Here is a 55,574-nt window from a genome sequence, read left to right on the forward strand (position 1 = left end):
GCCGCAGCCTCTTCATAACCAGTGGTGCCGTTGATCTGGCCGGCGAGGAACAGGCCGGGCAGGCGCCGGGTCTGGAGCGAAGCGTCGAGCTCGCGCGGATCGACGTAATCGTACTCGATGGCGTAGCCCGGCCGCAGGATGGTCGCTCGGCCAAGGCCCGGAATCAGGCGGATGAGAGCATGCTGCACCTCCTCCGGCAGCGCCGTCGAGATTCCGTTCGGGTAGATCGTCGGGTCGTCGAGCCCTTCCGGCTCGAGGAAGATCTGGTGGCCCTCGCGATCGCCGAAACGCACCACCTTGTCCTCGATCGAAGGGCAGTAGCGCGGGCCACGGCTCGCGATTCCGCCGGAATACATCGGCGAGCGGTGCAGATTGGCGCGGATCAAGTCGTGGACCGCTTGGCTCGTGCGGGTGATGCCGCACTGGATCTGCGGCGTGGTGATCCGGTCGGTGAGCGACGAGAACGGTACCGGCTCCTCGTCGGCCGATTGCATCTCGAGACCCGCCCAGTCGACGGTGCGCCCGTCGAGCCGTGGCGGAGTCCCGGTCTTGAGGCGGCCGAGACGAAACCCATGACGGTCGAGGGTCTCGGCGAGGCCGATCGAAGGCCCCTCCCCTGCCCGGCCGGCAGGAGTTTGCGTTTCGCCGATATGGATCAGGCCGCGAAGGAACGTGCCGGTGGTGATCACCACTGCAGCACAGGTGAGAGTTCGACCATCGGTAAGGTCGACTCCCACAACATTGCGGTTCCTCTCGACGAGATCACCGGCCTCGCCTTCTATGACGATGAGGTTTGGGGTCTCGGCAATGGCCGCCTGCATCGCCGCAGCGTAGAGCTTGCGATCGGCTTGGGTGCGTGGCCCACGAACAGCTGGACCCTTGCGCCGATTAAGGAGACGGAACTGGATGCCGGACGCATCCGCGACTCGCCCCATAAGCCCGTCGAGGGCATCGACTTCACGGACGAGATGACCCTTACCCAATCCGCCGATCGCCGGGTTGCACGACATCGCCCCGATGGTCGAAGCGCGATGTGTCACGAGAGCGGTGCGCGCGCCGGTCCGTGCCGAGGCAGCAGCGGCCTCTACGCCGGCATGGCCGCCGCCAATCACCACGACATCGAAGGAATTGGGATGAGGAGACATGCGCGTGATTACGCGGGCCGCATTATGTCCGTCAACGGCGGCGCCCCGAGCCGTGATGTTTCACGTGAAACATCACGACTACCGGCTCAGATTCCTGCTTGCTCAAGCATTCTGCGGAAAGCCCTGGCGACCTTCTTGAACCCGGCATTGGTGGGGTGGATCTCGTCGGCCCATTCGTCGATCTTCAGCGTTCCGCGGACATCGACGAGATGGACATGGGTCTTGTCCGAATCGCCTGCGACACGCGCAAGCGTGTCGTAAAGTGCGTCGATCAGGATCCGGATGATCTCCCGCTGCAGGTCGGCATCGACGATTTTCTTGGCACGCATCGCGCTCCCGAGCCACTTGTCCTGCTTAGCCCAGGATGGATCACGGGTGTCGCCCTTGAACCCGCCCGGGATGGCATAATCGTAGCCGTGGATGATGATGGGCAGGGTCGTGAAGTCTGCATCCTTGCGGATGGTGGTCACCACGTTGCGGTAGGCTTGCTCGAGGAAAGTGAGCACTTTGGCGAGCTGCGCTTGGTCGATATGCCAAGCCGCGGTTTGGTGCTTGCTGTAGGATTTGAGCAGGGTGGCGAGGACCGGATTGCCGAAAGCATCCTCGCCAATCACATCGTTGCCGGCGGCCGAGAACAGGAAGGCGCGGACATTCCGCGGCTTCATCGCGACGAGTTCCTTCATGTACTCGCCGGGCCCGTAGACCATGTTCTGTGCCGTATCCCCCGCCGCGTCGAGACTCCGGATCAGGTAATCGGATTTGAGCTGGTCGACGATGTCGTCGAGCAGGAACGGGAACTGGAACCAGCTATCGCCCTCGGATACGAGGACCGGAAGGTTCTCTGTAAGGCTGCGAATGTCGAATTCGGCATGGCGTCGCCAACGAGCGACGCCGTTCGCCCAATTGATTGCGCTCTCGACCTCGAAGCGCGCCTCGGCGCCCATGTCGATCTTGGCTGGGTCGGGGCGGATGGCGGGGTCGAAGGGCCCGCTCTGCGAAGGGAGCGCCTTGAGATACCGGGCGATCTCCTTGTCCGGCACCGCCGGGTCCATGAGCTTGGCACGGAATTCTTCATAGGAAATCGCCACCACCATCCCCCTGCGGTAACTTGTACAACCCTAGTTTTCACGCATCATAGACTGCAATCCGAATCGCTGTCGACACTACATCGGCACATTCGAGAGCATTCGGGGGGGGGACGCTCATGGTGATTACCGGCTCGGAGGAGCGGGAAGCCGCCGCCGGCGAGGCTGCCTCGCGCTGGCGTGGGCGGACGCGCGAGCGAAACCGCCGGGTCGGCGCAGCCGAGCGCGGCGCCTATACCGAGGCCGACAGCCTCGACCGTCTCGCCAAGCGGATGCGGCGGCTGCGCAGGAGCCTCGCGATCAAGCGTCTCCAGGGGACCGACGAGGTCGACCTGAAGATGGATCGCCTGATCAGCGCGATCCCGCTCGCAGCTGCCGACGTCACCGACAAGCTCGTCGAACGCGTCATCGGCGAAACCCGGGACTTCCTCTCGATAGAGTTCTTTGAACGCGGCTTGCAGGCGGCGCTCTGCGTCGGCCGGATCCAGACCAACGATGCGATCAACGGCACCGGCTTCCTGGTGGCGCCTGACATCGTCATGACGAACTGGCACGTCCTCAAGACGTCAGACGAGGCGCGGATGAGTGCCCTCGAACTCGATTACGAGATGAACACCTTCGGCGATCGCAAGGTGCCCCAATCCTTCGATCTCGATCCGGACGGCTTCTTCCTCACCGACAAGGAGCACGACGTCACCCTCGTCGCGGTGAAGGAACGCTCGCAAGGCGGCCGTCGTCTCGCCGATTATGGCTACCTCCCGCTCATCCCGGACGAGGGCAAGATCACCATCGGAGAGCCGGTGAACGTGGTTCAGCACCCTAAGGGACGCTTCAAGCAGATCGTCCTGCGCAACTCGCGCCTCGTCGACCTGCCGGAAGGGGGCAAGACCGACATCTACCTTCATTACGAGGCCGATACCGAACAGGGGTCGTCGGGTTCGCCGGTGCTCAACGACCAGTGGGAGGTCGTGGCTCTCCACCACCAGGGCGTCCCGAAGACCAATGCCAAGGGCGAGATGGTGGACGAGGCCGGCAAGGTCCTGACCAAGTTCGACGAGGATCGCATCGTCTGGGTCGCGAACGAGGGCATCCGCACGTCGCGGCTCGTCAAGCTGGTCCGCGACCTGCCGCTCGATGCCCGTTTCGAGGCGCGCCGCGATGGGTTGATGGCGCGATGGCTCACCGAGACCGATCCTGCTTCGGCGGTGGAGGCCGTGCGGACGGTGCTACAGCCGCCGATGCCGAGTCCGCCGCAGCCGATGCCGCCCGTCCGGCCATCGCCGCAACTCAGTGATGCAGCGTTTTCGGTCGGAGGCGCCGGTGGATCGCTGTCCTTGACGATCCCGCTGCGGATCACCCTCAGCATGGGCAGCGCGTCGACGAGTGCCGCCGGCTCCACCGATAGCGCGTCAACGAGTGCCGCCGACTTGCCGTCGACGTGGTCGTTTCAAGAGGCGATCAAGCCGGATCCGTCCGATCCCGATTACAGCCGACGTCCGGGTTACGACCCCCGCTTTCTCGGCGTCGACGTTCCCCTGCCCCGGCTCACCGATCCCCGTCGCGGCCCGCTCGCGGCCTTCGGGCCGAGCAGGGAGACGGAGCTGCGCTACCACCATTTCAGCGTCCTAATGAACGCGAGGCGGCGGCTCGCCTATGTCTCCGCAGTGAACGTCGATTCCGGCGCGCCCTTCCAGCACATCCGCGAGAAGGGCTCCGAGAACTGGTTCCTCGACCCGCGGATCAAGGCGGGCCAACAGGCCGGCGGAGCCTATTACGCATCGAATCCCCTTGATCGCGGACATCTGGTCCGCCGAAACGATGCCGCCTGGGGGCGGACCGCCGAGGAGGCCAAGCTCGCCAACGACGACACCTTCCACTGGACGAACTGCTCGCCGCAGCATGAGATTTTCAACCAGAGCGCCCTCTCGGCGAAGCGCGGCCTCCACCTTTGGGGAAACCTCGAGAACGCGGTAAGCGACCTCGCGCCAAGTCATGGCGAAAAGCTATGCGTCTTCAACGGACCGATCTTCGCCGACAGCGACAGGCCATACCGAGAGAACTTCTTCCTGCCGGCGGCCTATTGGAAGCTCATCGTGCTGAAGGGCGAGGACGACGAGCCGCGCGCGCTTGCCTTCCTGCTGAGCCAGGCCGCCCAGATCGAAACCCTCGTCACCGAGCGCTTCGCCCCCGAGGAGCTCGCCGATTTCACGGTTTTCCAGATCTCGGTGTCACAACTCACAGCCAAAACCGGGCTCGATTTCGGGCTGTCAGCGGAGTGGGATGCGCTGGCCGCCGGAGACGGCGCCGAGGAATCGGCGGCCGGCGCAGTCGTCGTGAGGGACGAGAGCAGCATCCGGTTTTGAGAGGGAGCCGAGCCCCTACTTCCCGATACAGAACTCCGAGAACAACCGGTCCAGCATCTCCTCGACGCCGACATGACCGGCAACTTCGCCGAGAGCCCGCACGGCGAGGCGCAGGTCCTCGGCAGCAAATTCGGGCAGTGCTCCCGGTCCGTTCGCGAGAAGGCGGCTGAGGTGGTCGCGGCAGCGGGTCAGGGCATCGCGGTGACGGTCGCGTGTGATGAGTGCGTCCCCCCCCATCGCCGCCTGTGCCCGGTCCTGGATTGCATCGAGAAGCGCATCAAGGCCGTGGCCGGTCACGCCCGAGACCGCGAGACCGCCCTCCCCGCCGAGATCCGATTTCGTGCGCACCGCCAGGGCGCCCGGCATCGGCGCCGCCGGCTCCCCGTCGCTGGGCTGAAGCGCGAGGACTAGGTCGGCCGCCTCGATCCAGTTCTTCGTTCTGCGAATGCCCTCGGCCTCCACCGGATCAGAGGTATCATCGCGCAGGCCCGCGGTGTCGACGAGGATGACCGGCAGCCCGCCGAGGTCGCAGCGGACTTCGATGGCGTCGCGGGTGGTCCCAGCGACGGGAGATACGATGGCGACGTCCCGCTGGGCGAGCGCATTCAGCAGCGTCGACTTGCCTGCATTGGGCGGGCCGGCGAGCACGACCGTGAAGCCCTCGCGCAGGCGTTCGCCTCGGCGTCCATCGGCAAGGGCGGAAGTAATCGCGTCGCGGATCGTGGCGGCGCGAGCGAGCAGGGCCACGTCAAGCGCCGCGTCGTCGACATCGCCCTCGTCGGAAAAGTCGAGGGCCGCCTCCGTCGCCGCGAGACAATCGATCAGCGCCTCTCGCCACTGCGCGACCTGCCGCCCGAGTTCTCCATCGAGCTGGCGGAGAGCCTGGCGGCGTTGCGCCTCGGTCTCGGCATCGATGAGGTCGGCGACCGCTTCGGCTTCGGTGAGATCGATCCGCCCGTTTTCGAAGGCGCGGCGGGTGAAGGCGCCAGGTTCTGCCAAGCGGCAATCAATTCGCGCGATCAGCGCCGCGATCACGCCTGCCCGTACCGCGAGGCCACCATGGAGGTGGAGTTCCGCCATGTCCTCGCCAGTGAAGGTACCAGGACCCGGCATCCACACCACCATGCCGCGGTCGAGGATGTCGCCGGTCGGGCCGCGCAGAGTCCGAAGAGACAGCCGCCGGGGCGGAGGACAGGTCCCGCACAGTTCGGCGATGAGGGCAGCGCAAGCCGGCCCGGTGAGCCGGATCACAGCGACGGCGCTGCGGCCGGAGCCGGTCGCAGGGGCGAAGAGAGTGTGTTGATGCGGCGTCAATCGCGTCGGACTCGAGCAAGGCAACGCTTTGGTAAAGCGCGATGTAAAGGCCTGAAGCGCGCTCATCCTTCGTTATCCATAGCCGGCAACAAGCTTTGTTGCCGGTTAGAATTGAAACTCCTCAGGTGTTCATCGAGTCGAAGAAATCGCCATTGCTCTTGGTCTGGCGAAGCTTGTCCATGAGGAACTCGATCGCGTCGGTGACGCCCATCGGGTTGAGGATGCGGCGCAGGACATAGGTCTTCTTGAGGGAATCCGGCGCCACCAGCAGCTCTTCCTTGCGGGTGCCCGAGCGGGTGATGTCGATCGCCGGGAAGATGCGCTTGTCCGAGACCTTGCGGTCGAGGATGATTTCCGAGTTGCCGGTGCCCTTGAACTCCTCGAAGATCACCTCGTCCATGCGCGAGCCGGTATCGATGAGCGCGGTGGCGATGATGGAGAGCGAGCCGCCCTCCTCGATGTTCCGGGCAGCGCCGAAGAAGCGCTTGGGCCGTTGAAGGGCGTTTGCGTCGACGCCGCCGGTGAGCACCTTGCCGGAGGACGGCACCACGGTGTTGTAGGCGCGCCCGAGACGCGTGATCGAATCGAGCAGAATGACGACATCACGTCCGTGCTCGACGAGGCGTTTCGCCTTCTCGATCACCATTTCGGCGACCTGGACGTGACGGGTCGCCGGCTCGTCGAAGGTCGAGGCGATGACCTCGCCCTTCACTGAGCGGATCATGTCGGTGACCTCCTCGGGCCGCTCGTCGATGAGCAGGACGATGAGGTAGCATTCCGGGTGGTTAATGGTGATCGACTGAGCGATGTTCTGCATCAGCACGGTCTTGCCGGTGCGCGGCGGCGCCACGATCAGGGCGCGCTGGCCTTTGCCGATCGGCGCGACGATGTCGATGATCCGGGGCGAGAAATCCTTCTTCGGCGGATTGTCGAGTTCGAGCTTGAAGCGCTTGGTCGGGAAGAGTGGCGTCAGGTTGTCGAAATGGACCTTGTGCTTGATCTTCTCGGGGTTCTCGAAATTGATCGTGTTGACCTTGAGGAGCGCGAAGTAGCGCTCGCCGTCCTTGGGTCCCCGGATCGGCCCCTCGACGGTATCGCCGGTTCGCAGGCCGAAGCGCCGGATCTGCGTCGGCGAGATATAGATGTCGTCGGGGCCGGGCAGGTAGTTCGATTCCGAGGAGCGCAGGAAGCCGAACCCGTCTTGCAGCACCTCGACGGTGCCGGCGCCGATGATCTCGACATCCTTGGCGGCGAGCTGCTTCAGGATCGAGAACATCAGCTCCTGCTTGCGCATCGTGGAGGCGTTCTCGACCTCGACCTCCTCGGCGAAGGCGATGAGATCGGTGGGCGTCTTGGACTTCAGGTCCTGGAGCTTGACCTCGCGGTGCGGCTCGAGGGCGATAACCGCGTCCTCCACCGGCACGTCCGCGGGAGTGAAGGCATCGTTCTGTGATGTCATGGATGGGGAGAACCGACGGAGGGCGATGAAGTGAGGGACGTTCAAGGTGTTTTGGGGGATGCCGGGCGCCCTTGGGGCGCTTGTCATGGGACCGCTCGCGGGGTCCGCACATCGTCTTCGTGGAGCCTGTGGGCTCGCGGATGCGTCACGGCTTAAACAGGAGAGGATTGCTGAATACCGCGTTTGATGGCGCGGCTCAAGTCCATCATCGGCGTTTCACTCTCACATAGAGTGCACCCGCCCCGCCGTGATGGCGTGAGGCCTCCTCGAAACCGAGGACAATGCTGCGCAGTTCCGGCGAACGCAGCCAATGCGGCACCGAACGGCGCAGGACGCCGCGTTCGGAAAAGGCATCGTCGAAGCCGCCCCCGAAACTCTCGCCGCCCTTGCCGGTGACGACGAGGACGAGGGTGTGGCCCGTGGCCTGCGCCCGCCTCAGGAAGCCGACGAGCGCGCCATGGGCCTCGGCCTGATACATCCCATGGAGATCGATGCGGGCATCGACCTGCAGGGCGCCGCGGCGAAGGGCGAGGCGGGTCCGGCGCTCGAGACCGGGCGCAAGGGGTGCAGGCGGCTTCAGGACGGGCGCGGAAACCGCAGGTGGAGGCGGCGCCGGCTTCAGCGTGATCCGCTTTCCAGGAGGCTTCGGCGGCGCTTTGGGCGGAGGTGCAGGGGCCGAGACCGGACGGGGAGGTGGGATAGGGGTAGGCGCCACCGGCTTTGCCTGCACCGCCCTGCCCTGCAGCGGGGTGATCAGGCGCGCCACGGCGCTCCAGAGGCGGGCCTCGTCGCCGGTGAGACCACGCGATCGGCGGGGCGGCCTCATGGCTTTGGTGAGCCGAGCGGCTTCGGCAGGAGCACGACGAAGCCGATGGCATCGCGAAGATTTCCCGCAGCGACGCCCGCCGCCTCGCCGGTGCCGAGGTAGAGATCGCCCCGGGCCGGGCCGACGATGGCAGAGCCGGTATCGGCGGCGATGACGAGGCGTCCCGGCTCGGAGGCGCCCGCCACCCTGCCCTCCAGCCAGAACGGCAGGCCGTAGCGCCAGAGGTTGGCGTCCACCGCCATGCTCACGCCGGGCACGAGGGGCACGCCCGCCGCGCCCGGAGGCCCGAGCTTCGGATCGGCGATCTCGGCGAGCCTGAAGAAGATGTAGGAGGCGTTGAGGCGCATCAGCCGGCGCGCCGTCTCGGGGTTGGCCCGCAGCCACGAGGTCCAGCGCGCGAGGGTCAGGCCTTCCAGCGGCAGATGACCCTCGGCGACGATCCTCTTGGCGATCGAGCTATAGGGCCGGCCGTTGCGGCCGTCATAGAGCACGCGCACGGCGCTTCCGTCGCGCAGGCGCACTCGACCCGAACCCTGGACCTGAAGCACGAACAGGTCGACCGCATCGCGCAGGTACAGGATCGGACGGGCGAGGCTGCCGAGCGCCCCGTCCTCGATCGCCGCGCGGTCTGGATAGGGGACAAGCCCATCGGTCGTCGCTCGGGCCGCTCGGAGGGAGGGGTCGAAACCAGGCCTGGTCTCACCCGGCTCAAAGCTCACAAGGTCGTTCGGCCTGGCGAGAACGGGGGTCGGGAAGGCGGCATCCGGTATCCGCGAGCCCTGAAGCTCGGGCTCAAAATAGCCGGTGAGAAAGCCCGTCTTCGTGCCGGGGCGGGTGATTCGATACGGCGTGAAGTTGGCCGTGAAAAACGCAGCGGCCTGATCTGCCGGGGTCGCCACGGCCTTCGCACACGCCGCGGCGAGGTCTTCCGCAGAGCCCCGGGCCGTCATCGGGATGGTCACAGGCGGGGCGGCGCAGGACGCCTTGAAGTGGATCAGCGCGGGCCCGGCATCGGATTCCGGAAACCCCGCGAGCGCGTGCGCCTCTACGGGTTCGAGAACAGCGTCGCCCATACGGATCGGCTCGTCCGCCCGAATGGGCGATCCGAGCGCCAGGCCGTGGGCGAGGACGAGTCCCGCGAGGCGGAGCGGCGACGGGCAGGGCACGGCGACAGGGTCAGGCGCCCGCTTCGGTGGCGACGAGCTGCCAGTTCGGGTCGCGGGTGCCGAGGGTCCGGGCGAAGGTCCACACATCGGGCACCTCGACCACGGCCTCGGCGCTGCCGTCCACCACCTTGCCGTCGGCATCGCGGGTCGCGGTGATGAGGTGCGAGAGGAAGCGCACGGTCACCTGTGCCACGCGGTTGCGGACCTCGACGGCGGCGATCTCGGCCTTGTCGAGGGAAACGAAGGTCGTTTCCAGCACGTGGCGCTTGGCCTCGCGCTCCGAGATCTCGCGCTCGAAGCCTTCGCAGACCTCGCGGGAGAGCAGACTGCGCAGCGTCTTGCGGTCGCCCTTGGCGAAGGCGATCACGATCGCCTCGTAGGCGCTCTTGGAGCCGTCCAGGAAGGCGCGCGGGTCAAAATTCGGCTCGATCTGCAGGATCTGTTCGAGGCCGGCGGCCACCGGGCTGCCCGGCTCGGTGATCCCACGCCAGTCCCGCGGCTCGGCGACTTGCAGTGGCGGCGCGACGCGGTCGGCCCCGGGGAGGCGAACGACGTTGTCGCCCTCCTTGCGGGCGACGGTCGGCTGGTTGCGGTCGACGGGCTTGAAGGGGGACCGCTCCGTCCCGGTCTTCTGTCCGAGCACCGAGCGCAGGCGCCAGATCACGAAGACCGCGAGCGCCAGGAATATGAGGGTCGTCGCGTCGAGAGAATCCTGCATTACCGATCCGTTCCTGGCCGTCGTGGCCGTCACATCCGTCAGCGTCGCCGCGGCCCTGAAATGCGCCGTCTCGCCGATGTCTCCAGCGCCCTTTAACCGAGCCGGGCGCAAGGATCGAGCCGGGACGATGAGCCATATGGGGTGGCGGCGCCATCGGTTCCACCGCACGGAGTGCGGCCGATGGCCGAGAGGCCGCCGCGCAAGGCTCATGAGGAGCCGCGGACCACGGCTTCGAGAGGGCCGCTGCTCAAGGCTTCTGAAGGGCGGGCGCCTAAGGCTTCGGCTTGTCCCGTCCCACCCGGCGTGATAGCGCGCTCTCGCACGAAAGACATCCCGGCAACCAAGCCGGGTATGGCGGCGGCCAGGTACGACCGGTCATGCCGTCCTTCACGTCGAGAGCTTCTGCAAGAGGATGAGAACGCCATGGCCGACACCCCGGCACCGAACGGCAACGGTGGCGCCACGGCGCAGCCCGAAGACCTGAACCCCGCCATCAACGCCCTGGCCCAATACGCCAAGGACCTCTCCTTCGAGAACCCGAACGCGCCGCGCTCGCTGCAGCCGCAGGAGAGCGGGCCGCAGATCAACATCCAGGTCAACGTCAACGCCCAGCAACTGGCGGAGGCCGATTTCGAGGTCGCCCTCACCCTCGAAGGAGATGCCAAGATCGCGGGCGAGGTGCTGTTCGCCTTCGAGCTGACCTATGCGGGCGTCTTCCGCATGCGCAACATCCCGGCCGACCAGCTCCACCCGGCGGTGATGATCGAGTGCCCACGCCTTCTCTTCCCCTTCGCCCGCCAGATCATTGCCGAATCGGTGCGCAACGGCGGCTTCCCGCCCCTCTATATCGACCCGATCGACTTCGTCGGCCTCTACCGCCAGAAGGCGATGGAAGCCCAGGCCGGCGGCGAGGGCGCACCACTGGCGTCTTGAGGCTGCTCGTCCAGTACCGTTGATCGAGCCAATCCTTAAAGGCCGGCCGCCTTGGTGTGCCGGCCTTCTCGCCGTCTCGGCGTCGGCCAGCCATAACGGCCGGTCTGTCGGAATCTCGCCGTGAGGTGCCACTGAAACGGCGGTCGAGATCGTCGCCGGCATGGCGAAGATAGAGTAGTCCGGCCGCGCTGATCGGAACCACGGCAGCAGCGAGTTCGAAAGTGATGGCCCACGCCATCTCAATCCTCGCTCTTCATGCCGAAAGATTCGGATTGCGCACAAAAATGCGAGCAGAGGCCCAAGATAAAGACAAGCTGCACGTCGCAACTGGAACATCGTCTCCGCCGGCTAGACGACGGAAATGACGATCACGAGAGCATTCAGGAAGCTTGCAAACAGTGTCAGCCGTTCGTTGAACCGTTCGGCGGCGGCCTTGCACGCAGATGCCATGGTCGGGTGATCCGGTTGGCTGGTCTGACCAGACGAATCATCGCTCATTTCTCGTCCGGGTTGCCGTCCCGCAAGGCGGTATCGCAACCTCAGCGGGAATATTGTGGCATCCGGTGAAACGCATGACCGTCTTCTGGACGAGTTCCAGGAACAGGGCAGGATCGCACCGGTTTTCGATGCACGCAGCAGGAGCGGCATCGAGCATGCGGGACGACGCCCGGACCATCACCGTCACCGAACGGCCCGAGGTGCCGGCGCTTGCCCTGGTGTTCGGCTTCGGGCCGATGGTCCCCCTGGTCGTCGGGGCGGCGGCGGCGTGGTGGTGGCGCGGGGAGACCGGCGAGGCGATCCTCGCCCTGACCGTGCTGTGGGGCTGCGCCATCCTGTTGTTCCTGTCCGGCGTCCGGCGCGGATTGAGCTTCCGCACCGAGGGCGGCGAGACGCTCGCCCAGATCGCCACCATGCTGGCCCTGTTCGGGCTCGGCTTCCTGGCGTTCGTCGCCGTCTTCGTCGGGCGCTCGTCCGCCGCCCTGATCCTTCTGATGATCGGTTTTACGGGAATCGCGCTGTTCGATCCGCCCGCGGCCAGACGCGGCGAGGCACCGCTCTTCATGGCGCGGCTGCGGCCCCTGCAGATGCCGATCGCGGTCCTGAGCCTCGGCGCGCTGCTGGCGCTGAAGCTGGTCGGCTGAGGCGCGCTGCTTGCCGCTAGACCCTCCATCGGGCTAGAGCGCGAGGCTACCCTCAAAGCCCCGTTCCGGACGAATGATCATGGCCGAGCCCAAAAAGGCCGACACCTTGAAGCCCCGCCTGCCGCGCGGCCTCGTCGACCGCCGCGCCGACGAGATCGCGGCGCAGGGGCGGATGCTGGAGACGATCCGGGCCAGCTTCGAGCTCTACGGCTTCGAGGCGCTGGAGACCCCGTTCATCGAATACACAGAGGCCTTGGGGAAATTCCTGCCCGATCTCGACCGGCCGAACGAGGGCGTGTTCTCGTTCCAGGACGACGACGAGAGCTGGCTCTCCCTGCGCTACGACCTCACCGCGCCGCTCGCCCGCCACGTCGCCGAGAATTTCGACGCGCTGCCCAAGCCCTATCGCAGCTTTCGCAACGGCTACGTCTTTCGCAACGAGAAGCCGGGACCGGGGCGCTTCCGCCAGTTCATGCAGTTCGATGCCGACATCGTCGGCGCCGCCTCCGTCGCGGCCGATGCCGAGATCTGCATGCTCATGGCCGACACGCTCGATAAGCTCGGGCTCGCCGGCCAGTACGTCGTCAAGGTCAACAACCGGAAGGTCCTGGACGGCGTGATGGAGGCGATCGGCCTCTCCGGGCCGGACAAGGCCGGGCAGCGGCTGACCGTGCTGCGGGCGATCGACAAGCTCGACCGGCTGGGAGCGGAGGGCGTGCGGCTCCTCCTCGGCCCCGGCCGGAAGGACGAGAGCGGGGATTTCACCAAGGGCGCGGGCCTCGACGAGGCCGCCATCTCCCGCATCCTCGCCTATGTCTCGTTCCAGGCCGCCCCCACCGGGGAGGGCGACCGCATCGCCTTCTGGGACCAGTTCTTCGGTTCGTGGAGCGATGTCGTCGGAGACTCCGAGACGGGCCGCGAGGGCATCGCCGAACTGCACGTCATGATGCGCCTGTGCGAGGCGGCAGGGTACGGTTTTGACCGGATCAGGGCCGACCCCTCCGTCGTCCGCGGCCTCGAATACTACACCGGCCCGGTCTACGAGGCCGAGCTCACCTTCCCGGTGACCAACGAGGCCGGCGAGACCGTGCGCTTCGGCTCGGTGGCAGGCGGCGGGCGCTATGACGGGCTCGTCGGGCGGTTCCGCGCCGAGCCGGTGCCGGCGACCGGCTTCTCGATCGGCGTCTCGCGGCTGTTCTCGGCGCTTCAGCTCACGGGGAGCCCGCTGCTCCAGGGCAAAGCGAAGCCCGGCCCCGTCGTCGTCCTCGTCCTCGACCGCGAGAACATCGCCGATTACCAGCGCCTCGTCGCACTGCTGCGGGCCGAGAACATCCGAGCCGAGCTCTATCTCGGCGGCTCGGGCATGAAGGCGCAGATGAAATACGCCGACCGGCGAGGAAGCCCTTGCGCGATCATCCAGGGCTCGAACGAGCGCGAGGCCGGAGAGGTCCAGATCAAGGACCTGATCGAGGGCGCGAAGGCGGCGGAAGGCATCTCAAGCAACGCCGAGTGGAAGGCGGCCCGGCCGGCCCAGTTCTCCGTCAAGGAGGACGAGATGGTGGCACGGGTGAAAGAGGTGCTGGCGCGGCATTTCTGAGGAAGCACCTCTTCTCCCCCTTGTGGGGAGGGGTGGTGCGCCTCAACAATCCAGCGTCGTATCCCGCTCCCACTGGGTAAGATGCCGGGCGTAGGACTCCCATTCCTGAGTCTTCAGCTTCACGTAGGACGGCACGAAGGCGCCGAGCGCCTCGGAGAGCACCGGGCTCGCCTCCAGCGCCCGAAGAGCGTCGAGGAGGTTCAGGGGCAGGCGCTTCACGCCCTCCACCATATGGCCGTGGGTGTACATGTTGAGGTCGAGGCGCGGCCCCGGATCGCGCTCCTGACGCAATCCGTCGAGGCCGGCGGCCAGCAGTCCGGCCTGGAGCAGGTAGGGATTGGCCGCGCCGTCGGCGAGGCGGAACTCGAAGCGGCCGGCCTCGGGGATGCGGATCATGTGGGTGCGGTTGTTGCCCGCATAGGTGATGGTGTTGGGCGACCAGGTCGCGCCCGAAGTCGTGGTCGCCGAGTTGAGGCGCTTGTAGGAATTGACCGTCGGGTTGGTGAGCGCGGCGAGCCCGCGCGCCGAATGCATCACGCCGCCGATGAAGCGATACGCCTCCCGCGACAGCCCGAGCTCGCCCTCCGGATCGGAAAAGACGTTGGTGTCGCCGCGCCAGAGCGAGACATGGGCGTGGCAGCCGGAGCCGGTGAGCTCGGCGAAGGGCTTGGGCATGAAGGTCGCGCGCAGGCCGTGCTTCTCGGCGATGGAGCGGGCCATGAACTTGAAGAAGGCGTGGCGGTCGGCGGTGACCAGGGCGTCGTCATAGGCCCAGTTCATCTCGAACTGGCCGTTGGCGTCCTCGTGATCGTTCTGGTAGGGCGCCCAGCCGAGTTTCAGCATGGCGTCGCAGATCTCGGTGATGACGTCGTAGCGGCGCATCAGGGCCGATTGATCGTAGCAGGGCTTGGGCTGGCGGTCGGCCATGTCGGCCGGCGACGAACCGTCCGGCGTGATCAAGAAGAACTCGCACTCGACGCCGGTCTTCATCTGAAGGCCGTCCCGGGCGGCCTCGGCGATCAGCGATTTCAGGAGATTGCGCGGGCCCTGGGCGACCGGCTTGCCCTCCATGGTGAGGTCCGCCGGCAGCCAGCCGACCTCGGGCTTCCAGGGAAGCTGGATCAGGCCGGCAGGGTCGGGCAGGGCGAAGACGTCGGGATCGGCCGGCGTCATGTCGAGCCAGGAGGCGAAGCCCGCGAACCCCGCTCCGTCCCGCGCCATCGCCCTGATGGCGGAGGCTGGCACCAGCTTGGCGCGCTGGGTGTCGAAGAGATCGGTGTAGGAGATCAGGAAATACGCGATGCCGCGTTCCTTGGCGGCGGCTTCGAGGTCCAGCGTCATCGCATCCTCCCTGTCATCGATCCCGCCCGCTGGAGTGCATCCCCACTTCCCGCAGGCGGGGAGGGGGCTTAGAACGCTCCCCGCCCCGGCACCCAATCCGTCCCCGCAAGCGGAACCCGTGCCATCGCGGCCGCCTCGATGGTCAGCGCCACGAGGTCTTCCGGTTCGAGGTTGTGGAGGTGGTTCTTGCCGCAGGCGCGGGCGATGGTCTGGGCTTCCAGCGTCATCACCGCGAGGTAGTTGGCGAGGCGCCGCCCACCGAGGATCGGGTCGAGCCGGCTGGCGAGTTCGGGGCGCTGCGTCGTGATGCCGGCCGGGTCGTTGCCCTCGTGCCAGTCGTCATAGGCGCCAGCGGTGGTGCCGAGGGCCTGGTAATCCTCCTCCCAGCGCGGGTCGTTGTCACCGAGGGCAATGAGGGCCGCCGTGCCGATCGCAACCGCATCGGCCCCGAGCGCCAGGGCCTTGGCCACATCCGCGCCCGAGCGGATGCCGCCCGAGACCACGAGCTGGACCGTGCGGTGGAGCCCGAGATCCTGCAGCGCCTCCACGGCCGGGCGGATCGCCGCCAGGATCGGGATGCCGACATTCTCGATGAAGACATCCTGCGTCGCCGCGGTGCCGCCCTGCATGCCGTCGAGCACCACGACGTCGGCGCCGGCTTTGGCCGCGAGCGCGGTGTCGTAATAGGGGCGGCTCGCGCCGACCTTCACGTAGATCGGCTTCTCCCAATCGGTGATCTCGCGCAGCTCCTCGATCTTGATGGCGAGGTCGTCCGGCCCCGTCCAGTCGGGGTGGCGGCAGGCCGATCGCTGGTCGATGCCCGGCGGCAGGTTGCGCATGCCGGCGACGCGGTCGGTGATCTTCTGGCCGAGCAGCATGCCGCCGCCGCCGGGCTTGGCGCCCTGACCGATGACGATCTCGATCGCGTCCGCCCGGCGCAGATCGCGCGGGTTCATGCCATAGCGTGAGGGCAGGTACTGGTAGACCAGCGTCCGTGAGTGCCCGCGCTCCTCCTCGGTCATGCCGCCATCCCCCGTCGTCGTCGAGGTGCCGGCGATCGTGGCGCCCCGGCCGAGGGCTTCCTTGGCTTGCCCCGAGAGCGAGCCGAAGCTCATGCCCGCGATGGTGATCGGCGTCTTGAGGGTGATCGGTTTGCCGGCAAAACGCGCGCCCATCACCACCTGCGTGTCGCAGCGCTCGCGGTAGCCTTCTAGCGGGTAGCGGCTCATCGAGGCGCCGAGGAAGAGGAGGTCGTCGAAATGCGGCAGCGCCCGTTTCGCGCCGGCGCCGCGGATATCGTAGATGCCGGTCGCCGCCGCCCGGCGGATCTCGGCCATCACGTCGGGGGTGAAGGTCGCCGAGTGGCGCGGCCGGGTGCGGGGCGGCTCGCTCATCAATAGGCTCCCGCATTGTCGACGTGGAACTGGTAGAGGCGCCTTGCCGAGCCGTAGCGGCGGAATTCACCCGGATCGACCTCGCCCTGAAGCCCCGCGGCGGCGAGTTTCTCGGAGAGTTCGGCGCGATGCTCGCCGCGCATCTCCTTCTCGATGCAATCTGCACCCAGGCTCTTTACCGAGCCGCGCACGTAGAGCCGGGCCTCGTAGAGCGAATCGCCGAGGGCCTCGCCGGCATCGCCCAGCACCGTCAGGGTGCCCGATTGCGCCATGAAGGCAGACATGTGGCCGACCGATCCCTTCACGACGATGTCGATGCCCTTCATCGAGATGCCGCAGCGGGCCGAGGCGTTGCCGTCGATGACGAGGAGCCCGCCATGGGCGGTGGCCCCGGCCGACTGGCTGGCATCGCCGCGGACATGGACGCGGCCCGACATCATGTTCTCGGCGACACCGACCCCGGCATTGCCGTGGATGACGATCTCGGCCTGCGCGTTCATGCCGGCGCAGTAATAGCCGACATGGCCCTCGATCTCGACGGCGATGGGCAGGCTCAAACCCGCCGCGACGGCGTGGCGGCCATCGGGATGGCGCACTCTCCAATGGGTCTCGTTGGTGTCTGGATCGAGGGCATGGAGGCTGCGGTTGAGCTCGCGCAAGGTCGTCTGACGGAGGTCCACCAACGGCATCAGTGCCGCTCCCAGGCATAGACGGTGGCGGGCTCCGGCTCGAAGACACGGGCCCCGTCGATATCCGGCAGGCCGACCAAGGCCCGGTATTCCGAACCGAAGGCGACGTAATCCTCGGTCTCCGCCATGATCGCGGGCTTGCAGGCGATGGGGTCACGCAGCACGGCAAAGCCGTCCCGGGTGCCGACCACGAAGGTGAAGAACCCGTCGAGATCGGCGAGACTCGCCTCCAGCGCGCCTTTCAGCGAGGCGCCCTCGCGCATCCGCCAGGTCAGGTAGCCGGCGGCGACCTCCGAATCGTTGTCGGTGGCGAAGGTCAGACCTTCGCGGCGTAAAGACCGGCGCAGGGCGTTGTGGTTCGAGAGCGAGCCGTTATGGACGAGGCATTGGTCCGGCCCCGTCGAGAACGGATGGGCGCCGTTCGTCGTCACCGCGCTCTCGGTGGCCATGCGGGTATGGCCGATGCCGTGGGTGCCGGCCATGGCGGCAAGATCGAAGCGCCCCGCCACGCTCGCCGGCAGGCCGACCTCCTTGTAGATCTCCATGCGCTGGCCCGAACCGACGACGTCGGCGCCGCCATTGGCTGCGAGCCAGGCCCGGATCTCGGTCTCGCGATCCTCGGGGACGACGAGGACGGCGTGGGTATCGCGGTGCTGGACGTCGAGGACGAGGCCGAGCTCCGCCTGCAGGGCCGCGATGGTGCGGCGAAGGCTGGGGGCATCGGGGCCGCGAAGGGTGATCTTCCGCCCTGCCGCCTCGCGTCCATAGACCGCGAAACCCGCGCTGTCGGGGCCGCGGTCGGTCATGGTGCCGAGCATGCCCGAGAGCAGCCCGCCGAGTTGCGGCTCGAGGCGGGGCGTCTTCAGGAAAAGACCGACGATGCCGCACATCGAGGAACGTCCTGCTGGGATGAGTCGAGCAGGACGGTAGTGCGACGCAGGCGCTGACGTCAACGAGAGGAATGAAATTTTCTTATGAAGAAAATTTACGTGCGCAGAACGGCTGCGCGCATCCCCTCTCCCCGCCTGCGGGGAGAGGGGTTCAAGCCTACTCCGCCGCCTCGACGAACACTGTTCCGGCGCGCGGCAGATCGAGGGTGTCCCACGTCTCAGTGAGCGCCGAGGTCAGCTTGGCGATGTTGGCATCGTCGTGGAAGGGGGAGGGGGTTATGCGCAGACGCTCCGTTCCACGCGGAACAGTCGGGTAGTTGATCGGCTGGATATAGATGCCGTGGCGCTCGAGGAGGTGGTCGGCCGCCGCCTTGCACAGCTCGGCATCGCCGACCATCAGCGGAACGATATGGGTCTCGGTGTGGAGCACCGGCAGGCCGGCGGCTTCGAGAGCGGCCTTGGTGCGGGAGGCCTGGCGCTGGTGGGCGGCGCGCTCGGTGTTCGAGCGCTTGAGATAGCGCACCGAGGCCCGCGCTGCCGCCGCGATGGCTGGGGGCAGCGCGGTGGTGAAGATGAAGCCCGGCGCATGGCTGCGCACGGCATCGCAGAGCACGGCAGAGCCGGTGATGTAGCCGCCGACGCAGCCGAAACCCTTGGCGAGGGTGCCCTCGATCACGTCGACCCGATGCATGACGCCGTCGCGCTCGGAGATTCCGCCGCCTCGCTCGCCGTAGAGGCCCACCGCGTGGACCTCGTCGAGATAGGTCATGGCTCCGTAGCGGTCGGCGAGATCGCAGATCGCGGCGATGTCGGAGACGTCCCCGTCCATCGAGTAGACGCTCTCGAAGGCGATGAGCTTGGGCCGGTCGCCTGCCGCCTGCAGCAGCTCCTCGAGATGGGCGAGATCGTTGTGGCGGAAGACGCGCTTCTCGCAGCCGGAATGGCGCACGCCCTCGATCATCGAGTTGTGGTTGAAGGCGTCCGACAGGATCAGGCAGTTCGGGAGCAGCTTGGCGATGGTCGAGATGCCGGCCTGGTTCGAGACGTAGCCGGAGGTGAAGACGAGACCGGCTTCCTTGCCGTGAAGGTCGGCGAGCTCGCGCTCGAGATCAACCAGAGGCGAGTTGTTGCCGGCGATGTTGCGGGTGCCGCCCGCTCCGACGCCGCAGCGCGCCGCCGTCTGGGTCATGGCCGAGACGACCTCGGGGTGCTGGCCCATGCCGAGATAGTCGTTCGAGCACCACACCGTGATCTCGGAGGTCCTACCGTCAGGCCGGCGCCAGTTGGCGATCGGGAAACGCCCGGCGATCCGCTCGATATCGGCGAAAACGCGATAGCGGCGTTCGCCGTGGAGACGGTCGAGGGCGGAACGGAAGTGGGACTCGTAGTCGGTGCGGCCCGAAGCTGTCGTCGTCGCGTCCTTGATCTCGTCCATGACGGGGACGATCGGGGTCATCGCGGGCATCCGGTTCACGGGCATCCGTCCTCGTTCACTGATGGTCGTGCCGTGCGGTGGATCCACGCGGCCGATCAGGCGGAATCATCGTCGGTGAGCCCTTTTGGGATGGGGCCGCGATCCTGGCGATGTGGCTCGGGCGCGAGCCCGGCACGATGTCGATCCTGCCTCGATCGAAGTTAAATACGTCTCGCTTGCGTTGCCGTAAGCAGCATCAGGATGATACCGGCCAATCTGGAATTGGTTCAAGTCGCGTCGAGCAACTCAGTTCTGCGCCCGTTGAGGAGGTCGGCGAAAGCCGCTACGTCGTCCGGGCGACGAAGGGTCGCGTGGGGTTGGGCCGACGGGTGGCCTGAAGGTGATGGCGCAAACCAAGGACGACCAGAGAGCTGAACGTCTCAAGGCCGCGCTGAGAGACAATCTGCGCCGGCGCAAGGACCAGTCCCGCGCCCGGGCCGAGGCCGACCAGGCGCCGACAGAACGGCCCGATCATGATCCCGGGGCACCGCCATCCTCATTCGGACACGAAAAGCCGTAACGATGAAGCAGCTTGAACGAAGCGGCGGCTTCGATATCCGCCCGTAAAGGACAAAGATGGACCGCATCCACATCACCGGCGGCGCGCCGCTTAATGGCGTGATCCCGATCTCAGGCGCGAAGAACGCGGCCCTGCCCCTGATGATCGCCAGCCTGCTCACTGGGGAGTCCCTCGAACTCGCCAACGTGCCGCGCCTCGCCGACATCCAGGCGCTGCTGCGCATCCTGAGCAATCACGGCGTCGACCACATGGTCGTCGGCAAGCGCCCGGGTCAGACCACGGAGACCGGGCAGACCATCCGGCTCACCGCCGCCAACGTCATCGACACCACGGCGCCCTACGACCTCGTTTCGACCATGCGGGCGAGCTTCTGGGTCATCGCGCCGCTGCTGGCCCGCTTCGGCGAGGCCAAGGTCTCGATGCCCGGCGGCTGCGCCATCGGCACCCGTCCGGTGGACCTGCTCCTGATGGCGCTGGAGCGCCTCGGAGCCTCGATCGAGATCGATGGCGGCTACGTCATCGCCAAGGCCAAGAACGGCCTGCGCGGGGCCGAGATCGTGTTTCCCAAGGTCACGGTCGGGGGCACCCACGTGGCGCTGATGGCGGCCGCCCTGGCCAAGGGCTCGACCCTCATCGAGAACGCGGCCCGCGAGCCGGAGGTGGTGGATCTCGCCGCCTGCCTCACCAAGATGGGCGCCCGGATCGAGGGCGCCGGCACGCCGCGCATCACCATCGAGGGCGTCTCGCGCCTCAACGGCGCACGGCACGAGGTCCTGCCCGACCGGATCGAGACCGGCACCTATGCCATGGCGGTGGCGATGGCGGGCGGCGACGTGCTGCTCGAGAACACCCGCGCCGACCTCCTGCACTCGGCCCTCGACATCCTCGCCACCACGGGGGCCGAGGTGACGCAGACGCCGGACGGCATCCGCATCCGCCGCAACGGCGCCGGCATCGCGGCGGTGGATGTGACCACCGACCCGTTCCCCGGCTTTCCCACGGACCTCCAGGCGCAGTTCATGGCGCTGATGACGCTGGCCAAGGGCCGCTCGCATATCCGCGAGACGATCTTCGAGAACCGCTTCATGCACGTCCAGGAGCTCGCCCGCCTCGGCGCCAAGATCCGGCTGGAGGGCGATCTTGCCATCGTCGAGGGCGTCGATCGCCTCAGGGGCGCGCCCGTGATGGCGACGGATCTGCGCGCCTCGGTCTCACTGGTGATCGCGGGTCTCGCCGCCGAGGGCGAGACCCAGATCAACCGGGTCTACCACCTCGACCGCGGCTTCGAGGCCCTGGAAGCCAAGCTCGGCCGTTGCGGCGCGCAGATCCGGCGCGAGCGCAGCTGAGCGGTTCGATCCTGCGCTCCCCTCTCTCCTGCTTGCGGGGGAGAGGAGGGAGCGCACACCGAGCCAAGGTGACCGACCGGATGTCGGATGGATCGGACCCCTCACACCGTCCGATGCGGTTCGGCCGTCGGCTCTCCCCGCGGGGGCACGACCGGCGAGGCCCCCAACAGGACATCCGAGGCGCCCTCGACCCGCTCCTGGAGGAGGGCCAGAAAGGCGGCCCGGTCGAGGCCGGGTGCGATCGAGGGCAGCAAGGCGATGGTTGCCGTGCCTGGCCGCCGCACCAGACTGCGGCGCGGCCAGTACAGGCCGGTGTTCAGGGCCACCGGCACACAGGGCACGTTCAGCGCGGCATAGAGATGGGTGATGCCGAGCTTGTAGGCCGGGACAGCGCCGGGCGCGCGGCGCGTCCCTTCCGGGAAGATGATGAGCTGGCGGCGGTCGCGGATCGCCTGGGCCGCGGCCTCGTTCATGGTCGCCATCGCCTTGGCGCCGCGGCTGCGGTCGATCGCGACCATGCCGCTGCGCGACAGGTACCAGCCGATCAGCGGGATCCACAGAAGCTCGCGCTTGAGGATGTAGGCGAAGTCCGGGAAGACCGTGACGAGGGCGAGCGTCTCGAGCGCCGACTGGTGCTTGGCGGCGACGAGGCAGGCCCCGGCGGGGCGGTTCTCCAGGCCCCGGAACTCGACCTCGATGCCGGCGACGACGCGCAGCAGCCACAGGGTCGTCCGCCCCCAGAACTGAGCCAGGCGAATCACCGCACGGCGAGACACCAGGGTCGGGAGGCCGAACACTGCGATCAGGGTCGTGGCGAGATAGAAGGCGCAGTTGAAGGCGAGAGAACGGAGGACGAGCATCGGCGACCCGGTTGAGGCGGCCTCGATCCAAGGAAGCCCGCGGCATGCCTGTAGCGCGCCCGCGGCATCTTCACCAACTGCAGAACCGTCAATAGCCGTCGGCCAGGGTCCCGCGCTGGCGCGAATCGGCGGCCCCGGCGAGGAGGCCGTCGACGGCCATCACGGAGTTCGCCGAGCCGGAGGTCCTGCCCACGCTGACCCGGTGGCCGCGTGCCCGCAGGATCGCGACGGTATCGGGCGAAACGCCCTCCTCGACGCTCAAGGTATCGGGGCGCCACTGGTGATGGATACGCGGCGCGAGGATCGCCTCGGCGAGGTTGAAGCGGAAATCGATCAGCCCGACGATGACCTGGAGCACTGTCGTGATGATGCGGCTTCCGCCGGGGCTGCCGGTTGCGAGGAGCAGGCGACCATCGCGAAACACCAGGGTCGGGGTCATCGAGGAGAGCGGGCGGGCCCCGGGTGCGACGGCGTTGGCGCTGCCTCCGAGGAGACCGTAGGCGTTCGGCGTACCGGGTTTGGACGAGAAATCGTCCATCTCGTTGTTGAGGAGCACGCCGGTCCCCTCGGCGACGAGGCCGAGGCCGTAGGAGAAGTTGAGCGTCGTGGTGTTCGAGACGGCATTGCCCTGAGCATCGATCACCGAGAAATGCGTGGTGTGGTCCGACTCGATGACGCGCGGATCACCGGCCTTGATGCTCTCGGCCGGACGCGCCTTCGCCATGTCGATGCTTGCGCGAAGACGCTCGGCATAAGGCTTGGAAATGAGGCCCTGGACCGGGACCTCGGTGCGCTCAGGGTCCCCGAGCCAGGTGGCTCGGTCGGCATAGGCGGGCTTCATCGCTTCGGCGAGGAGGTGGATCGCGTCGGCGCTGCCCGCGCCCATCCCGGCGAGATCGAAGCCTTCGAGGATATTGAGGATCTCGATCAGGTGGGCGCCGCCCGAGCTCGGCGGCGGCATCGAGACGATCTCGTAGCCCCGATAGGTGCCGCGGACGGGCTCGCGGATCACCGGACGATAGGCGGCGAGATCCGCCTCTGTCATCACGCCGCCGGCTTCCCGGACCACGGCGGCGATCCGCGCGGCGATCGGCCCCCGGTAGAATGCGTCGGGGCCATCCCTGGCAATGGCGCTGAGAGTACCGGCGAGATCAGCCTGAACGAGGCGGCTGCCACGGGGGAGGGGAGCGTCGCCCTGGAAGAACACCGCCCTTGTCGAAGGCCAGCGCCCGAGGAGCGAGGCCGAGCGCGGGAGCGAATCGGCAAGGCCGCTCTCGACCGGGATGCCCTCGCGGGCGAGCGCCTCGGCGGGGGCGACGAGCTCGGCCAGGGTAAAGCGACCCGAGCCGTAGAGCCGGTGCGCCTCCGCGAGGCCGCGAACGGTGCCGGGCACGGCGACCGCCCGGCCGGTGCGGGTCGAGGCGCCCCGTTCGACCTCGCCGCGAGAATCGAGAAACATCTCGGCCCTGGCCGCCGCCGGGGCGGTCTCGCGGTAATCGATGGTGACGGTGGCGGACGGATCGGCACGGTGGATCAGCATGAAGCCGCCGCCGCCGAGATTGCCTGCCTGCGGCAGGGTCACGGCGAGGGCAAAACCCACGGCGACCGCCGCATCGACGGCGTTGCCGCCCTTCTTTAGAAGCTCGACGCCGACCTTGGTGGCAAGAGCGTCCTGCGAGGAGACCATGCCGTTCCTGGCAAGGATCGGCAGGACCCGGGCCCCGTCGGAGGGGATCGGCGGTCCGCCCTGCGCCAGGGTCGGCGCGGGGGCGAGGAGGAGGAGAACGAGGCCGGCGCTCGTGAGACGCCGGAACAATGGCCTAGTCGTCGTCACTCTCGTCGGGTGCCGCATAGAACCCTTCCGCTCCCAGGCCCTCGTCCAGCATCATGCGGGCACGGGCGCGCAGTTTCTCGGTCTCGCTCTTGAGCTGGCCGCAGGCGGCCAGGATGTCTCGGCCGCGCGGAGTCCGCACCGGCGAGGCATAGCCGGCATCGTAGACGATCTCGGCGAAGCGCTCGATCCGCTCCCATTCCGAGCATTGATAGGCCGAGCCGGGCCAGGGGTTGAAGGGGATCAGGTTGATCTTGGCGGGGATGCCCTTGAGCAGGCGGACGAGCTCGCGCGCATCCGCATCCGAATCGTTGACGCCCTTGAGCATCACGTATTCGAAGGTGATGCGCCGGGCGTTGTTGAGACCCGGATAGGCGCGGCAGGCGGCGATGAGCTCCGCCAGCGGATATTTGCGGTTGAGTGGCACCAGGGTGTCGCGCAGGTCGTCGCGCACGGCGTGGAGCGAGATCGCCAGCATCGCATGGGCGTCGGTGCCGAGGCGCTGCATCTGCGGCACGACGCCGGACGTCGAGACGGTGATGCGCCGACGCGACAGGCCGAGCCCCTCCTGGTCTGCCATGACGCCGACGGCGTCGATGACGTTGTCGGCGTTGTAGAGGGGCTCGCCCATGCCCATGAACACGATATTGGTCACCGGGCGCCTCGTCTCGTCGGCGCCGGGCGCCGTGGGATTGAGGCCGGCCCAGTCGTTGAGGCGGTCGCGGGCGACCACGACCTGCGCGGTGATCTCGGCGGCGGTGAGGTTCCGGACCAGGCGCTGGGTGCCGGTATGGCAGAACGAGCAGGTCAGCGTGCAGCCGACCTGGGACGAGACGCAGAGCGTGCCCCGGCCGCGGCCGGGAATGTAGACGCACTCGATCTCGGCGCCGCGATTGTGCTCGTGCCTGTTGGCCGGCGGCATCCGCAGGAGCCATTTGCGGGTGCCGTCGCGAGACACCTGCTCGGTCACGACCTCGGGGCGGTCGAGGGTATAGGCCTCCGAGAGCTGTGCCTTCAGGCCCTTGCCGACATTGGTCATGTCGGAGAAGTCCCTGGCACCGCGCACGTTGAGCCAGTGCCAGACCTGACCCGCGCGCATCCGCTGCTCGCGCTCGGAGACGCCGATGGCGGCGAGGCGGGCCTTCAGATCCTCCCGGGTCAGGCCGACCAGGGAGGAGCGGCCCGCCGGCACCGCCTCGGGCAGGAAATCGGGGGTCTTCTCGATTGCGGGAACGGCGCCTGCCTCGCGCGCCGCGGTGTCGAACGACGCCGTCGCCATGGGTCTCAACAAGCCTTCAAGCTGGGAATCCGCCGGATATAGGCGATTCCCCGCTCGAATGCGAATGAGGAGCGTTAAGCTCCCCTACTGCGCCGGCTTCGTCTCGGCGGGCTTTGGTGCATCGGCGGGCGCGGCAGCCGGTTGGAGAACGTCTTTGGAGACCGTCCCCTCGGGGCCGTACTCGCCCGCCACCGCAAGGCAGGATCTCTCGCGGTTGACCTGCATCTGGTTCGACATCAGGGCGAACATCGTCTGAACCTTGGCGCCGAAAGGCCCGCGCGGGGCGACGTCCTTCGGATCGACGTTCTGCTTCTGGAGCAGGGCGTCGAATTGGTCGACACCGATGCGGTAGCCGCAGACATTGGCGGCAGCGAAGATATAGGCTGCGAATTCAAGGGCACGCGGATTGGGCGCGTTGCGGATCTGTGCCTGAGCGAGGGTCGGGGCGCAGCATGCCGCGAGGACGAGCGCGACGCGAAGGTTGGGGGGCTTGAAAGACATGGCGTGAGGCTTCCTCGTTGCGCCGCGCGATCTCTTCTGACGTCCCGCTTCGGCTGAGGCCACATAGGCCGCGTGAGACCGGTCGCCAAGCCATTCCGCCAGCGAGAGGTTCTTACGTCGCAGGCACTCGGCCGAGCCGCCAGTCGATCGGCGCCACGCCTTGCGCCATCAACCACTCGTTCGCCCGTTCGAACGGGCGCGATCCGGGAAAATCGCGCGCCCTGTTGAGCGGCGATGGGTGACCGCTCTCGACGACGCCGTGACGGCTGCGATCGATCAGGGCCGAACGGGCACGTGCCTGCGCTCCCCAGAGGAGAAAGACGACCGGGCGCTCACCCGCGGACAGGCTCGCCACGACCTCGTCGGTGAGGGCCGACCAGCCGTAGCGCAGATGCGCGCCGGCTTTGCCGGCTTCCACGGTGAGCGCGGCATTGAGGAGGAGGACGCCCTGGCGCGCCCAGGGCGTGAGGTCGCCCCGCGGCGGCACCGGGATGCCGTCGGGCGTCTCCGCCAGGATGATCTTCAGGGAAGCGGGAAGACGGCGCGGCCCGACATAGGAGAAGGCGAGGCCGTTGGCATCCCCCGGAGTCGGATAGGGGTCCTGGCCGAGGATGACCGCCCTGACCCCCTCGGGCGGCGTCAGCCCCAGCGCGTTATAGACATCGCCCGGGGGCGGCAGCACCTCGGCACCGGCCGCGATCCGCACATCGACCCGGGCGGCGACCGCATCGGCGGCGCCGTTCGAGAAGAACGGAAGCGAGAGCCAGCCCGACCTCGTGTCACGAAATCGGGCGAGCGCAGCGGTGAGGGGCCCTGTCGGCATCAGCGGATGATGATGCGGCCCTCGGAACCGACCCTCAGCGGGGCAGCGTCGCGCAGATAGGCCATGACCTCATTCGCCATGAGCTTGCCATCGCTCGCAGAGACGAGGACGCGTCCCTGCGCCATCCCAGCATAGCCGTTGCCGCCCTCCAACAGGAAACTGTTCGACGCGACAGTGTAGCTGCGCGCGTCATCGAGAGGATCGCCGTTGATCGTGACCGCGCCGACGCGCCGGCCGACAGGAGCTGTCGAATCGACCGTCACCACGAGACCCGAGACCTGCGGGAAGCGCCCGGCAGGACGCCCGATCTCCGAGAATCCTGCTTCCAGCACACGTCGGATCTGAGCCCCCTCAAGAGCGACCAGAACCGTGGTGTTGCCGAACGGCAATTCGCTGAGCACGTCGCGCCGCGTCAGCACAGTGCCGGCGGGATAGAGCCTGTCGCCGCGGATGCCGCCGCCATTGGTGATCGCGATGTCGGCCTTCAGGCTGGCCCGCAACGCGTCGGCAACGAGGTTGCCGAAGCTCGCCTCACGCATCCGCACCGAGGAGATCCGGCTGTCGAGCTCCGAGTCGATCGGTCCGACCGGCACGTCGAGTTCCTGCGAGAGCTTGCCCTCCAGTCGCATGACGATGGCGCTGGCTTCGGCGTCGGGAGGCACCGTGGCAGTGTCGTGGATCCGGAAGGCTGCACGCCAGGTCACCTGCCGTGCCTTCCCCTCGCCGGTGATCGCGGCGAACACGTCGATGGCCGTGACGAAACGGGCGTCGAAGCTCGATTCGGCCATGATGCGGCGGCCATCGTACTTCACCACCAGGTCGTGATCGTGGCCGGAGAGGAGGATGTCGACGAGCCCGCTTCCCAGAATGGCCTCGTCGAGGATCCGGCCGGTATGGGCGACGCAGACGATCATCTCCGCGCCGCCCTCACGGAGCATCGAGGCCTCGCGGGTCAAAGCCTGCAATTCCGGCTCGAAGCGCAGGTCTCCGGCATTCGACGATTGCGGCGTACTCGACAATGAAAGGCCGACGAGACCGACCCTGATGCCCCCAAGGGTGACGAGGGTGCTGTCGCGCAGACCTTGCAATCGGCGTCCGTTGGCGTCCCGAAGGTTTGCCGCGAAGACCGGGAAATTCGCCTCGCCCATGCGCTGCGCGAAAATGGCCGGACCGAAGTCGAACTCGTGGTTGCCGGGGACGAAGATGTCGGGCGGGGCGAGGTTGAGGAGCTCGATGATGTGGGCGCCGCGATCGAAGCCTGACATCAGAGAAGGTGAGAGCGTGTCGCCGGCATGAGCGTAGAGCAGCGGTACTCCCCGTGCGCGCTCGGCACGAACCACCGCGGTGAGGCGAGGGAAACCGCCTCGGCCCTCCGCCTCCGCCATCCGATAGACGTCGTTGACGAGGAGGAGCGTAAAGGTCGGCTCCTGGACCGGCTTCTCGGTGGCAGCACGCGGCGCGGCGCTGGCGTCGTCGTTCAGCGACGTCGTCGCGAGCCCCGCTGCGAGACCGAGGCCGAGCGTCTGGCGGCGGTTGGGCGGAGACATGGTTGGTCCAATTCCAAACTCGATCGGCTCCCTCCATAGAGTCCGGATTGTGAAGGGACGACAACAGGAACCAGGCGGCGACGCCTTGCCTCACTTCGAGGCAAAAGTGTCGCGGACCGCCTTGGCGTTCCGACGGATCATCGGCATCACCCAGGCTCCGGAAGCCAGGAAAGCAGCCGGGTCCATCGGGGCGAGATCGACGGCCAGGCGCTCTGCGAGGCCCGGATTGGCGAGGGTGGGCATAGGTGCATCGGTCTTGGCGTAGACCACCGTCGTGTCCTCGCGCCAGAACTCGGGATGCGGCACGAGGCCGGCGCGTCGAGCGGTGAGATCGAGGGTCTCACGGATGAAGCCATGGACGTGGGCGAAGTGGAAACGCTCGTGCGGCGGCTTGCCCGTGGCGGCCATGTTCGGCACGGCGATGTAGAGGAGCCCGTCGGGCTTGAGCCAGCGGCCGAGCCGTTCGGCGACGTCGGCCGGGTCGCGCAGGTGCTCGAAGACGTGGTGAGTCGTGATGACGTCGAAATATTCGGGCGGGAAACGCTCGTCCTCGGCATCGTCCAGCACTTCGACGCCGTGCTCGGCGCGGGCATAGGCGGCGTAGTCGCGCCCCGGCTCGACACCGATCGCCTCGCAGCCGCGTGCTCTGGCAGCGGCCAGGAACTCGCCCGAACCCGAACCGAAATCGAGGACGCGGGCGCCAGGCTTCAGTTTCGGAGCGAGAAGCTCGGTGCGGAACTGAGCCTCCCGGGCGCTGCGCTTGAGATGGTGGCGCGGCGGACCTCCGGCGAAGGCGAGCTGGTAGTCGGCGCGGTAGGCGTGGGCATAGTAATGCGCCAATTCGTCGGGCGTCGGCATCGGGTCGGTGCGAATCAGGCCGCACTGGCGACAGGCGACCGAGCGCAGGGTCTTCAGGCGGCGGTCGCTCTTGGCGACCACGACGCTGTCCGGCGATCCGCAGAGATTGCAGGCCGTGGGCTCGCCCTTATACGGGTAGCCGGTGAACGGCATGAAGTGATTGAGGAAGTAGCGGGGAGACGGCATGTCGCGCCTTGATCGAGCGATTCGTCGCTGGCAGGGCCAGTGGTCTAGATAGATATGCCAGGGCGCACAACCGTGCCGCCCAACCAGTACTGGCCACGGCCAGTCGTGCCGCCGCCCTCGAGAGGCGGCCCAGCGGACATGAGCGATGAACGAACGCGTCGAACCGGCCTCGCTGCAGGCGAAACTGCCGCCGAGCCCAAATACGGGGCCCTTGCCACCCGAGCACCCTCGGGTGCGCTGGGGCCGCGTCGGCGTGCTCCTGATGAACCTCGGCACGCCGGAAGGAACCAGCTACTGGCCGATGCGGCGTTACCTCAAGGAGTTCCTGTCGGACCGCCGCGTCATCGAAGTGCCGCGCCTGATCTGGTGGCCGCTCCTCAACCTCGTGATCCTGACCAAACGCCCCGGTCCGAAAGGGCGCGACTACGCCAGCGTGTGGAACAACGAGCGCAACGAGGGCCCCCTCAAGACCATCACCCGCGGCCAGTGCGAGCGCCTTCAGGAGATGATGGGGAACCGCGTCGTCGTCGACTGGGCGATGCGCTACGGCAAGCCCGAGGTCTCCCTGCGGCTCCAGGCGCTCCTCGACCAGGGCTGCGACCGCATCCTCCTGGTCCCGCTCTATCCGCAATATGCCGCCGCCACCTCGGCCACGGCCTGCGACCAGGCCTTCAAGGCCCTGATGCAGATGCGATGGCAGCCGACGGTGCGGGTCTCGGCACCCTACCATGACGATCCGGTCTACATCGACGCCATGGCGCAATCGATCCGCGAAGGTCTGGCCAAGCTCGATTTCGAGCCGGAGGTGATCCTGACTTCGTTCCACGGCGTGCCAAAGAGCTACCTCCTCAAAGGCGACCCCTATCATTGCCAATGCGTGAAGACCGGTCGCCTCATCCGCGAGGCCCTTGGCTTCTCGGCGGAAAAGATGCGCACCACATTCCAGTCACGCTTCGGCAACGAGGAATGGCTCCGGCCCTATACCGATGAGACCGTGCAGAACCTCGCCAAGAGCGGTGTCAAACGCATGGCGATCGTGGCCCCGGGCTTTACCGCCGACTGTCTCGAGACGCTGGAAGAACTCGACGGCGAGAACCGCCATTATTTCGAGGACAATGGCGGCGAACATTTCGCCTACATTCCCTGCCTCAACGACAGCGATCTCGGCATGAAGGTCATCGCCAACGTGGTGAACCGGGAGCTCCAGGGCTGGGCCTGACCCCCGTCTCCCCCAAGCGCATCACCACGACGGTCGCCAAAGGGCAGCCAGATTGGTAAGGGCTTGAAGATTAGACACAAGCTCCACCCGAGGCGGCGAGCGGATCCATGACGACAGGCGAGGCGCAGGGCGCCGGCGAAGAGGCGCAGACCGAGGCACAGGAGAGACTCGTCCGCCATTTCGTGGAGGCCGGCTACGGCGGCATCACGCCCCCGGTGCTGCAACCCGTGGAGCCGTTCCTCGAACTCTCCGGCGAGGAGATCCGTCGCCGCATCTTCATCACGCAGGACGCGGGCGGTACGGAGTTCTGCCTGCGGCCTGAATTCACGATCCCGGTCTGCCGCCAGCACCTCGCGCGGCTTGGCTCCGCAAGTGCCGATTACAGCTATTTCGGCCCGGTCTTCCGCCTCGCACGGGGAGAATCGGACGAGTTTCTGCAGGCGGGCATCGAATCGATCGGACGCACCGATATTCCGGCGGCGGATGCCGAGGTGGTCGGCCTCGCCCTCGATGGCGTCGGCTTGCTCGGGCGCGAGGACGTCGAGGTCCGGCTCGGCGACATGGGACTGACCGACAGCTTCCTCGACGCCCTCAGCGTTCCGCCTGCCGCCAAGCGCCGGACCTTGCGGGCGCTTGCCGGAGGCCGTTCGCTCGACGAGGTCGCCAATGCGGCCACGAAAGAAGACCCTCATGCGGGCTTGCTGGCGGCGATCCAGGGCCAGGATCCTCGCGGGGTGCGGGCCTTCGTCGAGGACGTCCTGTCGATCGCCGGAATCTCACGGGTCGGCGGCCGCAGTGCAGGCGAGATCGCGGAACGCTTCCTCGCCAAGGCGGCCGCGCAGGCCAATGGCGGCGCGGGGCTCAATCCCGAGAATCGGGCTCTGATCGAACGCTACCGCGCGATCGAGGCCGATCCCGACAAGGCCGCCATGGAGATCAAGGCCCTGGCAGCCGAAGCAGGCCTAGACCATCCGCCATTGGACGAGGCGATCTCGCTCCTCGAGGAGCGCACCGGTTTCATGGCCGCCCGCGGCCTAGACGTCGAGGGTTTCCGCTTCTCGGCGGGCTTTGCGCGCAATCTCGACTATTACACCGGCTTCATCTTCGAGGTGACGGGCCAGGGTTCGACCGCAACCCTCGTGGGCGGTGGCCGCTACGACGGGTTGCTGCAGCACCTCGGCAGCCCCGTGCCGGTGCCGGCGGTGGGTTGCGCGTTCTGGCTGTCGCGGCTCGTCTGAGGGAGATCACGATGGCCGATGCACCAAAACGCGAGGGAAACGAGAAGCTCGTCCTCGCGGTCCCTTCCAAGGGACGTCTGCAAGAGAATGCCTCCGCCTTCTTCGCCCGAGCCGGTCTCAAGCTCGCGCAGGGATCGGGAACACGCGACTATCGCGGGCGGCTCGTCGGAGTGCCCAATGTCGAGGTTCGCTACCTCTCGGCCTCCGAGATCGCGAGCCAGCTCGCCAGCGGCAGCGCCCATCTCGGGGTCACCGGCGAGGATCTGATCCGCGAGACGCTGCCTGAGGCGAGCGGCCAGGTCGAGCTCCTGACACCGCTCGGGTTCGGCCAGGCGACGGTGGTGGTGGCCGTTCCGCAGGCTTGGATCGACGTGCGCGCGATGTCGGACCTCGACGAGGTCGCATCCGACATGCGGATCCGCCAGGGCAAGCGGCTGAGGATCGCGACGAAATACGTCAATCTGACCCGCCGTTTCTTCGCCAACCACGGCGTCGCGGACTATCGCATCGTCGAGAGCCTCGGCGCCACCGAAGGCGCGCCCGCCGCAGGCTCGGCCGAGATCGTCGTCGACATCACCACGACCGGAGCCACGCTCTCGGCCAATGCCCTCAAGATCCTCGACGACGGCACGATCCTGCGCTCCGAGGCGAACCTCGTCGCATCATTGAAGGCGGAATGGGGCGGGGCGCAGCGCAATGCCCTGCGGACCCTCCTCGGCCGGATCGCGGCAGAGGAGCGGGCACGGACGAGCCGCGAGGTTCGAGCCGGTCCCCCCGCAAATGGCGACATCGATATCGCGGGGATCAGCGCCCTTCACGACGCCACGCTGCCTTACGGCGCTCCGCTCGGGCGCGACGGCGAGATCGTGCTGCATTGCCCGGTCGATGCCGTATTCGATCTCACCGACGCCCTGGTGGCGGCAGGAGCGATCTCCGTGAGCGTGCGCCAGATCGACTACGCGTTCACGGCTGAGAATCCCCTGTTCGATCGCCTGATAGGGCGTCTGCCGGCCTCGTGACGAGCCCCTATTGCGGGCCCTGTTTGGCGAATTCCGCAAAGACCGCCCTCAAGGTCCTCAGGCGAGCCTCGTAGGCGCCGAGCAGGCATATCCGATCGCCCGCACAGGAGCCGCGCTCCTTCAGCCATTCCTCCTGGTCTTCTCGCAGCTTTGCGCTCCCGCCCATGGGGAGCACGTCCCGCAGGATCTCGAAACGGGTGGTCATCTCGACATCGCGATCGTTGAGAGAAAGGTCTGCACAGATTGCGACCTCGTCCGGCGCAGCTGCCTTGGCGCAATCGAAACTCGCTGCAAGAGCCCGATCGCCATGGACCAACGCGCCCAACGGGCAAAGCCCGACGCTCCAGACCACACCACAAAGCCAAGCGATGCGCCGGTATGATCCCATCGACCTGATGCCCCCGAATGACGTACAGCGGATCGGGTGGTCGATTTCCCGTCCCCTGATCACAGGATCAGATAAAAGACGGCTTCACGATCACCAGGATGACGACGACGATCATCCCCAGCGTCGGGACCTCGTTCAAGACCCGATAGAAGCGATGGCCGCGGGTGTTGCGATCGGCCGCGAAGTCCTTGACCATCCTGGCGAGCCAGCCGTGAACACCGCTCATGGCGACCACGAGGGCGAACTTCGCCTGCATCCACCCCGCGGCGTAGAACCCGCTCTGCCAGACGAGAATGAGCCCGAGGATCCAGGTGGCGATCATCGCAGGGGTCATGATCGCCCGCAGCAAACGCCGTTCCATGACCTTGAAGGTCTCCGATTGGGAACGTGTGGATGCGTCGGCAGGGAGCGAAGCGTGGTAGACGAAGAGCCGCGGCAGGTAGAGCAACGCCGCCATCCAGGCGATGACCGACACGACGTGGCCGGCCTTGATCCAGAGATAGAGATCGTTCATCGGCGAAGGCGCGCCAGCATCTGCTCGACATGGGCGACGGGTGTCTGCGGCGTGATGCCATGGCCGAGATTGAAGATGTGGGGTTTCCCCTCGACGGCATCACGGACGGCATCGACGGCCGCGTCGAGGGCTGCTCCGCCTTCGATCAGGGTATCGGGATGAACGTTCCCCTGCGTGACGACAGTGTCTGGGATACGTCTGCGGAGCTCGGCCAGGTCGACGGCCCAATCGACACCAACGGCACTGGCCCCGGTTTCGTCGACGACGCGCGCATGACCGTCAAGACCGGAGCCACGGGCGAAGACGATGATCTTCGCATCCGGGACGTGAGCGCGAACGCCCGCGATCATCCGGGCAATGGGCTGAAACGACCAGCGCGATAAGGCGTCTGGATCCGTGTCGGGCAACGTTCCTGCGTGGGATTCGAAGATCTGCACGGCGTCGGCACCAGCCCGCAGCTGCCGGATGAGGTACTCGGTCTGAACAGTCACCAGCCGGTCGATGAGTTCATCGACGAGGCTCGTATCGTTCTTGGCGAGAGCACGTGCCGGAGCGAGGTCCTGCGTCCCTCGGCCGCCGATCATGTAGCTGGCGACAGTCCAGGGAGCTCCACAGAACCCCAGAAGAGTCGTCTCGGACGGAAGCTCCGCCCTCAGGCGGGAAACCGTCTCGAAAACCGGCTTGAGATGCTCGAAAATGGCGGGATCATCCACCTGCCGAAGCGCAGAGAACTCGGCCCTTCCGGCAATCGGATCGAGGCGCGGCCCCTCTCCTTCGACGAATCGGACGTTCTGCCCGAGCGCATCGGGAACAACGAGGATGTCCGAGAACAGGATCGCGGCATCGAAACCGAATCGTCGGATCGGCTGGAGCGTGACCTCGACGGCAAAATCCGGAGTGTAACAAAGATCGAGGAACGAGCCGGCGGTGGCTCTGACCTCGCGGTACTCCGGAAGGTAGCGTCCAGCTTGCCGCATGACCCAGGCTGGAGGGGGGAAGACCGGCTCACCCGAGAGAACACGAAGGACCGCCCGGTCCCCTCGACGATGCTGAGCCATTCGGCCTTCCTCACAACATTCCCTGACGGCGTGTGTAGCACCACGGATGGCGGTTTTCGCCATCGGAAAGATCGAGCGTGTCGTCTCGTCCCCTCTCCTCGACGGTCCGTCCCCAATCCGCTCTTCTGAAAAGAAAGAAAGACTCTCGAGGATTCTGTTTTTTCTCTTTGGGGCTGAATCATGGGAAGGAACGGCCATCCACAGGCAAGCGAGGCTCCGACGGTGTTAACCGGGCTTTAACGGATTGGGATGTATCCGTTGGATTGGCGAACCGGATCAGCCGCTTATCCGGCTATCGGCTGCAGGGCTCACGCCATCGTCCTGGATTCTCCCAGGAGGCCGCTTCGGACGTCCATCCTCGCCTGCCTTGTTGAGGAGGGAGTCGATAGTTTTACGATGTTCGATGCTGGACGCTGCCGTCGGGGGCATTTATCCACATTCATCGACTCCCCGTGCGGCATCCGGTGAATAAGGCTGGTTTCGACATCAGCGATCGGACGCCGAAGGAGCCTCATCCTCGATGAGCCGAAGTTACTTCCACCTCCATCTCGTGTCCGATTCCACCGGCGAGACGCTGATCAATGTCGGTCGGGCCGCGGCCGCGCAATACGAGGGCGTGTCGGCAATCGAGCACGTCTATCCCCTCGTCCGGTCAGGTCCTCAGCTCGAGCGGGTCATATCGGAGATCGAAGCGGCGCCTGGCCTCGTTCTCTACACCCTGGTCGGCCAGGATCTGACGCAACGGCTTGAGGATGCCTGTCGCGAAACCGGTTCGCCGTGCCTGTCGGTACTGCAGCCCGTCCATGCTCTGCTTCAATCATATCTCGGCGCAGAGACGACGGCGCGCCCGGGTGCTCAGCACATGCTGAACGCGGAGTACTTCAAGCGTATCGACGCCATGAACTTCACCCTGGCTCATGACGACGGCAATTTGCCCGACGACCTTGAGGAAGCCGACGTCATTCTCATCGGAGTGAGTCGGACATCGAAGACTCCGACGGCGATTTATCTCGCCAATCGCGGTCTTAAAACCGCGAATTATCCACTTGTGCCCAATATGCCCGTTCCCGATGTTCTCGAACGCACTCGAAAACCCCTGATGGTCGGTTTGTTGGCGAGTCCGGAACGCATCGTGCAGATCCGCCAGAATCGGCTCCTCAGCCTGAAAGCCGACGATTCCTCCCTTTACGTCGATCGCAGTGCAGTGGCCGAAGAAGTGGCAGCCTGTCGGCGTCTATGCGCTCGCCACCGTTGGCCCACCATCGACGTGACGCGGCGGTCCATCGAGGAGACCGCCGCCGCGATCCTCGACCTCCATCGCGAACACCGCTTGAAATTCATCGCCACATGACAACCCGCGGTTCAGCGCCGATTTCACCGTGGAATCCTCTGGCGCCGCTCGTACTCGCCTCAACCAGCACGACACGGCGGCAGCTGTTGAACGATGCAGGATTTGCGGTCGAGTGCGAGGGCTCCGGTGTCGACGAACGAGCGCTGGAAAGTCAAACGAACGGACTTCCCCCTACAGAGCTCGCTCTTGCCTTGGCCAAAGCCAAGGCCCTTGCAGTGGCGAAACGTCGTCCCGACCGCATCGTGATCGGCGCCGATCAGATCCTGTCGTGTGAGGGCGAGATTTTTCATAAGCCGCAAGGGCTCACCGATGCCGAACGACAGATCGGGCGACTTTCGGGCCGGACGCATCGTCTCCACTCCGCCGTTGCCGTCGCCGATGGTGGCGTGATCGTCGAGGGGTTCGTCGAAGAGGCCCGTCTCACCATGCGCGAACTCGATCGGGGGGCGATCCGGCGCTATGTGGAAGCGGCTGGTGCGCATCGCGTCACCGCAAGCGTCGGGGGTTATCAACTCGAAGGATTGGGCATCCATCTGTTCGCTCGCATCGAGGGCGACCACAGCACCATCTTGGGTTTACCGTTGTTGCCCTTGCTGGGGCGTCTTCGGGCACGCGGCTGCCTCGCGTTCTAGGTTCAGGACAAGGAATCCGTGGCAGCACACGCACATGATCACCGGCATGGCGCCCACCATCGCCACGACCATGCTCCGGCGTCGTTCGGGCGAGCCTTCGCCGTCGGCATCGTGCTCAATACGGGTTTCGTGATCGTCGAAGCCGGATACGGCATCGCCAGTCAGTCGATGTCCCTTCTGGCCGATGCAGGACACAATCTCTCCGACGTGCTCGCCCTCGTCGTCGCCTGGACGGCGTCGCGTCTCGTGAAACGCGACCCAACTGCGCGCTACACCTATGGGCTTGCCGGATCCTCCATCCTTGCGGCGTTGTTCAACGCGCTCTTCCTGCTTCTGGCGACCGGCATGATCATCTGGGAAGCGATCCTCCGCCTCCTTTCGCCGGCACCTGTCGCCGGCGCGACCGTGATGGCCGTGGCTGCGATCGGGATCGTGATCAACGGCATCACCGCCTGGCTGTTCTCCTCTGGCCGCCGAGGCGACATCAATATCCGCGGCGCCTATCTCCACATGCTGGCCGATGCGGCCGTCTCCGCTGGCGTCGTCGCCGCGGGTCTCGTCATCCTGCTCACCGGCTTCAATTGGCTCGATCCCCTCGTGAGCCTGGTCATCGCCGGGCTGATCGTCTGGTCGAGCTGGGGACTCCTCCGCGACAGCATGGCCATGGCCCTCTCGGCTGTCCCGGCCCAGATCGAGCCCGACGAAATCCGTGACTTCTTGCGCGGTCGTCCAGGCGTCGCCGATCTTCACGACGTTCATGTCTGGCCGATCAGCACCACCGAGACCGCCCTCACCGCCCATCTGGTCATGGAGGCGGGCCATCCCGGCAACGCCTTTCTGGTCGAGACCGCGCGTGAGCTTTCCCATCGCTACGGCATCGGTCACACAACGCTTCAGATCGAGGATATGGCCGGGCCTCCCTGTGCTCTTGCTTCGGCTTGCCGCCCATGATCCGCGCCTTCGTCGTCGGGCATCCGATCGCCCATTCGCGCTCGCCTCTCATTCATGGTCACTGGCTCGCCGAGCTCGGCATCAAGGGGTCCTATGAGCGCGTGGACGTCGCCCCCGCACACTTTGCAGCATTCCTGACCGGTCTGCGCGAACACGGTTTCTCGGGCGGGAACGTCACGATCCCGCATAAGGAGGCGGCCTTCGCACTTGCTGACCGTCTCACGCCGCGCGCCAGACGAATCGGTGCCGTCAACACATTGTTTTTCGACGAAACCGGTCAACTCACCGGCGACAACACAGATGCGCCGGGCTTCATTGCCCATCTCGACCAGAGTCTCGGTCTCGACTGGCCTCGACGCGGTGACGGCAGCGCCGTCGTGCTCGGAGCCGGAGGCGCGGCACGTGCCATCGTCGTGGGTCTGCTCGACCGCGGTGTCGCGAGCGTCCACGTCGCCAATCGCACACTGACCCGCGCGACGTCGCTCGTTGCTCTCGATTCCGAACGGGTTTCGGCTTTGTCCTGGGATGGACTCGACACCGTCCTCCCCAAAGCCGGTCTAATCGTGAATACGACGTCTCTCGGCATGGCCGGACACCCATCCCTCGACCTCGATCTCCGCCTGCTCGGTGCTGACGCGGTCGTCGCCGACATCGTCTACGTTCCTCTCGAGACGCCACTCATCGCCGCGGCCCGTACCCGCGGGCTCGCTACGGTGGACGGCCTCGGCATGCTGCTCCATCAGGCAGTGCCCGGTTTCGAGCGCTGGTTCGGCCGCAAGCCTGAGGTGACGCCGGCCCTTCGCACCCGCATCCTCTCCGATCTGGTGCCCGCTTGAACCCGCCCAAAACCGTCGTTCTCGGTCTCACCGGTTCGATCGGCATGGGAAAGTCCGCCACCGCCGCGATGTTCGCGAAACGCGGAGTGCCCGTCCACGATTCGGACGCTGCGGTTCATGCCCTGTATCGGGCTGGAGGAAGGGCTGGCCCGGCCATCGCCGAGATCGTACCGGATGCCGTGCTCCCTGATGGCTCGGTCGATCGGTCGATCCTTCGGCAGGCCGTGATCGATCGTCCCGACCGCCTGGCGGCACTCGAACAGGCGGTCCATCCCCTGGTCCAGGCCGAAAGCCGCGCTTTCGTGATCCGGCATTCCGACCAGCCGATCGTCGTCCTCGACATTCCGCTGCTCTACGAGACCGGTGCCGAGGCGCGCTGCGATGCCGTCCTCGTCGTCACGGCTGCCCCCGAAGTGCAGCGGGCCCGCGTCCTCGCCCGTCCGGGGATGGATACCGCGAGCTTCGCGGCGATCCTCGCCAAGCAATTACCGGATCGGGAGAAACGCAGCCGCGCCGACTTCGTCATCGATACCGGCCTCGGTTTCGAGCACGCGGAACGCGAAGTCGATGCTATCCTGAACCGCCTGCGTCGTTGATGGAGCAGGTGCTGTGGAGCCCCGAACGATGCTGCGCGAGATCGTCCTCGACACCGAGACCACCGGCACCGACGCCAAGGGCGGCGACCGCCTGATCGAGATCGGTTGCGTCGAACTCGTCAATCACATCCAGACCGGCGCGAGCTTCCATCGCTACTGCAACCCGACGCGACCGGTCTCGCAGGGTGCTTTCGCGGTCCACGGACTCTCGGATGCGTTCCTCGCCGACAAGCCTCTCTTCGCCGATATCGTCGAGGATCTCCTCGCCTTCTGTGGCGATGCGCCCCTCGTCATTCACAACGCCCCCTTCGACGTGGGCTTCCTCAATGCTGAGTTCGCGCGGCTCGGAGCCGCGGCACCGCCGCCTATCGAACTCGAAGCGGTGGTCGACACCCTCCAGCTCGCCCGCCGCAAGCACCCTGGAGCGGCCAACAACCTCGATGCCCTTTGCGCTCGCTACGGGATCGACACGACGCGGCGGACGAAGCACGGCGCCCTCCTTGACGCTCAGATCCTCGCGGAGGTCTATGTCGAGCTCCTCGGCGGCAAGCAGACGACGCTTGGGCTGACGGCCGTCGTGTCTTCCGCAACGTCTGCCCTGGCGCTCGCCGAAGCCGCAGGACGACAGGGACCGCGCCCCTTCCGCAATCGGATCACAGCGAAGGAACGCGCGGCACATGCCGCGTTCTGCGCCACCCTGGGCGGCGTGCCGATCTGGAGGGATTACCTGGCAGAGGCCGATCCCTCCTGATTTTGCGATGCACAATCCTGCTTATTGCACCGCAGCACCAAATCACCATATCATCCCCTTGGATGGTGGGGAGATGATGACATGCTTGCGATCGACGACAGGTCCATCGTGGATTCGAAGCCCGCCCAGCGTGCGGGCGATAGCGAGAAGATCACGATCAATCTCGGCTTCGTCGATCTCGGCCATATCGATCTCTTCGTCGCCGAGGGACTCTATGCCAACCGCAGCGACTTCATTCGCACGGCCATCCGAAATCAAGCGGAGCGCCATGCCGAGGTGACTCGCCAGTCGGTCGCCCGCAACCGGGTCGAGCTTGGACTGCGCCACTTCAACCGCGCCGACCTCGAAGAGGTCCGCGACCGCGGCGAGATGATCCATATCCGCGTGCTCGGTCTTGCCAGCATCGCCGCCGACGTCAGCCCTGAACTTGCACGCCAGACCATCGGCTCCCTCGAGGTCCTCGGGAGTCTCCACGCCAGCCCGGCCGTCAAGGCCGCCTTGAGCGACCGTCTCCGCTGAGACGGCCCACGATATTCATTTGTTCTCACATCTCTGGCGCTGCTCAGCGCCTCTTGAAAGCACTCCCTCATGTCCGATGCCACCAACCGACTTCAGGCACGTCTGGCCGAGATGCTGGAGGCGACCAGGCTCACCGGGAACGGACGCCTGACTGAAGCCACGGTTCTGATCCAGAAGGCCTTGACCGGCCAAGGCCAAGGCCAAGGCCGTGGGAACGGCCCGGCCCCTGTCGATCCGCCGACCATCGATCTCGTGGCGGAGCGTGTCTCGACCGCAAAGTCGGGATCCCGTTCACCCTCGCCGAGCGAGACGTTCAAACCGGAAGCGTTCGGGTCGTCCAGCTCCGCAGGACACAGTGCCGCTGCGGCGACCGGCTCAGCCGCCATCTTGCCCGACCGTATCCGCGAGGTGATGCAGACGGTCGTGCAGGGTCTTGGCCGGCAGGGTCTTGGCCGGCAGGGTGCCGGTCGCACGTTCAGCCCTCTGCTGAAAGGCCTCGACGGCACAGCGGCCTCGCCGCGCGTGATGGGGACCGGAGAGTTCTCCGAGTACCGATTCGAGAATGGCGCCGGTGCCCGGTCTTACAAGCTCTACGTTCCGAGCAAGGCCGCACCGAGCAGTCCCCTCGTGGTGATGCTCCATGGCTGCACGCAATCGCCCGACGATTTTGCAGCCGGGACCGCCATGAACCTCCTCGCCGAGGAGCTCGGGTTCCTCGTCGCCTATCCGGGCCAGAGCAGCCGGGCCAATGGACATAAATGCTGGAACTGGTTCGAGACCCGCGACCAGGGCCGAGAGAACGGCGAGGCCGGCATCATCGCCGGGCTCACTCGCGCGGTGATCGCCGAGCACGATGTCGATCCGGCCCGGGTCTATATCGCCGGCCTCTCCGCCGGGGCAGCGGCCGCGGCCAACGTCGCACAGGCCTATCCCGATCTCTACGCCGCCTTGGGCATCCATTCGGGGCTGGCGGCCGGCTGCGCCCGCGATCTCTCCTCCGCCCTGATGGCGATGAACATGGGCGCGCCGGGTTCGACCTCGCCCAATGGCTTCGGTGCTCCGGTCGAGGGTCTCCGCGTGCCGACCATCGTCTTCCATGGCGACGGCGACAGCACGGTCAATCCCCGCAACGGCGACCAGATCCTCGCCCAGGCCGGCGTCGCGAGGCTCGAGGCATCCGAAATGCCGGTCGAGACGAGCACCGGCGGCCTGTCCTACGCCCGCACCCGCTTTGCCGACGAAACGGGCCGCGTGCTGGTCGAGAACTGGGTGGTGAAAGGCCTTGGCCATGCCTGGTCGGGCGGCGATCCGAGCGGCAGCTACACCGATGCGCGCGGACCTGATGCCTCCCGCGCCATGATCGAGTTCTTCCTCGGCCACAGGCTCGGCCGATAGGGGATCAGGCTTCCGGCACGACCTCGACATTGTCGATGAGGCGGGTCCGCCCGAGATAGGCTGCCACCAGCACCCGAGCCGGGCTGGCGACCCGCTCGACCGGCGCCAGGGTCTCGGCATCGCAGACCGCGAGGTACTGGACCGGCGAGAACCCGGCTTGTTTGAGTTCGGCGATGCCGGAAGCGACGAGACCGGTCGCCTGGCCTCCTGCGACAAGCTCCCGGGCGATCCGCGACAGCATTGATTGCAGGCGCGGAGCGATCGCGCGCTCCTCCGGCGTCAGGTAGCGGTTGCGCGACGAAAGGGCGAGGCCGTCGGCTTCGCGCAGGGTCGGCACACCGCGGATCTCCACCGGGATGTCGAGGTCGCGCATCGTCCGGGTGATGACCTGGAGCTGCTGGTAATCCTTCTCGCCGAACAGGGCGATGTCGGGCCGGACCTGATTGACGAGCTTCGTCACCACCGTCGCCACGCCGGAGAAATGTCCGGGACGGAAAGCCCCGCACAGCCCCTCGGTGAGGCCTGTGACCTCGATCCGCGTCGAGAACCCCGGCGGGTACATGGTCTCCACATCAGGTAGGTAGGCCGCGTCGATTCCGGCCGCTGCCAGCAATGCGAGGTCGGTCTCGAGGTCGCGCGGATAGCGTGAGAAATCCTCGTTGGGGCCGAACTGGGTCGGGTTGACGAAGATGCTCGCCACCACCCGCCGGCCGATGCGCCGGGCCTGCGCCATCAGGGCGAGGTGCCCGTCATGGAGCGCGCCCATGGTGGGGACGAGGACGATGCGCTCGCCGGCGTCCCGCCAGCGAGCCGTTGCGTCCCGCAACGGGGTGACCGCATCGAAGCGGAGGAGGGCGGGGATGTTCGACACGGGATCGGCTCCGGCTTGGCTCAAGCCGTTGAGCTTGGCCTGCCTCACCTAGTCGCCAGCGCCCGCCGATGCCAGCCGGCTTTCAGCGGCAATAAGGCAGGATCGAGCGCCCGAACGGGTCGTCGGTGCCCAGGGCCGGCACGAAGCCGTAATAGCTCGGTTTTCCGAGGCCGTAGGTGGAGCCGACATAGCTCGGGTCGTCCGGCGCATCGGTCGGGATCGGGACCCGCCGCGGGCGGCAAGGTCTGGCGAGGCGTTTGGGTCGTTGCAGCAGGACGGCGAGCCCGTCGCTCCCCTCGCGTGGGAAGAAGCGCGGCAGCGGTTCGAGTTCAGGCTCGACCTCGACCGCGATCGGAGGCCCGGTCGTCCCCTGCTCGAACCCGCGCCGGCGCTCGAACAGGTCGGCTGCGGAAGCGGCCGTTACGCAGAGGGCGAGGGCTACGGTGGCCGTCGTGAGCCCAACACGCGCGATACGGGCCCTTCCTGATGTCGTCGCTAAAGCCACATGCGTCCTCGGGCAGGCGGCAGAAGCGCCCTGTTCGCTGGTCGCGAGAGGCTAGGTGCTCATGGTAAACGCTGTGTTAATTCAGGCGCCTCGTCCATCCAGGGGGGCCAGGCGCTCCGCTTGTGTCCGGGTTGCCACCGCCATCCGTACCGGTCGGCTGAGCCTCATCGCGAGATCCTTGAGGTCGAGGGTGGCTTGCCCGCGACCGTAGACGGCCTCGTCGAGAGTTGAGAGACGCGGTGCGATCGCCGGGTCGGCCTGCCAATGGTCACCGAGTTCCGGCAGGCGCTGCAGGGCCGTTCCGAGAACGGCGCGAAATCCTGCGGCGTTCCGGGTATCGGCCGCAAGCCGCAGCGATCGGCGCGCTGCCCGATCGAGGCGCAGCACCCGGCTTCGCCGCCCGCCGAAGCCCACGAGGGCGAGGCCTAGCCCGAACGACAGCAGGGCCGCCGCCCCCATCATCACCGGAGAGACAGGCGCGACGGTCTTGGCGTCCTCCTCGCGATCGAGCAGCCCGCCACCGATCTGGCGGGCCGGGATCTCGGCCTCGCGCATCGTGCGTGAGACGGTGTCGAACCAGGGGATGATAATGGCATTGAGCGGGATGATCTCGGGTACGCCGGCCTGCACGTCCCACTGATAGGTCGCCCGCGCCACCGGCCCGCTCGGGGTGATGCTGGTCTCGCGCGTCACCGGTCCGGCGAAGGTGAGGATGCCGCGCGTGCGCATCACCGGGCGGGGAGGGAGGCCCTCGGCGATCATGCCCTGCGCCTCGATGGTGACGATGCGGCGGGCGGACTCGCCGAGCTTGATCGTCTCCGGGTCGGGGCTCCAGGAATCCGTGATGGTCACGTCCTTGGCCGGCAGCCACCAGGGCTCCTTCACGTCGGGGCCTCCGCCCTCCTTGGTCCATTGCGCCACCGAGAGCGGGATCGCAGGCGAGCGCACGTCGACCACCTTGCGCACCCCCTCGTCGTTGACGGTGAGGCGATGGATGAAGGGCTCGATGGTGAAGTCGCCCGCATGATGCGGGAAGATCGCCACGACCCGGTCGAACGCGATGGCGGTAGGGCCCTCGGGCAGTCGCGTCTTGGTCCAGGTGTCACGGCCGAGTTGCGTCCAGCTGAAATTGGCCAGCGAGGGCTGGATCACCTCCTCGAGCAGGATCTGCTGGCGATAGACCCCATGGATGCGCAGCAGCACCATCTCGCGCGAGAAGGGCGCGGCATTGCCATTGCGCTCGGCCGTGACCGTGAAGGTGAGGTCGCCGGGGCCGATCTCGGCTCGGACGGGGAGGGCGAGGAGGATCGCCACGATGGCGGCAGCCGCATGTCGAACCACGCCGATCACCATGGGTTGCTCCCCGCCGGCACCGCCGTGCCGGCCTCGATGCGGACGGTCTGCTCGGCCTTGAGGCGGAGCTTGAGGTAGCGGCCGGGATCGTCCGGCAGGGTCTGGAGCCAGAGCTTGTCGGGCCGGATCTCGTGCGCCTCGAAGCTCTTCGTCACCCGGCGCACCTCCTTCTCGGGAGCCGCCGCCACCATGGCGGAGCCCGCGCCGGTACGGCCGCGGCCGGCCGCGTCGCTCGCCGAGCCGCGCGCTTCGCCCTTGCCGGAATCGACCGACGCCTGCTCGGCCCTGCCGCGCCGGGCGACCTTGCTGTTGCCCGGCGTCGACGAGGTCGTGCCGCCCTCCTTGTTGCCGGCGAGGCCCTCGCCGCTCGACGTCGACCGGGTGTTGTCGTCCGGGTCCTGGTTGGCGGTCTTGTTGTAGCGGGCCCCCGTGGTCGCGGTGGCGTTGGCGATGCCGCCGCCCTTGCCCGGATCCTTCTCGTCCTCGATCAGGCGGGCGATCAGCGAGCGGTTCGCCTGCGCGTCGGCATCGCGCGGGTTGTAGCTCAGGGCCTCGTCATAGGCCGCTATCGCCGCTTCCAGGTCGCCGGATCGCGCCAGCGCGTTGCCGAGGTTGTAGGCCGAGCGCTTGCCGCCCTTGGCGAAGATCTCGATCGCTTCGCCATAGCGCCCCGCTTCGTAGAGGGCAGGTCCGCGCCAGGCCGGATCGGTCAGGATCGCGGCCGCCGCACCCGGCAGGCCGAGGCTCATCAGCAGGCGCCCGGCCGCGATCCGCGGCTGTGACACCATCAGGAGGCCGACGAGCCCGATCGCCGCCAGGGCGATGCCGGCGAAACGCGCCCATTGCCTCCAGCCGATGGCCGTCCACCCTGGGGGTATCCTCAACGTCGCCGCGCTGCCGATCATCGCCATCAGGCACTCCTGCGGAACAGAGCGAGGGCTGGCAGCAGCGCCAGCAGGATCAGCCAGCGCCCGACCTCCGCGAAGGCGAGCACGCTGTAGCCGCTCGCCGCGAGGTGTTGGGCCGTGCTGGCGCCGACCCGGTCGAGCACCGCGCCGGGCTGCGCGATGTCGGCCGTCACGCCGCCTCCAGCGGCCACGAGGCGGTCGAGGGAGGTCCGGTCCGGTTTCGGCGATCCCGAGGGCAGGGGCTTCGTCGAGGGAACGAAGATCCCGCTCAGGTTCCAGCCCTTGGCCCGGATGGCATTCGCTTCTCGGATCGCCGCCTCCCCGATCCCGTCGCCATCGGTGATGAGGACGACGTCACCGGCGATGACACCAGCTTCCTCCAGCGTTCGCCGCGCCATGGCGAGCCCACGCTCGGGATGGCTGCCGCGGTCCGGCACCGTGTCGGCATCCACCGCGAAGAGGGTCGAACCCAGCGCGTCGCGATCGGTGGTCGGAGGTATGGCGAGGTACGCGTCGCCGGCAAAGAGGATCACGGCGACGCTCCTTGTGCCGGCGGCCTCCGCCACGGCCTGCGCGATCTGGCGGGCCTCCTTGAAGCTCCCGCCCTCCGCGACCGACCGCGAGACGTCGAGGACGGCCACCGTGGCGTCGAGGTTGCGGAAGGTGGTCGCATCCGGGCGCTCGAAGGCGGGGCCGGTGAGCGCAAGGGCGATGAGGATGGCCGTGATCGCGGCGGCGATGTTGGCCTGGCGCCGGCCTCCAAGCACCGACCCGCGCCGGGCCAGGAGCGCCATCAGGGCCGGGTCGACGGCCTTAGCCCAGTCCCCGAGCGGCGCCGAGCGCCAGGCGGCTCGGAGCGCCAGGAACGCCGCCACCGGCAGGGCCGCGAGCCACCAGGGCCGCAACAGGGCGAAGGCCGCCAACGCGCTCATGCCACCCGCCTTGCCGCTAAAAGCCCGGCGGCGCAGAGCAGCGCGAAGGCCGCGGGCCAGGGCCAGAGGTGGCGCCGCAGCGGCACCGGAGGCGCCTTGGCACGGCCGCCCTCGAGGGTGTCGATGGCGTCGGCGACCGCGACGAGGTCGTCGGTCGTCTTCACCCGGAAGGCCTTGCCGCCGCTGATCTCGGCGACGTCGCGAAGGGTCTCGGTATCGACCACGTCCTGCTCGCCATCCGCATTCGCGAGATCGCGTGGCCCCAGCGCCAGGGTGTGGACCTTGACCCCGAGATCGCGGGCGAGCTCGGCGACGTCGCGCGGGGTGGTCTGCCCGGCATTGTTGGCCCCGTCGGTCATCAGCACCACCACCTTGGAGGTGGCAGGCGGCCCTTCGGGCTCGTTCGGATTCTGCGGCACGAGGCGCTTGAGGGCGAGACCGAGGCCGTCGCCGATGCCGGTGGAGCGGCCGACGAGGCCGATCGTGGCATCGTCCAGCGCCCGCGCCACCGTGGCGGTGTCGAAGCTCGGGCTCGCGGCGACGTAGGATTCGTTGGCGAAGATGACGAGGCCGATGCGGTCGCCGGCCCGGCGCCGGATGAAATCGGTGCCGACCTTCTTGACCGCGGCGAGGCGCGAGACGGTCTCGCCGTTGAGCGAGAAGTCGCGCCGCTCCATGCTGCCGGAGAGATCCATCACCAGCATGATCTCGCGGCCCGAGGAGGGCAGTGCGAGGGCCGGCAGGACGAGGCGCGGGCCGGCGAGCGCCGCCACGAGTCCGATCCAGAGCGCCCATGTCAGGACGGTCCTGGCCCGGCCGCGGGCCGCGACGCTGTCGCCGCGGGCGGCATCGGCCACCACGGAGGCCGGGACGCGCAAGGCGCCGCTTGAACCAGCCCGCTCGGCCGGCATCAGCCGGGCCGCCAGAAGCGGCAGCGGCAGGAGCAGCAGCGCGTAGGGGCTCGCGAGATCGAAGGCCGAGACGAAGGCGGAGAACCAGGCCGGCATCGCTCAGGCCTTGATCCGTGTCAGGAGGCGGCCGAGTTCCGCATCGATCGCCGCCGGATCGGCGGGCTCGCGCCGGTAGAGGCCCTCGCCGAGGACCCGGCCGGCTCCCTGGCTGAAGAAGGTCGTCGCGAAGATCCGGTCGAGGGTCGCCGACCATTCCGCGCCCTTGGCGTCGGCCGCCCCCTCGCCCCGCATCGTGCGCACCAGCCGGCGCAGCAGCCGAGCCTGGGCGACGAGCCGCGCCTCGGCCGGCAGGCCCCGTGCGGCGGCGAGCTCGTCGAGGGCGATGCGCCGGAGACTCGCCGAGCGGCGGCGGCGCCACCAGGCGATTGCGGCGACCAGGAGGGCGGCGAGGAAGCCGAGCGCGATGGCGAGGGCGATCTCGCCCTGGACCGCGCCGGCTGACCCGGTCGGCAGGTGGATGCCGCGCAGGTTTTCGAGGCCGATCGGTGCCTGCGTCACCGGCACGCCTCCTCAAAGAACCGCATCGAGACGCTCCATCAGGGGCGCGTAGGATTCGGGGCCTGCCTCCACGTCGAGCCGCAGGCCCTCGATGCCGCGGCGGGCGTAGTCGGCAAGGCGCTCGTCGATGCCGGGCTCGGTGGGCTTTGCCGAGCGGGCCGCCTGAACCGTGCCGCGCCGGCCGTCGGGCGTCGCGAACGGATAGAAGCCCGGCGGCCTTCGGCGTTCGAAGGCGTCGCTCACCAGAATCAAGCGGATCGAGAGGCGCTCGGCCAGCACCGTGAGCAGCCGGTCGAAATCCTCGCCGGGCGCATCGAGAGCGCTGCCGATGACGAGGTGCCCGCCAGAGGGCAGCAGGCCCTGGGCGAGTGTGAGGAGCGGCGTCAGAGGAGGGTCGCCGTTCCCCGTGAGGTCGAGTGCCGCCGCATGGGCCTGCGCCATGGCGCCGGTCACCGCCGTCATCGCCCGTTCGCCACCGGCCGGCCGGACAACCACGGGCTCGGTGCCGGAGGCAGCCACGAGTCCGACACGACCGCCATCGCCGACGATGCGCCAGCCGAGCAGCACCAGCGCCTCGGCCGCCGCCACCGAGCGCAGGGCCCGGCGCGTGCCGAACAGCATGGAGGGCCGGAAATCGGCGAGCAGCACCACGGCGCGGTCGCGCTCGTCGTGATGGGTCCGCACATGCAGGATGCCGGTGCGCGCGGTGGCGTTGCGGTCGATGTGGCGGCGATCGTCGCCCTCCGACCAGAGCCGGACGTCGTCGGGCTCCGAGCCGCGCCCGCGCCGGCGTGTGACGATGCCGCCCGGCAGGCCCGCCAGGGTGCGGGTGGCCGGCGAGACGCCCCGCCGCGCAAGGTGGCGCAGCCCCATCAGGACCTCGCCGGAGAGGTGGATGCCGGGATGGGTGTCGTTGGCGTGATCGGGCGCGGCCGTGGATGCCATGGCGAGGCTCAGAGCGCCCGCACCCGCTGGACCAGCCCCTGGATGATCTTTCGCGAGGTCTGACCCTCGGCGGCGGCCCGCCAGGTCAGGCCGATGCGGTGGGCGAGGGCGTCTGCGGCGAGATCGGCGACATCCTCCGGGATGACGTGGTCGCGGCCGTGGAGATAGGCTCGCGCCTTGCCTGCGAGCATCAGCGCGAGGGTGCCACGCGGCGAGGCCGGGTGCTCGATCGCCGCGCGCAGGTCCGGCGCCGCCGCATCGGTACGGGTACCGGCGACGAGCCTGACGAGATAATCCTTGAGGGCCGGCGAGACGTAGACGTCGAGTGCCGCCTCGCGGGCCGCCCGAATCTCCTCCACGGAAAGCTTCACCGGCATCGCCTCGGCATGGTGGTTCAACTCGCCCTCGACGAGGTCGAGGATGCGCCGCTCGGAGGCCTCGTCCGGCATCTCGACGACGAAATGGAGGAGGAAGCGGTCGAGCTGGGCCTCGGGCAGCGGGAAGGTGCCCGCATGCTCGATCGGGTTTTGAGTCGCCACCACCATGAAGGGATCGGGCAGGGGATGAGTGATGCCCGCCACGGTGATCTGGCCCTCGGCCATGGATTCGAGGAGGGCGGACTGGACCTTGGGCGGGGCGCGGTTGACCTCGTCGACGAGGATAAGCGAGTGGAACAGCGGGCCGGCCAGGAACTCGAAGGTCCCGGCATCCTGGCGCCAGACCGTGGTGCCGGTCAGATCCGCCGGCATCAGGTCGGGGGTGCATTGAATGCGGGCGAAGCTGCCGTCGAGCCCGTCCGACAGGCGCTTGACCGCGCGGGTCTTGGCGAGCCCGGGCGCGCCCTCGATGAGGAGGTGGCCGCCGGTGAGGAGGCCGATCAGCAGGCGTTCGACGAGGCCGGTGCAGCCGATCAGCCCGTGTTCGAGGCCATCGCGCAAAGCAAGGATGCGACCACGCAGGGCGGCATCGACCGCGCGGGCGGGTGCTGTCGGACGCTCGGCCAGGGCGGCGCCGCTCACGAGCACCGATCCGCGATGATGGCTCTGATGGTCGTGTTCATCACAAGCGTCTCCTCGATCGGGGTTCTTAGTCGACCCTCATGTTTCCGGGTGTGCCTGCCCCTCGGGGGCTCCGTCAATCCCGCTTGCGCGCGATCGAAGCGCGTCGGTCATTTTGCCCGCCAGAGCATGATGCGGGAAAACGGAATCCGGTTTCACGAAAACATCATGCGGAAGTGAAGACCTCGAGCCTGCTGCTGTTTTCTCGGAAAAGCAGCAGGCTCCGGCGGGATCGATGCCGAAGACTGCGGCTTGATCCGGATCGGGGAGGAGGATGGATGAACGCGGATCTGTTTCCGGGCTTTGCCTCGCGCTGGATCGACACGCCGGACGGCCGCTTCTTTGCCAGGATCGGCGGCCCCGAGGAAGCGCCCCCGCTGCTTCTGCTGCACGGCTTCCCGCAGACCCATGCCTGCTGGCACCGGATCGCGCCGGCCCTCGCGAAGACCCACCGCGTCGTCTGCCTCGACCTGAAGGGCTATGGCTGGTCGCAGGCGCCCGTGGGCGATGGCCTGGCCTATTCCAAGCGCGTCATGGCGCGGGAGGTCGTGGCGATCATGGAGCGCCTCGGCCACGTCCATTTCGCCCTCGCCGGCCATGATCGCGGCGCCCGTGTCGGCTATCGTCTCGCCCTCGACGAGCCCGGCCGCATCGCGCGCCTCGTCCTCCTCGATATCCTGCCGACACTGGTGCAATGGCAGCGGATCGAGGCGCGCCCGAGCGCCTTCTCGCACTGGCGGTTCCTTGCCAGCCAAGACGCTGAGGCTACGATCGGGCGCGACCCCATCACGTACTACGAGGGGCTGCTGCGCGACTGGTCCGGTTCCAAGAGCCTCGACCCCTTCGATCCGCGCGCCCTCCACCTCTATCGCCAGAGCTGGAACGAGCCCTCGCGCATCCGGGCGTCCTGCGAGGATTACCGCGCCGGTGCGACGCATGACCGGACGGCCGACGAGGAGGACTTGTCCGCCGGCAGGACCATCTCCTGCCCGGTCCTGATCCTCACCGGCGACAGCTATCTCGATCAGACCGAAGAGACGGCGCTCGCCGCCTGGACACGCACCTTCGCGCCAGGCGCGGTCGGCACGCAGGTCGCCTCGGGCCATTTCCTCGCAGAAGAGAACCCGGCCGCGACGCTCGACGCCTCGACCGGATTCCTGCGCAGCTGAAGCCTCAGGGCTTCGGCGTCATGCCGTGGTGACCGTGACCCGACGAGCCCATCGCCATCTTGCCGCAGCAGCAGGAGTTCTTGGCCGATTTTCGCATCGACGAGGCAGGCTTCTTCATGTCCATCCTGGCCTCCTTGCCGCACATCATGCCCTTGCCGCCGCAGCAGCTCATGGCCGATGAGCTCATGGCCGATGCCGGAGCGAGACCGAGGCCGAGAAGCGCGACGGTGACGACGAGAAATGTCTTCATGGGGGTTCGATCCTGGCTCAAAGATGCGCCGGCCCGTGCGCCAACTTGGCTTTTCATCTAGGGGAACGTCACCCTGACGTCACCGGCAATCGTGAAGGAGGCGGGATGACGAGCCTGATGCCATCCGCCCTCCCCGAGACCCTCAATTCCACCCTCAGCCTACTCGTCGCCTTCGGCCTCGGCACATTGATCGGGGCCGAGCGCCAGTATCGCCAGCGCACGGCGGGCCTGCGCACCAACGTCCTCGTGGCTCTGGGGGCGGCCGCCTTCGTCGATCTCGGCATGCGGCTCGAAGGCTCGAAGGGCGCGGTGAGCACCGTCGCCTACGTGATCTCCGGGGTTGGCTTCCTTGGGGCCGGCGTGATCATGAAGGAGGGCATGAACGTGCGCGGCCTCAACACCGCCGCCACGCTCTGGTGCTCGGCCGCCGTCGGTGCCTTCGCGGGCGCCGACCTGCCGGTCGAGGCCGTCCTCGTCACCGGCGCGGTGCTCGCCGGCAACACCCTGCTCCGGCCGCTCGTCAACGCCATCAACCGCGTCCCCATCGACGAGAGCCAGACAGAAGCGACCTACGAGGTCCAGGTCACGGTGGCGGCCGAGGGCGCCGGCCCCGCCCGCGACCTCCTGGTCGAGCGCCTGGAGGCGGCGCACTACCCCGTCGGCGGGATCGAGGTGGTGGAGCGCGGCGAGGACACCGTCGAGGTGGTGGCGACCCTGGTGGCGACGGCGGTCGAGGCGCGCGAACTCGACGCCGTGGTCGCCGAGCTCGAACGCGCCAAGGGGATCGGCCACGCGACCTGGACGGTGCAGACCGCCGACTGAGCGCCGGTGCGCCGCCGCACCTGCCTCGCGCGATGCGGCGTTGCCGGCACCCCGAGGGTGCCCGACTTCAGCCTGAGTCGGGACCTTGAACCCGGCTCCCCAAGGATACCTCCCATGGCCAACGCCCCGAAATCCGCCCTCATCGTCGGCGCCTCGCGCGGCCTCGGTCTCGGCCTCGTCGAGACCTTTCTGCAGCGCGGCTGGTCCGTCACCGCGACCCAGCGCTCGCCCTCGAAGGGCCTTTCGGCCATCGCCTCCGACGCCCTCGACGTCGAGACCGCCGACATCGACGACGACGCTTCCGTCGCCGCCCTGCACGACCGGCTCTCCGGCCGACACTTCGACCTCGTCTTCGTCGTCGCCGGCGTCGCGACGCAGGCCCACGACCCGCTGCACGAGGTCCCCCGCGAGGTTGCCGCCCAGGTCTATCTCACCAATGCGATCAGCCCGGTGCGCTTCGCCGAGACGTTTCGCGATACGCTCGCGCCCGGCGGACTCCTCGCCTTCATGAGCTCGGTGCTCGGCAGCGTCGCCCTCAACGAGAGCGGCGGCTGGGAGAACTACCGCGCCAGCAAGGCGGCCCTGAACACCCTCGTGCGCAGCTTCGCCCTGCGGCACGCCGAGGACGGCTTCGCAACCGTGCTGATGCATCCGGGCTGGGTCCGCACCGAGATGGGCGGGCAGGAGGCCGATCTCGACATCGCCACCAGCGTCACCGGCATGGCGGATGCGATCGAGGCCCGGCTCGGCCAGGGCGGCTGCGTCTACATCGACTACAAGGGCGAGACGCTGGCCTGGTGACCGGGTCTTAGCGCCGCGGGTCGAGGGGACGGCCGCGGCGTTCGACGATCACCGGCGGCCGGGTGCGGCGCTCGACGATGACCGTGCGCGGCGGGCGGTTCTGGGTACCGGTGCTCAGGATGCGCTCCGGCTGCCGCTCGGGCTTGGCCTTCGAGGCCGCGATGACGTGCGGGCGAACCTCGTCGAGGGACAGGCCGATCAGGCCGGCGGCGATCTCGACCTGCTGCTCGACCTCGTCGGCGAGATCCTGCGCGGCCGCCACGGCCTCGGGAATCGTGGGCGGCTCGCGGCGGACCCGAATCGGCGGAAGATCCTGGAACGACTTCGGGGATTTCTTCACGGCACGGCTCGCACTCATCATGGCCTTGAGCCTACTACGTCTCGGCCGTTTTGTGCATTGCACACGATGCACGCGGCCCCTCCGCATCGTGGTTTATGCCCGGCCACTGACTCGTTTCACGGCACCTATCGGGCAAGCCCGCTCTTCGGCAGGGCAGGCCGGCCGGACCATGGCGCCACTTTAGGCACAAACCTGCGTCGCCGTGTCGCGAGTTGTTCGACACCTCAAGGCCGGTTGCCGAGGCCGCGCCGGTCACGGATAGTCGCGCCATGGCCTTCGATCCCCTGACCACCACCGACCGACGCCTCATGGTCGCCCGGCCCGATCTCGCCGATAGCCGGTTGCGCGGCCGGGTCGAGGCTGCCCGCTACGTCGAGGGCGAGCCACGCCGTGTCGTCGCCGGCTCCGCTCCCTTGAGGCGGGGCCCCGGCCGGGATGCCGGGCTCGATACCGAGGCGCAGATGGGCGAGCCGGTCACGCTCTACGAGGAGTGGGAGGGCTTCTCCTTCGTCCAGCTCGGCACCGACGGTTATGTCGGTTACCTGCCGAGCGCCGCTTTGGGAGCGATGGACCCGGCGCCGACTCACCGAGTCGCGGCGCTTCGAACCTTCGCCTATCCGGCTCCCGACCTGAAGCGGCCGATCCTCGGCCAACTTGGGCTCGGCGCGACGATCGCGGTGGCAGGGGAGGAGGGCGAGTATCTTCGGCTTGCCGGCGGGATCTCGTCGGACGGCATCTTCATCCGGGAGGCTTTCGTCCATGCCGGCCATTGCGTGCCGCTGGAGCGCGTCGCCCCGGATTTCGTCGGCACCGCCGAGCGCCTCGTCGGAACGCCCTATCTCTGGGGCGGGCGTACGAGCCTCGGTCTCGATTGCTCCGGTCTCGTCCAGCTCTGCCTGTCGATGGCGGGCATCGTTTGCCTGCGCGACGCGGACCAGCAGGAAGCCAGCCTCGGCACCGCGCTCCCTCTCGACCTCACCGCCCTGACCCGCGGCGACCTCGTGTTCTGGCGCGGCCATGTCGGGATGATGCTGGATGGCAAGACCCTGATCCACGCCAACGGCCACCACATGGCCGTGACGGTGGAGCCCCTGATGATTGCGGTCGCCCGCATCCTGGAGAAAAGCTACGGCCCGGTGACCTCGCTGAGGCGCCTCACCCCTTCAGCCTGGTCTTGATGCGGAAGATCAGGCCGTCGCGCAGGTCGCGATAGGCGTCGAGGCGCTGGTCGCGGGAGGCTTCCTGCAGGATCGTCGGATCGGAGGTCGGCCAGTACTCGACGTCGACGGCGTTGGTGCGGGTGAGCTCGAGGGCCGCGTGATGGGCTTCGGGCGCCAGGGTGACGATGAGGTCGAAGTTCAGCCCTTCCCACTCCTCGAGCTGTTCGAGTGTGCGCGGCTTGTGGCGCGAGGCATCGATGCCGATCTCTTCGAGGGCCGCGATCATGAAGGGATCGGCGGGCTCGCCCTCCCGCACGCCAGCGGATTGGACATAGGTCGACTTGCCGAAATAGTGGCGCGCGATCGCCTCCGCCGCCAGCGAGCGGACCGCGTTGAAGTTGCACATGAACAGCACCGACTGCACGCGCTTCTTCCTTGCCGGGCCGACCTCCTCCGCCATCCGTTCACTGACCTCGGTCCCGGTGGAAGGGGGCGGCTCTCCATAACCCACGAACCCCGACGGTTGCCGCGGGTGCAAAGCGCGACCGCGCGCCGCCACGCCTGTGGCGGATGCCCTCGACCGGGTCCGGTCGAGGGCCACTCATTCAAGCCTTCCAGTGCAAGGCGAAGACCAGGGTGAAGAGGCGCCGTGCCGTGTCGTGGTCGAGATCGACTTTGCCTTCGAGTCGCTGCCTGAGGAGCTCGGAGGCCTCGTTGTGCAGGCCGCGCCGGCCCATGTCGATCGCCTCGATCTGGGTCGGCGAGGCGGTCTTGATGGCGTTGTAGTAGCTCTCGCAGATCATCTCGTAATCGCGGATCACCCGGCGGAACGGGGTCAGCGACAGGAGGTGGGTCATCACCGGCTCGCCGCCCTGGCGGGCGATCGCGAAGGACAGCTTGTTTTCGACGAGGCCGAGGTTGAGGGCGTAGGGGCCCTCCCTGCCGGGGATCGAGAAGTGGTTCTCTTCCAGGATGTCGAAGATCGCGATGGCGCGCTCGTGCTCCTGGTCCCGGTTGCCGCGTCCGATCGAATCCTCGTCGAGGGTCACGGCCGCGAGGCGGTGGCAGGACTTGGTGTCCTTGGCGTCCTTCAGCTCGTCCGGCATCGCCGCCTCACAGGTTCAGACGGATGGCGACGGAGCGGGCATGGCCATCGAGGCCTTCCGAGCGCCCAAGGGCGATGGCGGCCGGCCCGAGCGCGCGCAGCGAATCCGGATCGCAGCGCAGGATGGTGGTC

The 55,574-nt window shown here is 67.5% G+C and carries 57 protein-coding genes (2 of these 57 only partly in view); 20 read left to right on the top strand and 37 right to left on the bottom strand.

The window, feature by feature from the left end; translation table 11 throughout:
- Both mnmG and K2Y56_RS20380 read right to left on the bottom strand, forming a co-directional pair.
- On the bottom strand, positions 1-1,145 hold the 5' portion of the coding sequence (mnmG, locus tag K2Y56_RS20375) for a tRNA uridine-5-carboxymethylaminomethyl(34) synthesis enzyme MnmG (protein ID WP_292511911.1). Its footprint begins 736 nt before the window's first position; 1,145 of the gene's 1,881 nt are visible here — the first part of the coding sequence; it begins with the start codon at positions 1,143-1,145; its stop codon lies beyond the left edge, outside the window.
- Positions 1,146-1,231: 86 nt separating this feature from the next.
- Entirely contained in the window at positions 1,232-2,233 is a 1,002-nt protein-coding gene (locus tag K2Y56_RS20380; protein WP_292511914.1) for a hypothetical protein, read from the bottom strand.
- A 116-nt stretch (positions 2,234-2,349) separates the two neighbouring features.
- Here K2Y56_RS20380 and K2Y56_RS20385 point away from each other — a divergent pair, with 116 nt between their 5' ends.
- Complete coding sequence (locus K2Y56_RS20385; RefSeq protein ID WP_292511916.1) at positions 2,350-4,593, top strand: DNA/RNA non-specific endonuclease; 2,244 nt, start codon at positions 2,350-2,352, stop codon at positions 4,591-4,593.
- A 15-nt stretch (positions 4,594-4,608) separates the two neighbouring features.
- Here K2Y56_RS20385 and mnmE read toward each other — a convergent pair whose 3' ends face one another.
- From mnmE to K2Y56_RS20410, 5 genes are all read right to left on the bottom strand, one after another.
- Entirely contained in the window at positions 4,609-5,907 is a 1,299-nt protein-coding gene (gene mnmE, locus K2Y56_RS20390; RefSeq protein WP_292511919.1) for a tRNA uridine-5-carboxymethylaminomethyl(34) synthesis GTPase MnmE, read from the bottom strand.
- Between the two features lie 121 nt (positions 5,908-6,028).
- Entirely contained in the window at positions 6,029-7,366 is a 1,338-nt protein-coding gene (gene rho / locus K2Y56_RS20395; protein WP_292511922.1) for a transcription termination factor Rho, read from the bottom strand.
- Positions 7,367-7,571: 205 nt separating this feature from the next.
- Complete coding sequence (locus K2Y56_RS20400; RefSeq protein WP_292511925.1) at positions 7,572-8,192, bottom strand: Smr/MutS family protein; 621 nt, start codon at positions 8,190-8,192, stop codon at positions 7,572-7,574.
- Positions 8,189-9,265 carry an MltA domain-containing protein gene (locus K2Y56_RS20405; RefSeq protein WP_292512102.1) on the bottom strand — a complete coding sequence of 359 codons (1,077 nt, stop codon included), beginning with the start codon at positions 9,263-9,265 and terminating at the stop codon, positions 8,189-8,191. Before K2Y56_RS20405 ends, K2Y56_RS20400 begins: the two co-directional genes overlap by 4 nt.
- Before the next feature lie 103 nt (positions 9,266-9,368).
- Positions 9,369-10,076 (bottom strand): Tim44/TimA family putative adaptor protein, encoded by a 708-nt coding sequence (locus tag K2Y56_RS20410; RefSeq protein ID WP_292511928.1) that lies wholly within the window; start codon positions 10,074-10,076, stop codon positions 9,369-9,371.
- 423 nt (positions 10,077-10,499) lie between these two features.
- On the opposite strand from K2Y56_RS20410, the gene secB reads away from it, so the two are divergent.
- Positions 10,500-11,009 carry a protein-export chaperone SecB gene (gene secB, locus K2Y56_RS20415; protein ID WP_292511931.1) on the top strand — a complete coding sequence of 170 codons (510 nt, stop codon included), beginning with the start codon at positions 10,500-10,502 and terminating at the stop codon, positions 11,007-11,009.
- Between the two features lie 348 nt (positions 11,010-11,357).
- Here the strand turns inward: secB and K2Y56_RS20420 are convergent, their stop codons facing one another.
- On the bottom strand, positions 11,358-11,507 hold the full coding sequence (locus K2Y56_RS20420) for a hypothetical protein (RefSeq protein WP_292511933.1): 150 nt from the start codon (positions 11,505-11,507) through the stop codon (positions 11,358-11,360).
- Positions 11,508-11,662: 155 nt separating this feature from the next.
- On the opposite strand from K2Y56_RS20420, the gene K2Y56_RS20425 reads away from it, so the two are divergent.
- Together K2Y56_RS20425 and hisS are read left to right on the top strand one after the other, a co-directional pair.
- Positions 11,663-12,151 (top strand): DUF3429 domain-containing protein, encoded by a 489-nt coding sequence (locus K2Y56_RS20425; RefSeq protein WP_292511936.1) that lies wholly within the window; start codon positions 11,663-11,665, stop codon positions 12,149-12,151.
- Between the two features lie 73 nt (positions 12,152-12,224).
- On the top strand, positions 12,225-13,748 hold the full coding sequence (hisS, locus tag K2Y56_RS20430) for a histidine--tRNA ligase (RefSeq protein ID WP_292511939.1): 1,524 nt from the start codon (positions 12,225-12,227) through the stop codon (positions 13,746-13,748).
- A gap of 42 nt (positions 13,749-13,790) precedes the next feature.
- Here the strand turns inward: hisS and glnT are convergent, their stop codons facing one another.
- The 5 genes from glnT to hemA all read right to left on the bottom strand — a co-directional run bounded on the left by glnT (position 13,791) and on the right by hemA (position 19,497).
- Entirely contained in the window at positions 13,791-15,089 is a 1,299-nt protein-coding gene (gene glnT / locus K2Y56_RS20435; RefSeq protein ID WP_292511942.1) for a type III glutamate--ammonia ligase, read from the bottom strand.
- A 68-nt stretch (positions 15,090-15,157) separates the two neighbouring features.
- Complete coding sequence (locus tag K2Y56_RS20440) at positions 15,158-16,483, bottom strand: FMN-binding glutamate synthase family protein (protein WP_292511945.1); 1,326 nt, start codon at positions 16,481-16,483, stop codon at positions 15,158-15,160.
- On the bottom strand, positions 16,483-17,172 hold the full coding sequence (locus K2Y56_RS20445) for a protein glxC (RefSeq protein ID WP_292511948.1): 690 nt from the start codon (positions 17,170-17,172) through the stop codon (positions 16,483-16,485). Before K2Y56_RS20445 ends, K2Y56_RS20440 begins: the two co-directional genes overlap by 1 nt.
- Positions 17,172-18,062: a glutamine amidotransferase family protein gene (locus K2Y56_RS20450; RefSeq protein ID WP_292511951.1), complete on the bottom strand. Its 891-nt coding sequence runs from the start codon at positions 18,060-18,062 to the stop codon at positions 17,172-17,174. The genes K2Y56_RS20445 and K2Y56_RS20450 overlap by 1 nt, the downstream gene beginning before the upstream one ends.
- 157 nt (positions 18,063-18,219) lie before the next feature.
- The gene (hemA, locus tag K2Y56_RS20455; protein WP_292512106.1) at positions 18,220-19,497 is read right to left on the bottom strand and encodes a 5-aminolevulinate synthase; all 1,278 of its coding nucleotides are present in this window, start codon (positions 19,495-19,497) and stop codon (positions 18,220-18,222) included.
- A gap of 615 nt (positions 19,498-20,112) precedes the next feature.
- Here hemA and murA point away from each other — a divergent pair.
- On the top strand, positions 20,113-21,402 hold the full coding sequence (murA, locus tag K2Y56_RS20460; RefSeq protein ID WP_292511954.1) for a UDP-N-acetylglucosamine 1-carboxyvinyltransferase: 1,290 nt from the start codon (positions 20,113-20,115) through the stop codon (positions 21,400-21,402).
- 101 nt (positions 21,403-21,503) lie between these two features.
- On the opposite strand, the gene K2Y56_RS20465 is transcribed toward murA, so the two are convergent.
- The 7 genes from K2Y56_RS20465 to K2Y56_RS20495 form a co-directional block, all read right to left on the bottom strand.
- Entirely contained in the window at positions 21,504-22,262 is a 759-nt protein-coding gene (locus tag K2Y56_RS20465; protein WP_292511957.1) for a lysophospholipid acyltransferase family protein, read from the bottom strand.
- Between the two features lie 88 nt (positions 22,263-22,350).
- Positions 22,351-24,114: a gamma-glutamyltransferase gene (gene ggt / locus K2Y56_RS20470; protein WP_292511960.1), complete on the bottom strand. Its 1,764-nt coding sequence runs from the start codon at positions 24,112-24,114 to the stop codon at positions 22,351-22,353.
- Positions 24,083-25,372 (bottom strand): 23S rRNA (adenine(2503)-C(2))-methyltransferase RlmN, encoded by a 1,290-nt coding sequence (gene rlmN / locus K2Y56_RS20475; RefSeq protein WP_292511964.1) that lies wholly within the window; start codon positions 25,370-25,372, stop codon positions 24,083-24,085. Before rlmN ends, ggt begins: the two co-directional genes overlap by 32 nt.
- 84 nt (positions 25,373-25,456) lie before the next feature.
- Positions 25,457-25,873, bottom strand: coding sequence for a hypothetical protein (locus K2Y56_RS20480; protein WP_292511967.1), 417 nt, complete (start codon positions 25,871-25,873; stop codon positions 25,457-25,459).
- Positions 25,874-25,985: 112 nt separating this feature from the next.
- On the bottom strand, positions 25,986-26,696 hold the full coding sequence (locus K2Y56_RS20485; protein WP_292511970.1) for a uracil-DNA glycosylase: 711 nt from the start codon (positions 26,694-26,696) through the stop codon (positions 25,986-25,988).
- Positions 26,696-28,243 carry a bifunctional UDP-sugar hydrolase/5'-nucleotidase gene (locus tag K2Y56_RS20490; protein ID WP_292511973.1) on the bottom strand — a complete coding sequence of 516 codons (1,548 nt, stop codon included), beginning with the start codon at positions 28,241-28,243 and terminating at the stop codon, positions 26,696-26,698. The genes K2Y56_RS20485 and K2Y56_RS20490 overlap by 1 nt, the downstream gene beginning before the upstream one ends.
- A gap of 90 nt (positions 28,244-28,333) precedes the next feature.
- Positions 28,334-29,287, bottom strand: coding sequence for a class I SAM-dependent methyltransferase (locus K2Y56_RS20495; protein ID WP_292511977.1), 954 nt, complete (start codon positions 29,285-29,287; stop codon positions 28,334-28,336).
- 145 nt (positions 29,288-29,432) lie between these two features.
- On the opposite strand from K2Y56_RS20495, the gene hemH reads away from it, so the two are divergent.
- The 3 genes from hemH (at position 29,433) to hisG (ending at position 32,763) form a co-directional block, all read left to right on the top strand.
- Positions 29,433-30,506, top strand: coding sequence for a ferrochelatase (gene hemH, locus K2Y56_RS20500; RefSeq protein WP_292511980.1), 1,074 nt, complete (start codon positions 29,433-29,435; stop codon positions 30,504-30,506).
- Positions 30,507-30,613: 107 nt separating this feature from the next.
- Positions 30,614-31,744, top strand: coding sequence for an ATP phosphoribosyltransferase regulatory subunit (locus tag K2Y56_RS20505; RefSeq protein WP_292511983.1), 1,131 nt, complete (start codon positions 30,614-30,616; stop codon positions 31,742-31,744).
- Positions 31,745-31,755: 11 nt separating this feature from the next.
- Positions 31,756-32,763 carry an ATP phosphoribosyltransferase gene (gene hisG / locus K2Y56_RS20510; protein WP_292511986.1) on the top strand — a complete coding sequence of 336 codons (1,008 nt, stop codon included), beginning with the start codon at positions 31,756-31,758 and terminating at the stop codon, positions 32,761-32,763.
- 7 nt (positions 32,764-32,770) lie between these two features.
- On the opposite strand, the gene K2Y56_RS20515 is transcribed toward hisG, so the two are convergent.
- From K2Y56_RS20515 to hemE, 3 genes are all read right to left on the bottom strand, one after another.
- Positions 32,771-33,115: a lysozyme inhibitor LprI family protein gene (locus K2Y56_RS20515; protein WP_292512109.1), complete on the bottom strand. Its 345-nt coding sequence runs from the start codon at positions 33,113-33,115 to the stop codon at positions 32,771-32,773.
- Between the two features lie 103 nt (positions 33,116-33,218).
- Entirely contained in the window at positions 33,219-33,665 is a 447-nt protein-coding gene (gene hemJ, locus K2Y56_RS20520; protein WP_292511988.1) for a protoporphyrinogen oxidase HemJ, read from the bottom strand.
- Entirely contained in the window at positions 33,662-34,723 is a 1,062-nt protein-coding gene (gene hemE, locus K2Y56_RS20525) for a uroporphyrinogen decarboxylase (RefSeq protein ID WP_292511990.1), read from the bottom strand. Before hemE ends, hemJ begins: the two co-directional genes overlap by 4 nt.
- Positions 34,724-35,243: 520 nt before the next feature.
- Here hemE and K2Y56_RS20530 point away from each other — a divergent pair.
- The 8 genes from K2Y56_RS20530 to K2Y56_RS20565 all read left to right on the top strand — a co-directional run bounded on the left by K2Y56_RS20530 (position 35,244) and on the right by K2Y56_RS20565 (position 41,754).
- Positions 35,244-36,074: a pyruvate, water dikinase regulatory protein gene (locus tag K2Y56_RS20530; RefSeq protein ID WP_292511992.1), complete on the top strand. Its 831-nt coding sequence runs from the start codon at positions 35,244-35,246 to the stop codon at positions 36,072-36,074.
- Positions 36,071-36,706: a Maf family nucleotide pyrophosphatase gene (locus K2Y56_RS20535; RefSeq protein WP_292511994.1), complete on the top strand. Its 636-nt coding sequence runs from the start codon at positions 36,071-36,073 to the stop codon at positions 36,704-36,706. Before K2Y56_RS20530 ends, K2Y56_RS20535 begins: the two co-directional genes overlap by 4 nt.
- Before the next feature lie 18 nt (positions 36,707-36,724).
- A complete protein-coding gene (locus tag K2Y56_RS20540; protein WP_292511996.1) occupies positions 36,725-37,657 on the top strand; it encodes a cation diffusion facilitator family transporter in 933 nt (310 codons plus the stop codon).
- A complete protein-coding gene (locus tag K2Y56_RS20545; RefSeq protein ID WP_292511999.1) occupies positions 37,654-38,493 on the top strand; it encodes a shikimate dehydrogenase in 840 nt (279 codons plus the stop codon). The genes K2Y56_RS20540 and K2Y56_RS20545 overlap by 4 nt, the downstream gene beginning before the upstream one ends.
- The gene (gene coaE, locus K2Y56_RS20550) at positions 38,490-39,089 is read left to right on the top strand and encodes a dephospho-CoA kinase (RefSeq protein ID WP_292512001.1); all 600 of its coding nucleotides are present in this window, start codon (positions 38,490-38,492) and stop codon (positions 39,087-39,089) included. Before K2Y56_RS20545 ends, coaE begins: the two co-directional genes overlap by 4 nt.
- A 28-nt stretch (positions 39,090-39,117) precedes the next feature.
- Entirely contained in the window at positions 39,118-39,840 is a 723-nt protein-coding gene (gene dnaQ / locus K2Y56_RS20555; protein ID WP_292512003.1) for a DNA polymerase III subunit epsilon, read from the top strand.
- An 81-nt stretch (positions 39,841-39,921) separates the two neighbouring features.
- Complete coding sequence (locus K2Y56_RS20560) at positions 39,922-40,359, top strand: CopG family transcriptional regulator (RefSeq protein ID WP_292512005.1); 438 nt, start codon at positions 39,922-39,924, stop codon at positions 40,357-40,359.
- A gap of 69 nt (positions 40,360-40,428) precedes the next feature.
- A complete protein-coding gene (locus K2Y56_RS20565; RefSeq protein ID WP_292512008.1) occupies positions 40,429-41,754 on the top strand; it encodes a PHB depolymerase family esterase in 1,326 nt (441 codons plus the stop codon).
- Between the two features lie 4 nt (positions 41,755-41,758).
- On the opposite strand, the gene panC is transcribed toward K2Y56_RS20565, so the two are convergent.
- The 9 genes from panC to K2Y56_RS20610 form a co-directional block, all read right to left on the bottom strand.
- Positions 41,759-42,616 carry a pantoate--beta-alanine ligase gene (panC, locus tag K2Y56_RS20570; protein ID WP_292512112.1) on the bottom strand — a complete coding sequence of 286 codons (858 nt, stop codon included), beginning with the start codon at positions 42,614-42,616 and terminating at the stop codon, positions 41,759-41,761.
- A gap of 91 nt (positions 42,617-42,707) precedes the next feature.
- Complete coding sequence (locus K2Y56_RS20575; protein ID WP_292512011.1) at positions 42,708-43,130, bottom strand: hypothetical protein; 423 nt, start codon at positions 43,128-43,130, stop codon at positions 42,708-42,710.
- 81 nt (positions 43,131-43,211) lie between these two features.
- Positions 43,212-44,483: a hypothetical protein gene (locus K2Y56_RS20580; RefSeq protein ID WP_292512014.1), complete on the bottom strand. Its 1,272-nt coding sequence runs from the start codon at positions 44,481-44,483 to the stop codon at positions 43,212-43,214.
- Complete coding sequence (locus K2Y56_RS20585; protein ID WP_292512017.1) at positions 44,477-45,394, bottom strand: tetratricopeptide repeat protein; 918 nt, start codon at positions 45,392-45,394, stop codon at positions 44,477-44,479. Before K2Y56_RS20585 ends, K2Y56_RS20580 begins: the two co-directional genes overlap by 7 nt.
- Positions 45,394-46,323 carry a vWA domain-containing protein gene (locus K2Y56_RS20590; protein WP_292512020.1) on the bottom strand — a complete coding sequence of 310 codons (930 nt, stop codon included), beginning with the start codon at positions 46,321-46,323 and terminating at the stop codon, positions 45,394-45,396. The genes K2Y56_RS20585 and K2Y56_RS20590 overlap by 1 nt, the downstream gene beginning before the upstream one ends.
- A complete protein-coding gene (locus tag K2Y56_RS20595) occupies positions 46,320-47,330 on the bottom strand; it encodes a VWA domain-containing protein (protein WP_292512023.1) in 1,011 nt (336 codons plus the stop codon). The genes K2Y56_RS20590 and K2Y56_RS20595 overlap by 4 nt, the downstream gene beginning before the upstream one ends.
- A gap of 3 nt (positions 47,331-47,333) precedes the next feature.
- The gene (locus tag K2Y56_RS20600) at positions 47,334-47,792 is read right to left on the bottom strand and encodes a DUF4381 family protein (RefSeq protein WP_292512026.1); all 459 of its coding nucleotides are present in this window, start codon (positions 47,790-47,792) and stop codon (positions 47,334-47,336) included.
- Positions 47,793-47,804: 12 nt separating this feature from the next.
- On the bottom strand, positions 47,805-48,737 hold the full coding sequence (locus tag K2Y56_RS20605) for a DUF58 domain-containing protein (RefSeq protein ID WP_292512029.1): 933 nt from the start codon (positions 48,735-48,737) through the stop codon (positions 47,805-47,807).
- Positions 48,738-48,745: 8 nt separating this feature from the next.
- On the bottom strand, positions 48,746-49,756 hold the full coding sequence (locus tag K2Y56_RS20610; protein WP_292512033.1) for an AAA family ATPase: 1,011 nt from the start codon (positions 49,754-49,756) through the stop codon (positions 48,746-48,748).
- Between the two features lie 317 nt (positions 49,757-50,073).
- Between K2Y56_RS20610 and K2Y56_RS20615 the strand changes: the two genes are divergently transcribed.
- Complete coding sequence (locus K2Y56_RS20615; RefSeq protein WP_292512036.1) at positions 50,074-50,964, top strand: alpha/beta hydrolase; 891 nt, start codon at positions 50,074-50,076, stop codon at positions 50,962-50,964.
- A 4-nt stretch (positions 50,965-50,968) separates the two neighbouring features.
- Here the strand turns inward: K2Y56_RS20615 and K2Y56_RS20620 are convergent, their stop codons facing one another.
- Complete coding sequence (locus tag K2Y56_RS20620; protein ID WP_292512039.1) at positions 50,969-51,214, bottom strand: hypothetical protein; 246 nt, start codon at positions 51,212-51,214, stop codon at positions 50,969-50,971.
- A 105-nt stretch (positions 51,215-51,319) separates the two neighbouring features.
- Between K2Y56_RS20620 and K2Y56_RS20625 the strand changes: the two genes are divergently transcribed.
- A complete protein-coding gene (locus tag K2Y56_RS20625) occupies positions 51,320-52,036 on the top strand; it encodes an MgtC/SapB family protein (RefSeq protein ID WP_292512042.1) in 717 nt (238 codons plus the stop codon).
- Between the two features lie 114 nt (positions 52,037-52,150).
- Positions 52,151-52,837 (top strand): SDR family oxidoreductase, encoded by a 687-nt coding sequence (locus tag K2Y56_RS20630; protein WP_292512045.1) that lies wholly within the window; start codon positions 52,151-52,153, stop codon positions 52,835-52,837.
- A gap of 7 nt (positions 52,838-52,844) precedes the next feature.
- Here the strand turns inward: K2Y56_RS20630 and K2Y56_RS20635 are convergent, their stop codons facing one another.
- Positions 52,845-53,198 (bottom strand): hypothetical protein, encoded by a 354-nt coding sequence (locus K2Y56_RS20635; RefSeq protein ID WP_292512048.1) that lies wholly within the window; start codon positions 53,196-53,198, stop codon positions 52,845-52,847.
- A gap of 248 nt (positions 53,199-53,446) precedes the next feature.
- Here K2Y56_RS20635 and K2Y56_RS20640 point away from each other — a divergent pair, with 248 nt between their 5' ends.
- Positions 53,447-54,355, top strand: a complete 909-nt coding sequence (locus K2Y56_RS20640) for an NlpC/P60 family protein (protein ID WP_292512051.1) — start codon at positions 53,447-53,449, stop codon at positions 54,353-54,355.
- Here K2Y56_RS20640 and K2Y56_RS20645 read toward each other — a convergent pair.
- The 3 genes from K2Y56_RS20645 to hisD form a co-directional block, all read right to left on the bottom strand.
- Positions 54,333-54,797, bottom strand: a complete 465-nt coding sequence (locus K2Y56_RS20645; protein WP_292512054.1) for a low molecular weight phosphatase family protein — start codon at positions 54,795-54,797, stop codon at positions 54,333-54,335. The genes K2Y56_RS20640 and K2Y56_RS20645 overlap by 23 nt on opposite strands.
- A 145-nt stretch (positions 54,798-54,942) precedes the next feature.
- Complete coding sequence (locus K2Y56_RS20650) at positions 54,943-55,443, bottom strand: UPF0262 family protein (protein ID WP_292512057.1); 501 nt, start codon at positions 55,441-55,443, stop codon at positions 54,943-54,945.
- Between the two features lie 7 nt (positions 55,444-55,450).
- Positions 55,451-55,574, bottom strand: partial view of a histidinol dehydrogenase gene (gene hisD, locus K2Y56_RS20655; protein WP_292512061.1) — the end only. 1,172 nt of this gene lie beyond the right edge of the window; the window shows 124 of its 1,296 coding nt (coding positions 1,173-1,296); its start codon lies off the right edge, out of view; the stop codon is at positions 55,451-55,453.

Source organism: Methylobacterium sp. (assembly GCF_019745455.1).
Taxonomy (GTDB): Bacteria; Pseudomonadota; Alphaproteobacteria; order Rhizobiales; family Beijerinckiaceae; genus Methylobacterium.

Coding starts and splice junctions, on each gene's coding strand:
- K2Y56_RS20385 (WP_292511916.1), top strand. CDS start 2,350: ATGGTGATTACCGGCTCGGAGGAGCGGGAAGCCGCCGCCGGCGAGGCT.
- rho (WP_292511922.1), bottom strand. CDS start 7,366: ATGACATCACAGAACGATGCCTTCACTCCCGCGGACGTGCCGGTGGAG.
- K2Y56_RS20400 (WP_292511925.1), bottom strand. CDS start 8,192: ATGAGGCCGCCCCGCCGATCGCGTGGTCTCACCGGCGACGAGGCCCGC.
- K2Y56_RS20405 (WP_292512102.1), bottom strand. CDS start 9,265: ATGGGCGACGCTGTTCTCGAACCCGTAGAGGCGCACGCGCTCGCGGGG.
- K2Y56_RS20410 (WP_292511928.1), bottom strand. CDS start 10,076: ATGCAGGATTCTCTCGACGCGACGACCCTCATATTCCTGGCGCTCGCG.
- secB (WP_292511931.1), top strand. CDS start 10,500: ATGGCCGACACCCCGGCACCGAACGGCAACGGTGGCGCCACGGCGCAG.
- K2Y56_RS20420 (WP_292511933.1), bottom strand. CDS start 11,507: ATGAGCGATGATTCGTCTGGTCAGACCAGCCAACCGGATCACCCGACC.
- K2Y56_RS20425 (WP_292511936.1), top strand. CDS start 11,663: ATGCGGGACGACGCCCGGACCATCACCGTCACCGAACGGCCCGAGGTG.
- hisS (WP_292511939.1), top strand. CDS start 12,225: ATGATCATGGCCGAGCCCAAAAAGGCCGACACCTTGAAGCCCCGCCTG.
- glnT (WP_292511942.1), bottom strand. CDS start 15,089: ATGACGCTGGACCTCGAAGCCGCCGCCAAGGAACGCGGCATCGCGTAT.
- K2Y56_RS20440 (WP_292511945.1), bottom strand. CDS start 16,483: ATGAGCGAGCCGCCCCGCACCCGGCCGCGCCACTCGGCGACCTTCACC.
- K2Y56_RS20445 (WP_292511948.1), bottom strand. CDS start 17,172: ATGCCGTTGGTGGACCTCCGTCAGACGACCTTGCGCGAGCTCAACCGC.
- K2Y56_RS20450 (WP_292511951.1), bottom strand. CDS start 18,062: ATGTGCGGCATCGTCGGTCTTTTCCTGAAGACGCCCCGCCTCGAGCCG.
- hemA (WP_292512106.1), bottom strand. CDS start 19,497: ATGGACGAGATCAAGGACGCGACGACGACAGCTTCGGGCCGCACCGAC.
- murA (WP_292511954.1), top strand. CDS start 20,113: ATGGACCGCATCCACATCACCGGCGGCGCGCCGCTTAATGGCGTGATC.
- K2Y56_RS20465 (WP_292511957.1), bottom strand. CDS start 22,262: ATGCTCGTCCTCCGTTCTCTCGCCTTCAACTGCGCCTTCTATCTCGCC.
- ggt (WP_292511960.1), bottom strand. CDS start 24,114: ATGCGGCACCCGACGAGAGTGACGACGACTAGGCCATTGTTCCGGCGT.
- rlmN (WP_292511964.1), bottom strand. CDS start 25,372: ATGGCGACGGCGTCGTTCGACACCGCGGCGCGCGAGGCAGGCGCCGTT.
- K2Y56_RS20480 (WP_292511967.1), bottom strand. CDS start 25,873: ATGTCTTTCAAGCCCCCCAACCTTCGCGTCGCGCTCGTCCTCGCGGCA.
- K2Y56_RS20485 (WP_292511970.1), bottom strand. CDS start 26,696: ATGCCGACAGGGCCCCTCACCGCTGCGCTCGCCCGATTTCGTGACACG.
- K2Y56_RS20490 (WP_292511973.1), bottom strand. CDS start 28,243: ATGTCTCCGCCCAACCGCCGCCAGACGCTCGGCCTCGGTCTCGCAGCG.
- K2Y56_RS20495 (WP_292511977.1), bottom strand. CDS start 29,287: ATGCCGTCTCCCCGCTACTTCCTCAATCACTTCATGCCGTTCACCGGC.
- hemH (WP_292511980.1), top strand. CDS start 29,433: ATGAACGAACGCGTCGAACCGGCCTCGCTGCAGGCGAAACTGCCGCCG.
- K2Y56_RS20505 (WP_292511983.1), top strand. CDS start 30,614: ATGACGACAGGCGAGGCGCAGGGCGCCGGCGAAGAGGCGCAGACCGAG.
- hisG (WP_292511986.1), top strand. CDS start 31,756: ATGGCCGATGCACCAAAACGCGAGGGAAACGAGAAGCTCGTCCTCGCG.
- hemJ (WP_292511988.1), bottom strand. CDS start 33,665: ATGAACGATCTCTATCTCTGGATCAAGGCCGGCCACGTCGTGTCGGTC.
- hemE (WP_292511990.1), bottom strand. CDS start 34,723: ATGGCTCAGCATCGTCGAGGGGACCGGGCGGTCCTTCGTGTTCTCTCG.
- K2Y56_RS20530 (WP_292511992.1), top strand. CDS start 35,244: ATGAGCCGAAGTTACTTCCACCTCCATCTCGTGTCCGATTCCACCGGC.
- K2Y56_RS20535 (WP_292511994.1), top strand. CDS start 36,071: ATGACAACCCGCGGTTCAGCGCCGATTTCACCGTGGAATCCTCTGGCG.
- K2Y56_RS20545 (WP_292511999.1), top strand. CDS start 37,654: ATGATCCGCGCCTTCGTCGTCGGGCATCCGATCGCCCATTCGCGCTCG.
- dnaQ (WP_292512003.1), top strand. CDS start 39,118: ATGCTGCGCGAGATCGTCCTCGACACCGAGACCACCGGCACCGACGCC.
- K2Y56_RS20560 (WP_292512005.1), top strand. CDS start 39,922: ATGCTTGCGATCGACGACAGGTCCATCGTGGATTCGAAGCCCGCCCAG.
- K2Y56_RS20565 (WP_292512008.1), top strand. CDS start 40,429: ATGTCCGATGCCACCAACCGACTTCAGGCACGTCTGGCCGAGATGCTG.
- K2Y56_RS20580 (WP_292512014.1), bottom strand. CDS start 44,483: ATGGTGATCGGCGTGGTTCGACATGCGGCTGCCGCCATCGTGGCGATC.
- K2Y56_RS20585 (WP_292512017.1), bottom strand. CDS start 45,394: ATGGCGATGATCGGCAGCGCGGCGACGTTGAGGATACCCCCAGGGTGG.
- K2Y56_RS20590 (WP_292512020.1), bottom strand. CDS start 46,323: ATGAGCGCGTTGGCGGCCTTCGCCCTGTTGCGGCCCTGGTGGCTCGCG.
- K2Y56_RS20595 (WP_292512023.1), bottom strand. CDS start 47,330: ATGCCGGCCTGGTTCTCCGCCTTCGTCTCGGCCTTCGATCTCGCGAGC.
- K2Y56_RS20605 (WP_292512029.1), bottom strand. CDS start 48,737: ATGGCATCCACGGCCGCGCCCGATCACGCCAACGACACCCATCCCGGC.
- K2Y56_RS20615 (WP_292512036.1), top strand. CDS start 50,074: ATGAACGCGGATCTGTTTCCGGGCTTTGCCTCGCGCTGGATCGACACG.
- K2Y56_RS20620 (WP_292512039.1), bottom strand. CDS start 51,214: ATGAAGACATTTCTCGTCGTCACCGTCGCGCTTCTCGGCCTCGGTCTC.
- K2Y56_RS20625 (WP_292512042.1), top strand. CDS start 51,320: ATGACGAGCCTGATGCCATCCGCCCTCCCCGAGACCCTCAATTCCACC.
- K2Y56_RS20630 (WP_292512045.1), top strand. CDS start 52,151: ATGGCCAACGCCCCGAAATCCGCCCTCATCGTCGGCGCCTCGCGCGGC.
- K2Y56_RS20635 (WP_292512048.1), bottom strand. CDS start 53,198: ATGATGAGTGCGAGCCGTGCCGTGAAGAAATCCCCGAAGTCGTTCCAG.
- K2Y56_RS20640 (WP_292512051.1), top strand. CDS start 53,447: ATGGCCTTCGATCCCCTGACCACCACCGACCGACGCCTCATGGTCGCC.
- K2Y56_RS20645 (WP_292512054.1), bottom strand. CDS start 54,797: ATGGCGGAGGAGGTCGGCCCGGCAAGGAAGAAGCGCGTGCAGTCGGTG.
- K2Y56_RS20650 (WP_292512057.1), bottom strand. CDS start 55,443: ATGCCGGACGAGCTGAAGGACGCCAAGGACACCAAGTCCTGCCACCGC.